Source organism: Candidatus Villigracilis affinis, from assembly GCF_016705895.1.
Classification (GTDB): Bacteria; Chloroflexota; Anaerolineae; order Anaerolineales; family Villigracilaceae; genus Villigracilis; species Villigracilis affinis.
Genome location: NZ_JADJKT010000002.1, coordinates 1 through 56,673 on the forward strand (window position 1 = coordinate 1; position 56,673 = coordinate 56,673).

At 50.4% G+C, this 56,673-nt stretch carries 61 protein-coding genes and 2 pseudogenes; 29 read left to right on the forward strand and 34 right to left on the reverse strand.

What is annotated here, in order from left to right:
* Nucleotides 1-15: 15 nt before the first annotated feature.
* The 3 genes from IPI86_RS00415 (at nt 16) to IPI86_RS00425 (ending at nt 826) form a co-directional block, all read left to right on the forward strand.
* On the forward strand, nt 16-228 hold the full coding sequence (locus IPI86_RS00415) for a hypothetical protein (protein WP_345295997.1): 213 nt from the start codon (nt 16-18) through the stop codon (nt 226-228).
* 252 nt (nt 229-480) lie between these two features.
* Nucleotides 481-642, forward strand: a complete 162-nt coding sequence (locus IPI86_RS00420) for a hypothetical protein (RefSeq protein WP_345295998.1) — start codon at nt 481-483, stop codon at nt 640-642.
* A 34-nt stretch (nt 643-676) separates the two neighbouring features.
* Nucleotides 677-826, forward strand: a complete 150-nt coding sequence (locus IPI86_RS00425) for a hypothetical protein (RefSeq protein WP_345295999.1) — start codon at nt 677-679, stop codon at nt 824-826.
* Between the two features lie 657 nt (nt 827-1,483).
* Here IPI86_RS00425 and IPI86_RS00430 read toward each other — a convergent pair.
* From IPI86_RS00430 to IPI86_RS00445, 4 genes are read right to left on the reverse strand one after another with little or no spacing between them, the layout of a single operon-like run.
* The gene (locus tag IPI86_RS00430; RefSeq protein WP_345296000.1) at nt 1,484-2,107 is read right to left on the reverse strand and encodes an ABC transporter permease; all 624 of its coding nucleotides are present in this window, start codon (nt 2,105-2,107) and stop codon (nt 1,484-1,486) included.
* Nucleotides 2,100-2,579, reverse strand: a complete 480-nt coding sequence (locus IPI86_RS00435; RefSeq protein WP_345296001.1) for a hypothetical protein — start codon at nt 2,577-2,579, stop codon at nt 2,100-2,102. The genes IPI86_RS00430 and IPI86_RS00435 overlap by 8 nt, the downstream gene beginning before the upstream one ends.
* Nucleotides 2,503-3,687, reverse strand: coding sequence for an ABC transporter permease (locus IPI86_RS00440; protein WP_345296002.1), 1,185 nt, complete (start codon nt 3,685-3,687; stop codon nt 2,503-2,505). The genes IPI86_RS00435 and IPI86_RS00440 overlap by 77 nt, the downstream gene beginning before the upstream one ends.
* Nucleotides 3,684-4,421 carry an ABC transporter ATP-binding protein gene (locus IPI86_RS00445; RefSeq protein ID WP_345296003.1) on the reverse strand — a complete coding sequence of 246 codons (738 nt, stop codon included), beginning with the start codon at nt 4,419-4,421 and terminating at the stop codon, nt 3,684-3,686. Before IPI86_RS00445 ends, IPI86_RS00440 begins: the two co-directional genes overlap by 4 nt.
* A 263-nt stretch (nt 4,422-4,684) precedes the next feature.
* On the opposite strand from IPI86_RS00445, the gene IPI86_RS00450 reads away from it, so the two are divergent.
* The 3 genes from IPI86_RS00450 to IPI86_RS00460 all read left to right on the forward strand — a co-directional run bounded on the left by IPI86_RS00450 (nt 4,685) and on the right by IPI86_RS00460 (nt 6,191).
* Nucleotides 4,685-5,008 carry a TetR/AcrR family transcriptional regulator gene (locus IPI86_RS00450; protein ID WP_345296004.1) on the forward strand — a complete coding sequence of 108 codons (324 nt, stop codon included), beginning with the start codon at nt 4,685-4,687 and terminating at the stop codon, nt 5,006-5,008.
* The gene (locus IPI86_RS00455) at nt 5,005-5,241 is read left to right on the forward strand and encodes a TetR-like C-terminal domain-containing protein (protein ID WP_345296005.1); all 237 of its coding nucleotides are present in this window, start codon (nt 5,005-5,007) and stop codon (nt 5,239-5,241) included. The genes IPI86_RS00450 and IPI86_RS00455 overlap by 4 nt, the downstream gene beginning before the upstream one ends.
* A gap of 152 nt (nt 5,242-5,393) precedes the next feature.
* Nucleotides 5,394-6,191 carry a hypothetical protein gene (locus IPI86_RS00460; protein ID WP_345296006.1) on the forward strand — a complete coding sequence of 266 codons (798 nt, stop codon included), beginning with the start codon at nt 5,394-5,396 and terminating at the stop codon, nt 6,189-6,191.
* Between the two features lie 52 nt (nt 6,192-6,243).
* On the opposite strand, the gene IPI86_RS00465 is transcribed toward IPI86_RS00460, so the two are convergent.
* The 19 genes from IPI86_RS00465 to IPI86_RS00555 form a co-directional block, all read right to left on the reverse strand.
* Complete coding sequence (locus tag IPI86_RS00465) at nt 6,244-6,825, reverse strand: hypothetical protein (protein WP_345296007.1); 582 nt, start codon at nt 6,823-6,825, stop codon at nt 6,244-6,246.
* A 107-nt stretch (nt 6,826-6,932) separates the two neighbouring features.
* Nucleotides 6,933-7,427, reverse strand: coding sequence for a hypothetical protein (locus tag IPI86_RS00470; protein WP_345296008.1), 495 nt, complete (start codon nt 7,425-7,427; stop codon nt 6,933-6,935).
* Between the two features lie 34 nt (nt 7,428-7,461).
* The gene (locus IPI86_RS00475) at nt 7,462-8,286 is read right to left on the reverse strand and encodes a CPBP family glutamic-type intramembrane protease (protein WP_345296009.1); all 825 of its coding nucleotides are present in this window, start codon (nt 8,284-8,286) and stop codon (nt 7,462-7,464) included.
* Nucleotides 8,287-8,386: 100 nt separating this feature from the next.
* The gene (locus tag IPI86_RS00480; protein WP_345296010.1) at nt 8,387-9,154 is read right to left on the reverse strand and encodes a type II CAAX endopeptidase family protein; all 768 of its coding nucleotides are present in this window, start codon (nt 9,152-9,154) and stop codon (nt 8,387-8,389) included.
* Nucleotides 9,155-9,170: 16 nt separating this feature from the next.
* On the reverse strand, nt 9,171-9,836 hold the full coding sequence (locus tag IPI86_RS00485; protein ID WP_345296011.1) for a hypothetical protein: 666 nt from the start codon (nt 9,834-9,836) through the stop codon (nt 9,171-9,173).
* A gap of 97 nt (nt 9,837-9,933) precedes the next feature.
* Entirely contained in the window at nt 9,934-10,833 is a 900-nt protein-coding gene (locus IPI86_RS00490) for a hypothetical protein (RefSeq protein WP_345296012.1), read from the reverse strand.
* Nucleotides 10,834-10,948: 115 nt separating this feature from the next.
* Nucleotides 10,949-11,728: a CPBP family glutamic-type intramembrane protease gene (locus tag IPI86_RS00495; protein ID WP_345296013.1), complete on the reverse strand. Its 780-nt coding sequence runs from the start codon at nt 11,726-11,728 to the stop codon at nt 10,949-10,951.
* Nucleotides 11,729-11,834: 106 nt separating this feature from the next.
* Complete coding sequence (locus tag IPI86_RS00500) at nt 11,835-12,767, reverse strand: hypothetical protein (protein WP_345296014.1); 933 nt, start codon at nt 12,765-12,767, stop codon at nt 11,835-11,837.
* A 108-nt stretch (nt 12,768-12,875) separates the two neighbouring features.
* Nucleotides 12,876-13,961, reverse strand: coding sequence for an alpha/beta hydrolase (locus IPI86_RS00505; protein ID WP_345296015.1), 1,086 nt, complete (start codon nt 13,959-13,961; stop codon nt 12,876-12,878).
* Between the two features lie 29 nt (nt 13,962-13,990).
* Nucleotides 13,991-14,278, reverse strand: a complete 288-nt coding sequence (locus IPI86_RS00510) for a superoxide dismutase (RefSeq protein ID WP_345296016.1) — start codon at nt 14,276-14,278, stop codon at nt 13,991-13,993.
* Nucleotides 14,279-14,443: 165 nt separating this feature from the next.
* Nucleotides 14,444-15,007, reverse strand: a complete 564-nt coding sequence (locus IPI86_RS00515) for a hypothetical protein (RefSeq protein ID WP_345296017.1) — start codon at nt 15,005-15,007, stop codon at nt 14,444-14,446.
* Nucleotides 15,004-15,141 carry a hypothetical protein gene (locus IPI86_RS00520; RefSeq protein WP_345296018.1) on the reverse strand — a complete coding sequence of 46 codons (138 nt, stop codon included), beginning with the start codon at nt 15,139-15,141 and terminating at the stop codon, nt 15,004-15,006. The genes IPI86_RS00515 and IPI86_RS00520 overlap by 4 nt, the downstream gene beginning before the upstream one ends.
* Nucleotides 15,142-15,143: 2 nt before the next feature.
* Complete coding sequence (locus tag IPI86_RS00525; RefSeq protein ID WP_345296019.1) at nt 15,144-15,599, reverse strand: CopD family protein; 456 nt, start codon at nt 15,597-15,599, stop codon at nt 15,144-15,146.
* 172 nt (nt 15,600-15,771) lie between these two features.
* A complete protein-coding gene (locus IPI86_RS00530) occupies nt 15,772-16,164 on the reverse strand; it encodes a hypothetical protein (protein ID WP_345296020.1) in 393 nt (130 codons plus the stop codon).
* Nucleotides 16,165-16,270: 106 nt separating this feature from the next.
* Nucleotides 16,271-16,888: a methyltransferase domain-containing protein gene (locus tag IPI86_RS00535; RefSeq protein ID WP_345296021.1), complete on the reverse strand. Its 618-nt coding sequence runs from the start codon at nt 16,886-16,888 to the stop codon at nt 16,271-16,273.
* Nucleotides 16,885-17,730 carry a CPBP family intramembrane glutamic endopeptidase gene (locus tag IPI86_RS00540; RefSeq protein ID WP_345296022.1) on the reverse strand — a complete coding sequence of 282 codons (846 nt, stop codon included), beginning with the start codon at nt 17,728-17,730 and terminating at the stop codon, nt 16,885-16,887. Before IPI86_RS00540 ends, IPI86_RS00535 begins: the two co-directional genes overlap by 4 nt.
* A 19-nt stretch (nt 17,731-17,749) precedes the next feature.
* Nucleotides 17,750-18,976: an alpha/beta hydrolase gene (locus tag IPI86_RS00545; RefSeq protein WP_345296023.1), complete on the reverse strand. Its 1,227-nt coding sequence runs from the start codon at nt 18,974-18,976 to the stop codon at nt 17,750-17,752.
* A 17-nt stretch (nt 18,977-18,993) separates the two neighbouring features.
* A complete protein-coding gene (locus tag IPI86_RS00550) occupies nt 18,994-19,272 on the reverse strand; it encodes a hypothetical protein (protein ID WP_345296024.1) in 279 nt (92 codons plus the stop codon).
* A gap of 92 nt (nt 19,273-19,364) precedes the next feature.
* On the reverse strand, nt 19,365-19,493 hold the full coding sequence (locus IPI86_RS00555; protein WP_345296025.1) for a hypothetical protein: 129 nt from the start codon (nt 19,491-19,493) through the stop codon (nt 19,365-19,367).
* Nucleotides 19,494-19,758: 265 nt separating this feature from the next.
* Here IPI86_RS00555 and IPI86_RS00560 point away from each other — a divergent pair, with 265 nt between their 5' ends.
* The 4 genes and pseudogenes from IPI86_RS00560 to IPI86_RS00575 all read left to right on the forward strand — a co-directional run bounded on the left by IPI86_RS00560 (nt 19,759) and on the right by IPI86_RS00575 (nt 22,401).
* Nucleotides 19,759-20,178: a secondary thiamine-phosphate synthase enzyme YjbQ gene (locus tag IPI86_RS00560; protein ID WP_345296026.1), complete on the forward strand. Its 420-nt coding sequence runs from the start codon at nt 19,759-19,761 to the stop codon at nt 20,176-20,178.
* Between the two features lie 12 nt (nt 20,179-20,190).
* Nucleotides 20,191-20,412, forward strand: a pseudogene (locus IPI86_RS00565) (YjbQ family protein); the annotation flags it as partial.
* 19 nt (nt 20,413-20,431) lie between these two features.
* Nucleotides 20,432-21,874, forward strand: a complete 1,443-nt coding sequence (locus IPI86_RS00570) for an aminoacyl-histidine dipeptidase (protein WP_345296027.1) — start codon at nt 20,432-20,434, stop codon at nt 21,872-21,874.
* Between the two features lie 2 nt (nt 21,875-21,876).
* A complete protein-coding gene (locus tag IPI86_RS00575) occupies nt 21,877-22,401 on the forward strand; it encodes a type 1 glutamine amidotransferase domain-containing protein (protein WP_345296028.1) in 525 nt (174 codons plus the stop codon).
* Here IPI86_RS00575 and IPI86_RS00580 read toward each other — a convergent pair.
* From IPI86_RS00580 to IPI86_RS00630, 11 genes and pseudogenes are all read right to left on the reverse strand, one after another.
* Nucleotides 22,387-23,202, reverse strand: a complete 816-nt coding sequence (locus IPI86_RS00580) for an alkaline phosphatase family protein (RefSeq protein WP_345296029.1) — start codon at nt 23,200-23,202, stop codon at nt 22,387-22,389. The genes IPI86_RS00575 and IPI86_RS00580 overlap by 15 nt on opposite strands.
* A gap of 69 nt (nt 23,203-23,271) precedes the next feature.
* Nucleotides 23,272-24,334 (reverse strand): annotated as a pseudogene (locus IPI86_RS00585) (ABC transporter ATP-binding protein).
* A 22-nt stretch (nt 24,335-24,356) separates the two neighbouring features.
* Nucleotides 24,357-25,187, reverse strand: a complete 831-nt coding sequence (locus tag IPI86_RS00590; protein ID WP_345296030.1) for an ABC transporter permease subunit — start codon at nt 25,185-25,187, stop codon at nt 24,357-24,359.
* Nucleotides 25,184-26,074 carry an ABC transporter permease subunit gene (locus IPI86_RS00595; protein ID WP_345296031.1) on the reverse strand — a complete coding sequence of 297 codons (891 nt, stop codon included), beginning with the start codon at nt 26,072-26,074 and terminating at the stop codon, nt 25,184-25,186. Before IPI86_RS00595 ends, IPI86_RS00590 begins: the two co-directional genes overlap by 4 nt.
* A gap of 171 nt (nt 26,075-26,245) precedes the next feature.
* Entirely contained in the window at nt 26,246-27,307 is a 1,062-nt protein-coding gene (locus tag IPI86_RS00600; protein ID WP_345296110.1) for an extracellular solute-binding protein, read from the reverse strand.
* 218 nt (nt 27,308-27,525) lie between these two features.
* Entirely contained in the window at nt 27,526-28,599 is a 1,074-nt protein-coding gene (locus IPI86_RS00605) for an inorganic phosphate transporter (protein WP_345296032.1), read from the reverse strand.
* Between the two features lie 10 nt (nt 28,600-28,609).
* Nucleotides 28,610-29,230, reverse strand: coding sequence for a DUF47 family protein (locus IPI86_RS00610; RefSeq protein ID WP_345296033.1), 621 nt, complete (start codon nt 29,228-29,230; stop codon nt 28,610-28,612).
* A 12-nt stretch (nt 29,231-29,242) separates the two neighbouring features.
* A complete protein-coding gene (locus IPI86_RS00615) occupies nt 29,243-30,679 on the reverse strand; it encodes a trimethylamine methyltransferase family protein (RefSeq protein WP_345296034.1) in 1,437 nt (478 codons plus the stop codon).
* A gap of 43 nt (nt 30,680-30,722) precedes the next feature.
* A complete protein-coding gene (locus tag IPI86_RS00620; protein ID WP_345296035.1) occupies nt 30,723-31,802 on the reverse strand; it encodes a carbohydrate kinase family protein in 1,080 nt (359 codons plus the stop codon).
* A gap of 28 nt (nt 31,803-31,830) precedes the next feature.
* A complete protein-coding gene (locus tag IPI86_RS00625) occupies nt 31,831-34,260 on the reverse strand; it encodes an FAD-dependent oxidoreductase (RefSeq protein WP_345296036.1) in 2,430 nt (809 codons plus the stop codon).
* A 67-nt stretch (nt 34,261-34,327) separates the two neighbouring features.
* Complete coding sequence (locus IPI86_RS00630; protein ID WP_345296037.1) at nt 34,328-35,116, reverse strand: DeoR/GlpR family DNA-binding transcription regulator; 789 nt, start codon at nt 35,114-35,116, stop codon at nt 34,328-34,330.
* Nucleotides 35,117-35,260: 144 nt separating this feature from the next.
* Here IPI86_RS00630 and IPI86_RS00635 point away from each other — a divergent pair, with 144 nt between their 5' ends.
* The 19 genes from IPI86_RS00635 (at nt 35,261) to IPI86_RS00725 (ending at nt 56,629) form a co-directional block, all read left to right on the forward strand.
* On the forward strand, nt 35,261-36,070 hold the full coding sequence (locus IPI86_RS00635) for a CBS domain-containing protein (protein WP_345296038.1): 810 nt from the start codon (nt 35,261-35,263) through the stop codon (nt 36,068-36,070).
* 50 nt (nt 36,071-36,120) lie between these two features.
* Nucleotides 36,121-38,553, forward strand: a complete 2,433-nt coding sequence (locus tag IPI86_RS00640; protein ID WP_345296039.1) for an FAD-dependent oxidoreductase — start codon at nt 36,121-36,123, stop codon at nt 38,551-38,553.
* Between the two features lie 115 nt (nt 38,554-38,668).
* Nucleotides 38,669-39,604 (forward strand): choline/ethanolamine kinase family protein, encoded by a 936-nt coding sequence (locus tag IPI86_RS00645; protein ID WP_345296040.1) that lies wholly within the window; start codon nt 38,669-38,671, stop codon nt 39,602-39,604.
* A gap of 100 nt (nt 39,605-39,704) precedes the next feature.
* Nucleotides 39,705-40,580, forward strand: coding sequence for a class II fructose-bisphosphate aldolase (locus tag IPI86_RS00650; RefSeq protein WP_345296041.1), 876 nt, complete (start codon nt 39,705-39,707; stop codon nt 40,578-40,580).
* A 91-nt stretch (nt 40,581-40,671) separates the two neighbouring features.
* Nucleotides 40,672-41,778: a histidinol-phosphate transaminase gene (locus IPI86_RS00655; protein ID WP_345296042.1), complete on the forward strand. Its 1,107-nt coding sequence runs from the start codon at nt 40,672-40,674 to the stop codon at nt 41,776-41,778.
* A 62-nt stretch (nt 41,779-41,840) separates the two neighbouring features.
* Complete coding sequence (locus tag IPI86_RS00660) at nt 41,841-42,599, forward strand: HAD-IA family hydrolase (RefSeq protein ID WP_345296043.1); 759 nt, start codon at nt 41,841-41,843, stop codon at nt 42,597-42,599.
* 108 nt (nt 42,600-42,707) lie between these two features.
* Nucleotides 42,708-43,133, forward strand: a complete 426-nt coding sequence (locus IPI86_RS00665) for a hypothetical protein (RefSeq protein WP_345296044.1) — start codon at nt 42,708-42,710, stop codon at nt 43,131-43,133.
* Nucleotides 43,130-44,473, forward strand: coding sequence for a hypothetical protein (locus IPI86_RS00670; RefSeq protein ID WP_345296045.1), 1,344 nt, complete (start codon nt 43,130-43,132; stop codon nt 44,471-44,473). The genes IPI86_RS00665 and IPI86_RS00670 overlap by 4 nt, the downstream gene beginning before the upstream one ends.
* A 130-nt stretch (nt 44,474-44,603) precedes the next feature.
* On the forward strand, nt 44,604-45,137 hold the full coding sequence (locus IPI86_RS00675) for an NUDIX domain-containing protein (RefSeq protein WP_345296046.1): 534 nt from the start codon (nt 44,604-44,606) through the stop codon (nt 45,135-45,137).
* Entirely contained in the window at nt 45,134-46,249 is a 1,116-nt protein-coding gene (locus tag IPI86_RS00680) for a serine hydrolase domain-containing protein (RefSeq protein WP_345296047.1), read from the forward strand. Before IPI86_RS00675 ends, IPI86_RS00680 begins: the two co-directional genes overlap by 4 nt.
* A gap of 119 nt (nt 46,250-46,368) precedes the next feature.
* Nucleotides 46,369-47,061: an ankyrin repeat domain-containing protein gene (locus IPI86_RS00685; RefSeq protein ID WP_345296048.1), complete on the forward strand. Its 693-nt coding sequence runs from the start codon at nt 46,369-46,371 to the stop codon at nt 47,059-47,061.
* 70 nt (nt 47,062-47,131) lie between these two features.
* Nucleotides 47,132-48,448, forward strand: a complete 1,317-nt coding sequence (locus IPI86_RS00690; RefSeq protein WP_345296049.1) for a polymer-forming cytoskeletal protein — start codon at nt 47,132-47,134, stop codon at nt 48,446-48,448.
* Nucleotides 48,449-48,533: 85 nt separating this feature from the next.
* The gene (locus IPI86_RS00695) at nt 48,534-50,459 is read left to right on the forward strand and encodes a TIGR03960 family B12-binding radical SAM protein (protein WP_345296050.1); all 1,926 of its coding nucleotides are present in this window, start codon (nt 48,534-48,536) and stop codon (nt 50,457-50,459) included.
* Between the two features lie 14 nt (nt 50,460-50,473).
* Nucleotides 50,474-50,998: a hypothetical protein gene (locus tag IPI86_RS00700; RefSeq protein ID WP_345296051.1), complete on the forward strand. Its 525-nt coding sequence runs from the start codon at nt 50,474-50,476 to the stop codon at nt 50,996-50,998.
* A gap of 2 nt (nt 50,999-51,000) precedes the next feature.
* Nucleotides 51,001-51,621 (forward strand): TIGR03936 family radical SAM-associated protein, encoded by a 621-nt coding sequence (locus IPI86_RS00705; protein ID WP_345296052.1) that lies wholly within the window; start codon nt 51,001-51,003, stop codon nt 51,619-51,621.
* A gap of 11 nt (nt 51,622-51,632) precedes the next feature.
* Nucleotides 51,633-52,601, forward strand: coding sequence for a PrsW family intramembrane metalloprotease (locus IPI86_RS00710; RefSeq protein ID WP_345296053.1), 969 nt, complete (start codon nt 51,633-51,635; stop codon nt 52,599-52,601).
* A gap of 112 nt (nt 52,602-52,713) precedes the next feature.
* A complete protein-coding gene (locus IPI86_RS00715; RefSeq protein WP_345296054.1) occupies nt 52,714-54,234 on the forward strand; it encodes a hypothetical protein in 1,521 nt (506 codons plus the stop codon).
* A gap of 16 nt (nt 54,235-54,250) precedes the next feature.
* Nucleotides 54,251-56,299, forward strand: a complete 2,049-nt coding sequence (locus IPI86_RS00720) for a S9 family peptidase (protein ID WP_345296055.1) — start codon at nt 54,251-54,253, stop codon at nt 56,297-56,299.
* A gap of 72 nt (nt 56,300-56,371) precedes the next feature.
* Nucleotides 56,372-56,629: a hypothetical protein gene (locus IPI86_RS00725; protein ID WP_345296056.1), complete on the forward strand. Its 258-nt coding sequence runs from the start codon at nt 56,372-56,374 to the stop codon at nt 56,627-56,629.
* Nucleotides 56,630-56,673: the final 44 nt, after the last annotated feature.

Consider the following 56,673-nt stretch of genomic DNA (forward strand, 5'->3'; position numbering starts at 1 on the left):
CAGCAAGGAGAAAAAATGAATCGCAAACAACTCACCATGTTTCTGATTTTGCTCGCAGGATATGCACTTTGTGCGTTTGCAACCTATGCCTTCTTCATAGATGAACTCACCGCAAGCATGGGCATCCCCAGCTTCAACGGACGTACCACGCCGCTCTATGGATCGCCAACATCATCGCCGCGCTTACACAATTGGCGCTGGGCATCCCGGCACCTCTCTTCCTCCTGACGGGCGCTTCCTCCTTCGCCGGACGGGATCCTGTACTATTGGCGGGGGTCTTCATCCTCAACGGAATCGTCGGACTCCTCGTAGGCGGGCGTTACATGAAAGATGGTTGGTCGCCGCGGCGAGGTCCCGCTTTTGGGCGGATGTTATCTTCCACGTCATTATGGATTGTTATAAAGGAGTTTCACATATCACGTTTATTCCAATGTTCACATCCACGAAGGCGAAGAGTGAATTGTGCTATATGAAGCCATCATGGATAAATGGACTACCCCCTACAAAAGGGAGAGTCATCCCAACCAGTTTCCGGTGAGACCCGTCATCGCCAGCGGACCGGGAGACGCGCCGCCTGTTGTCCTTCTCCATGCGTTACTGGCAGGTGCCGCTTCACGGCCCATCGGAACGTCGAAGTTTTAAGGCCGATCGTATCGAGTTTACGCTATGGATGTAATTGGCGAAGGGAAAAGAGGCCAAACGTCAAGCCCGTCAATCGTTGGATGATTTCCTAAACTGGTTCACAGAAGTGATCGACGCTTGGGCATCGACACATATTACCTGGCTGGCAATTCTGGCGGTTTCACAGGCGCCTACTACGCCGTGAAACTTCCAGAACGGATGAAAACTTGTGTTGATCGGATACCCGCGACAATCCACAAGGCGACCGTTCTACACCCATGTACATACCCAAAGCAATATGTACGGATTCTTCCCCAAAAATTACCTGGTGTAAAGCGGGTCATGCATGGTGTGGATTGGATGCACAAGGGTCTCCTCGCGATCCGCTTTGGGAGCCGCTGTTCCTATAACTCAATGGTTACGGCGGGTTGATCAATCGGGTATTCCCGCGAATGTACTCGAAAGAGGATATTGCCCAAACCAACAAAGTGCTTCCATCTTGGGGAGACAGGGAAGTCGATCTATAACGATCTCCATTCCTCCAATTCACGATCAGCACGGGACTTGATCCCCAGCGTGAAAGTCAATGATTCCCGCCGCACCACATCACCGCCGTTGCGGTCAGAAAAGGTGGATCAAAAGCTTCTTGAATTCTTTGCCGAATAACACCTGTCCAGTGGACGGTAAGACTCCCGCGCTGCGAAGGTCTTTTACTTCTATCCTCCATGCAGTTGCCTGATGACTTCCAACCCGTCTACGTTGTTGACGATGATATGCGTGGTCGCCATCAGGGCGAGAATGACTACTACCCAAATCACTATCTTCACGGTCTTCTTTTTGTTATCAGTTTTTGTTCCATTTTTTATTCTCCTCTTTTATTTCCGTCATTGCTTCCAGCAACCAGCTTGATGAACAGCTCCTTCCTCCAAGACGGGTTAGTAATTACACATACGCCAGCGTCTCTCTCACAGTGAGACGGGACGCCTGTTGGGCAGGATAAGCGCTTGCCGCAATCGAACACAACGACGATGACAGACAACCAAATGACAAGACCCATTGGCGAGACGATCAATGGCAACGGTGAGCGGAAGGACATCATCCCGATCAAGTAGCCGATTCCCAACGAGAGTGGAATGGACAACGGCAATGCAATTACCCAACTCATCAAGCCAATGAAGACGCCCTCGCTGATGATGTTTCGTAGGATGGTCTTTGACTTGGCTCCGATGGCACGCATAACGCCAAACTCACGCGTCCGCTCGATGACGCTGGTGCCCATGCTGGACATGAGTCCCAGCCCGCCAACTACAGCCATAACGGTTGAGATCATCATCAAGGCAACGATGAAGATATAAACGTGTCCGCTGATGGCTTCACCCAACAACGCCTCTGAAACCGCGACCTTGACGCTGACATTCCCAACCGCCAATGCCTGCTCAATGTCACGAGTGATGGATGCCGATGACTCTTTGTCATGTTCACGCATCACAACGCGGACAGCATTCGTTATCGGGATACGTTCGCACGATCTCCAAAGCATCGGGGCGATTCAAAGCGGCGGGAGTCAGATTCCATGCTTCGCTTTTCTCCACGCCAGAGACGTTCGCAAGCAATGAGTCAACTTGTTCGGTGGGCACTGGCGAATTGAATCGAATCTCCAAATCATAGTGACGATCTGCGGCGGATTGATCGAGGGCGGCTTGCCATCCACTTCGCACGTTGATGCCCGTCATGAACATGGCGCCAGCAGCGGAGAGAAGACTCAACGTAAGGATCAATCGTCCACGGCGGCGGAAGGTGTTGCGCAGGGCAAGGATCAGGGTGTTGTCAAAAAACCGAATGCGGCTGAGCCAGCCGTCCCGTAGGCTTGAAGCGGGCGCATCACGGCTGATGCCGTAATCGTTGAGAGTCTCCCCGCACCGTGATGCGAGTCGCCTTGAGGATGGGATCCAATGCAACCAGCAATGGAATCAGAATGCACATCAAAATCAAAACAAGATAGACCCACGACGGAACGACGTCACTATAAATTTCAAGCTTGAGAAGTTGAGCGATCACGCCCGTGAAACCACGTCCCGCCGCAATGCCCAACGGCACACCGATCAGCGACGCCGCCATGCCAAGCAAAACGATCAACACAAGATATAAACCTGTGATCTGCCGTGTACGTGCGCCGATTGCTTTCATGATTCCGATCTGGCGGATCTGTTGCGCCAGCAAACCGTTGATCATCGTTGCGCTGAGAATGGCGCTCAACAACAAAGCCATAAAGCTGAACACAAGAAACAATGTGATCACGGAGGTCATCTGACTTTGATGCGGATGCCTACCTGGCGGCGGAATGCGAATCTCGTGCACAACATAACCCTGCGCCTTCAGCCAGGCAGCCAACTTACTCACTGTTGATTCGATAGCGGTCACGTTATATGGCTCATCGCTCACGATGACCTTCAGAATATTCAACGTCTCGCCTTCGCCAAGCGTCGCCAACGTCCCAGGTGTGATGTATCCATACACCGTTTGTTCCTGCCATGCAGGTGCAAGCGCAGGGTCATGCACCGTCCACGAAATTTTTATTTGTTGCTTCGTGCCGTTCGGCGTTTGAATTGTGATCGCATCACCGATGTTCAAATCCAACATCGGCAGGACTTCACGCTCGACAAGAATCGTTTGTTCCGACGGAGGATACGCGCCCGCATCAGGAGCGACCGTGCTGACATGTGACGTTTCAAAATCTGGGACGACGAACAGCAACACAGGCATCCATTCATTGGGACCGATCTCGGCTCTCCCTCCGACCCATGAAGTTGCTTCGGCTTCCGAAATACCTTCTCTTTCGCTGACGGCTTTTACAAGAGCATCGTCCACTCGATCCAACTCGATGAATGCCGAAGCGGGATTCGTGCCGAGATAATTGCGGCTCATCTCACGTCTCGCAATGGTATAAGCGCTCAGAAATGTGCCCACACTAAAAATGCTGACTGCAATGGCAATGACCATCATCGCCATGCGTCCCTGTGCGGACTGTAGATCACGCAACAACTTCTTCCAACGTGGACTGTTCATTTTTCCCGTCCGTTCACAATTGAACCATCTGCCAATGCAATGGAACGTGTGAAGTATTGCGTGAGGTCACGTTCGTGAGTCACCATCAACACGGTCTTGCCTTCTGCGGCGAGATTCGCAAACAACTGCATGACCGCATCAGACGTGGCTGAATCGAGATTGCCTGTCGGCTCATCTGCCACGATCAACGGTGGGTCATTCGCAAGCGAACGGGCAATGGCGGCACGTTGTTGCTGTCCACCTGAGAGGTCTGCGGGAAGTTTATCGGCTTGTTCGGCAATACCAACCTTCTCCAGCAGAGAGATCGCACGTTCCCGTCGCTCGTTGACTGGGAACGTATTGCAAAAATCCATCGGCAGGATGATGTTCTCCGCAACGGTCAACGTGGGAAGCAGTTGAAAGAACTGGAAGACAACGCCCACGTTGCGTCCACGCCAGACTGCCAACTGCTCCTGATCCATCGCATGGACAGCCGTCCCAGCCACGAACACTTCGCCCGAAGTCGGCGTGTCAATGCCCGTGATCATGTTGATAAGCGTGGACTTCCCGCTCCCCGATTTGCCAACCACCGCAACAAACTCGCCCGCGTCGGCTTGCATGTCCACTTCCTTGAGTGCCAGGAACTTCCCTGCGGCGACGTTATATGCCTTGGAGACTTTTCTCAACTCGATGAGATGATTCTCCACGAGCGGCTGAACCATCACTTGATTTTTACTTGCTAAACTTGTTACCATTTTTGATTTTCTCCTTTTCTTCTAAAAGAATTTGATGTACACTATATATGTTTCTGAACACCATGTTCGGTTATACAGATGTAGCAAAAAGATGTCAACAACCAATGTGTTGAAATCCGTACGTTATTGAACATTGAGGAGCGATTTGTTCAGGATTTTTTAAACACAAAGGGCACAACGGTCACGAAGGAATAAAACCGAAAGGGTATAAAGCCTTTCCCCTTTGTGTACTTCGTGTACTTAGTGGTGAAAAGGAAATTACCATGCCAAAAAAAGTCAAACCCGAAGACCGCCGCATCCAGCGGACACGACAGTCACTGCAAACAGCCTTGAGTGAATTGATAGTGGAAAAGGGATATGAAAAGGTTACAGTGCAGGATGTAATAGACCGTGCCAATGTGGGACGCTCCACGTTCTATGCACACTTTGAAAGTCTGGATCAACTCCTCCTCAGCGGCTTTGAACCCCTGCGCGTGCAGTTCGAGGATTTCTTATCGGGAACAACCTTTGATATCGAAAGTCCTTGGGCGTTGAGTCTTGCCATGTTCCAGCAGGTGCAAAAACAAAGGGCGGCTATATCACATTGACACACATTCAAAAATTCCTATATGGATACCTGCTCGATCATTTGAAAATGAGCCTGCCAAAGAGAAACAAAAATATCCCGCCTGAACTTCTGGCGCATTACGTCGCCAGTGCATTTATCGCCTTAATGACCTGGTGGATTGATAACCACTACCCCATCCCTGCTGAAAAGATGAATGAGTACTACCGTCAACTCGTGGAGCCTGGAACGATGGCGATCATGATGGGAGCATAAAAGGACGTGTAAATAATGCTCGTCTTTCTCGAAATTATGTACACATCCGATCGGACATACTGTCCAAGTGGATAGTGTAGACTCCCTCAATAACAGGGGAGTCTTTTGTTTGGATACTATACAATAAAAGCATAAATAGGAAAGGAAAACCCATGCAAATCACCACCCAACCCAGTTCGATCCCGATCTCAAACGCCAAGGCAAGCTTCCGTCCCTGGCTCATGCTCATCTCGCGTTCCGTGCTATTCATCCTCTTTCAAGCCTTGATCGCGCTGATTCTCTTCGCAACAGGTACTACTTCCGCGTGGAACGAATCCGCCCGCTGGTGGACATTCACAGCATTCCTCACCAACTTCGTATCCATCTATTTGCTCGTGCGTCTTTACAATGCGGAAGGAAAAGGTTATTTCGATGTTATACACTTTTCACGTGAGACATGGAAAAAAGACCTCGCTTGGTTCTTCGGCACAAGCCTCATCGGGCTGCCCATTGGAGCCTTGCCAATGACCGCACTAGCCGCCGCGTTTTTTGGTGACGCCATGATACCTACCACCATGATGTTTCGTCCGCTACCAACCTGGGCATTTATATTGAGCTTTCTCTTCCCACTCACCATTGCCTTCGCGGAATTACCCACCTATTTTGGTTATGTCATGCCGCGTCTCGAAGCACGCCTTAAGAATGGCTGGCTCGCATGGCTTATCGCGTCCTTCTTTCTCGGCGCTCAGCATATGTTCCTGCCGCTTATCCTCGACGGTCGTTTCATACTATGGCGTTTGGGAATGTATCTACCTTTCGCTCTCTTTGTAGGTCTTGTCATCAAACTCCGCCCGACACTTTTGCCCCTACTTAATGATCCTCCATGCATTGATGGATCTCTCGGCTGTTGCTGTTTATTTGACGATATAACCCGCCTCTTTCTTAACCGAACAGACCTGAGTCTCTGTTAACCAGAGAAGACGTGAGGGAACGCTGAGCCGCTAACCTTCGGGAGGTGTCTATTTACATCGCCCCAAAACTTTCCTCCACCAGCCACCCCAAACTGATTTCCATTCTTTCCAACCGCAGCTTTGCGATCTCTTGCGCACGCGGAATGGTAAAGCGACCTTGTATATCATTTCGTCGTGAAAGGATGCATTTATAACAGGTCTCCACATTATTGGGACCTCGCGCAAAGTCACGCGCCATGCCCATCATGCCGAGAAACTCAAGCATGTCTGCTTCACGCAATAACAACGCTTCATTCGATTTCGTCGGGCGCATGTCGCGATAATCATGCAATTCAATCGTCTCGAGCAGGATTTCCTTTTGATCCGCTGTCAGGGGCAGACGAGGCAAAATGTCAGATTCAACCACCTGTCGGGAACGAACCGCATGTTCCACATCCTTTTGCATGTATTTTGGAAACGCACCCCAATCGTGCATGTACGTTGCCAACTCCATGATGTGCGCATCGTAAGGGATGTCTGTGCTGATCTGTTTGACGAGTTCGATCAAGCGTTTCGCATGGGCGACCGCCCAATCCTCCCCAACCTGCATGGTCATTTGAATAATGTCATCGAACGTGAGTTGAGTTTCTATCATTTTGTCTCTCCTATCTATCGCTTGTCTCATAATTAAGTAAACTTTTCATCGAAAATTGCGAAGGAAAATCAAATTTTCTGTTTACCAAATTATGCGATACTCTGTAATCAATGAGTGGTCATGATTGAAAGCATGAATAGACGGTCTCGCAATCCAACCTGCCTGATCCATCTTTCCACCAACACCTGCCCATCAGGTGTCTTCCAATCCTTTTCGAGAGCGGCGTGACACTTGAGCCCGAGTCCGCGCCGCTCATGATGGCAAAAGCGACATTCCAATGGCTGATGACCTGTGCCATATAGTTCGCAACGATCCTCTTTCAGAAAGGTACAGCCGTTCCTTGCGAATTGTTCTGTTGCATAAAACTTTTCACATCCCTTGAACGCTGGCGACAATACACCAAAGGTCAATTCAGGAGCAATCTCCAGCATCATGCGATTCCCATACCCCGCCTCCATTGCGCGGGATGCTTCTTCAACCGTCCACCAGCCAGGGCGGGCACAGTAAGCCAGGCAGATCTTACATCCACACGGCTTGGAGGGTGGATATTTTTGATTGAGAGTCAATTGAAGTTCCTTGATGATTACAGATAGTTCTACCAAAAGAGTCACTTTTTCATCGGTGGCCTTCTGGTTTTTACGATGTCTGTGAACCGGAGCGGCGAATGAATAGCCAGATGAAAACCGCCGCAAGGATGGCCAGCCCGGTGCTGATCGCCGTCCAAGTAATTTCTTCGGCGGCTGTTGAATATGTTTGCCCGAAGATCAACGCGCTGGACGAAATACTGGCGTGCATGAAGTAAGCGAGCAACAGGCTGCCCTGTGTTCGTTCATAGACCCAGGTGATGATGAATGACCAGGCAGTCAACAGGACAGGACCAAGCAAAGTGATCAACACCAGAGAGTCAAAGCCTCTGCCGCCAAGCGCGAAGTAGTCCGCGTAACCGTGCCACAATCCGCCCCAGATTAAACCCAACAACAGGGTCGCAACTGTCGGAGAGTAACGTTTGAGCAGATGTGGCAGCAGAAAGCCGCGCCAACCGAATTCTTCCATCAGCCCGGCGACGAGTCCCAGGGCGATGCCGGGACCAAGCAGGTTCACCATCGCTTCAGTATCGACGGGGTAGCCTGCCAGCCAACGAAGGAGTGGAGTCAACGCTGTCACAGCAGGGATAACCAACAGAGCGAGCCACCAGCTTCCCACACGTCCGATGCGCACCCTGTCCCACAAAGCTTGCAGTCCTTCACGTCCGTAGACCAGCCATGTGGTAAACAGGCCGCTGAGCGAAGGTCCAAACCCACCCAGCACAACAAAGAGGAATGAAATTGGCGGAGCGGACTTCATCAATTCGCCGGGTTTGATATACAGGAATAAAAACGACCAGATGCCAAACGACCAGACCATCGTCAGGATGATGTAGGTGAGAATGGGATGACGGGATGCCCAAGTTTTGAGATTCATGTTTGACTCCTTTGATTTGTATTTTCAAGCATATGATAGCGACAGGGAACAACAAACTCCCCCGTCGCTGGGGGAGTTTGTGACTGTCCGATTGGACAGGTTATATTTCCTTCACATTTTGATTGTGCTTTTTCTGGTAACGCGCCGCAAGCCAAATCAAGAACCACATTAAGATCAATACTTCGATGAAGCCCAGCCCGGCAAGCAAGGGCAGTGACAACCCATCCTTTATCAGGGTGACGAGTTGTCCCATTGGCTGAAAAACGGGCCAAAGCATGAATACGTTTTTCGTGATCCGAAACGCGATGGCATACATCACGCCGATGAAGAACAGAAATACCATCTCACTGGCGGGCATTCCATAGCCAATGTGATATGCCGCATACAGTGCGGAGCCCAAAATCAGCGCGGGAAGGAAGCCAAAGGCTTCTTCCAAACGCAGCAAGACCCACCCGCGCCAAAAAATAGCTTCAAAGAGACCGATGGCTAAGGAAAGAGCGACCAAAGGAAGAAGACTTTCCAATGTGGGTATCTTCAATCCACGGTAGGCGCCAGAAAATTGAAGTACGGCAAAAATTAATTGAAGGGTAATACTCACACCGAGACGCTCTCGCGTAAGACCCAAGTCAGAAACCGGCCGCTTCCTTATTACAACAGTCCAATATAGCGGTATACCTACACCAAATAGTGTTGCGCCCAACACGGCGTATAAACCGAAGTACGCCATCCCACCAGCTACTGTAGAACCAACGATGAAGGTCGCAGTATAAAGGGCTGTCACCACTAAAACCCATGAGAGCACAACAGCTATCAGGTCTTTGTTGGGACGCCAGTATATTGCAAAAATGGACAATAATTTTTTTGACATGAGATTATCCTGTCGATCAATGCGGCGGAAGTTGTATAACCGAAGCTGGCCCATGCAGGACGGCAGCGATATGCATTGCGATGTGGCTAAAGATCGCTGCCAATGGATTATTGGTAATCAAATAGCCCAGCGTCATGGCAGTATTTCCAATCACAGGACCAAACAAACCTGTGCCGCGATATTCGGGATAGCCAAGGTGATAGGCTGCCGTCACTAACACGCTGGCGAGTACGGCAATTATTCCAACGAGAATCTTGCCCTGCCAGTTTCCAGTCCACTCCAACAGGGTAAATGCCTGCCAGATGGCAAGCACAGGAAGGACAGTAAGCAACAATGCGTCCATCAACCCATACACAACGCCCGACCATAACAAATCAAAAGCCAACACAAAACCTTCCGACCTTGGAGAGACTGGTTGTGAAAGAACATTTTTGACGGTGAATAGAGTCAACAAGACCGCACCGACCAAGCCCCAAACCCAGTTATGCCGAATTATTTCGCTGATGGAAGTTCCGCTCCAGCGAATGTAGGCATAAAAGAACAAACCAGATAACCCAACATATGGGATTAGGTATAGATTGCGCGGCAGACTTAATATCCCTGAAAAAATCATCGAAATGGCAAAACCCAAAACACCAGCAGCAACAACCCACCCAAGATAAACGTACCAGACTTTGTTCATGTTATTTTCTCCTGTTTAAGATATTTTCATCTTACGTTCACCAATATAAAAACTCCCCCGTCGCTGGGGGAGTTTGTGACTGTCCAAGTGGATAGGGTTAGGTGGGGTTGGTCTTGGCGGGCACAAACCATGCGCACAGCGCACCAAAAATCCCAGTCGAGATTGAGACCTCCCAGAAATGACCCAGGCTGACAGCGGCGGGCATGAGCGGGTTGGCAAATGCCAATTGAGCTGTTGGCAAGAGAGCGAGAGCAAGAGCGGAAAGGACGATCAATTCGACCCGTTTGCCGGAGAAACCCATGAACAGCGGTACCAGGCACAACATCCACAAAGTGCCGCGGAAATATTGAAAGGCGGGGAACTCAGGCTTTGCCATCGCAGTCAATCCCCATTGCTCGAAAAAGCCGTTCAGTTCAGCGGGACCACCATAGAACAGGCGCAATTCTTTCACTTGCCAAGCAATAAAATAACCAGCCAACATATAAAGAATAATATACACAACTGACAACCATGCGCCTTGCTTGACAGCATTGTCTGTTGTGACAGTGAAGTTCGATTCGGGCCGCGTCTTTTTAGAAAAGCCACCGACAATCCATGTCACCAGCACGGAGAGTAACACGGATGTGATCAAGCCGCGAAAAACCAAATTATAGATTTGGAAGTTGTTGTGTAGAAGCGGAAAGGCGGACATGAAATATCCCGTCTCGATCTGGGTCATGAAGACCTGTGCGCCGAATGACAGAACGAATAACTGCCCAACCATTATCAGCCCGCGAAAACTGGAACGGCGCGCCGCCCAGACCAGGATCATAGCATTGATGACGGCATTGAATAGGAACGCCATCGGTGTGGAAAGAAATCCACTGGCAGTAGTGCTTGCCGCCATAATCTCTGGCGAAAGCGGGGAAAGCATATTAGCAATGACCAGACTAAATACAAACGCCAGCATTGCGCCAAGCCCTTGAAGAATGATTTTGAGAATGGGTTTAATGGACATGTTTTTTTCTCCTTTTTGATTGTCTTCATCTTACTCATATCGAAATAAAAACTCCCCCATCACTGGGGGAGTTTGGGACTATCCGAGTGGATAGTCCATTTTCCAAAGCAGATCGCTAGATCGAGAACACCACGTGCAGAATAATATCGGCGGAGAAGTGGGACAGCATGGCGGATTCCAGTCCATATTTGGAATAGAAATAGCCGAAACCGATTCCGAGGAAGCCGTTCAACACCAGCGCGCGGACGACGACCAGCGGCGTGATGGTCATTATGGCGGCGGTGGCGGGTAAATGTCCCAGCCCAAACAAAATCGCCGCGAGGATATTCGCAATCCACAACACGCCAGTCGTTGGTTTGCCATCAGCGGTGTGGCTGATAAATTTACCCAGCCAAGCCAGCAGAGACATCAGAAACAGGCGCAGTAAAACTTCTTCGCTAATGCCGCCATAAAACGAAGCCAGAAAACCCTGCCAGGGCGCGGTTTGACTTCCGCCTTCCTGCACGAGCTCTGTGGCGAGCGCGGGCATAAACACAAATTTATCCAAGCCGATGATGATCAACCCGCCGACTGAGCCAAAGAGAATTACAGGCAGGAGAAACGGCTTGATGTGGTCTGCCATCTTTTGCCCCGCGAAGAAGCGCTCCAACAGCGGCGCGCCCAAACCAATCCTTTTTGCCAGCAACAATCCTAGTGACGTTGCAATGCCAAACAGGACAACGCTTTGTATAACTTGCGCCATGATAATAACGCTCAAAGGAACTGCCGTTGTAATTTTTTCGAGCGTTGACGCTTGAAGCGTCAACGCGTATGGCAACACCGCGAGCGTGCCAAAGATGGACGCGCCCCACAGCGCCATGAATACTTTCCAATTAAATTGATTTTGCTTTTCCATATACTTGTTTTCCTTTTGCAGATGAGGTTACTCGTATCTTATCTTTCCCACAGTAAAAACTCCCCTGTCAAAAGAGAAGTTTTTACTATCCGAGTGGACAGGTAGTTTACGGAGCAACCTGCATGGACTGTATCAATGCATCCAACTGGCTGATCGAGGGAGTGAATGCTTCTGGTGACGTGGCACTCAACAGGTCAGTGATTGAAGCATAGTATCCTTGAAAATCGGCATTGGAATCGTTGATGTCAGGATACGTGATTCCTCCAGCGGGGATAACTTCTCCAGCATCACTGGTCTCTGCCAACACGGGAGCCGTGATCGGGAGGATGGCAATGATGTAATACTCACCGTCATTGGTGAATCCCTGAAAGTGATAGACCAGTTCATGGTTGTTGACAGGCGCATAATATTGGGCATATTCGGTCAGGAAGCGTATACCGCTCCCATTCTGGAAAGAGACCGCCTGAATGTTCGAGGCAAAGACCTGCGCGGCATTGAAAAACGGAACCGCAGGAAGTTGATCAGCGGTGATCGGCGCGACGGGATTCATCACATTGCGTAAACGGTGCATACTCTCGAACGCGGCGGGAACCAACTCAACATAAGGCATCGCGGGGTACACGTAGATCTGCGGCTGGTGGAATTTCCCTTGCAGGACGTAATAGTCATTCAACGAGACTTGCAAGTGACCTGGAGTCTTATCCCAGTAGGGAGCATCTTCCGAGTCGTTGCGTGGATATTCCTTACCGCTTGCGCCGCTGGCAACGCTCGATGGAATTTCAAGAGTCAGCCGCCCAAACGTTACGAGTGTATTTGTTACGGGCGATGGTTGGACAATCGACGTCACACTAGGAACCGCAGTCGCGGGGATCGCCTGTGTCAATGAGATGAAGACCTCAGGCGTAGTTGTGGGAGGTTCGATCAGAACGGGAGTTTCCGCAATGGTGGGAACTGCGCTGGTGGGTGCGATATTCACTGACACGTCACATGCCAGAGTCACGATGACGAATAGAGAGAGAAATAAGAAGATTTTTTTCATTTTACTTTTCCTTTTTAGCCGATCATAGCCGCCAGGGATAAAAAACTCCCCCGTCGCTGGGGGAGTTTTCACTGTCCGTTTGGATAGGGTGAACAAATTGACAGGTAATTATTTTCCATCAGCAAGATTATTCGTCCCTGCCAACACATCCTCCAATAAAATCTTCTTCATTTTTTCAGGCTCTTCGAACATCGGGCTGTGAGCAGAATTCTCAAATGTATAAAATCCTTTTACTGGTGCGTTGAGCTTCTCAAAATAATCCTTTGCCAGCGCGTAATTGACGGTGTAATCGTATCTGCCTTCAAAGAAATAAATGGGCAGGTCAAGTTTGGTCACTTCCTGATTCAAATCCACGACCATCATATCGCTCCACAGGGTGCTGATGCCCGATTGGGATTTGGCGCGCCACAAATTAAGTTTTTCTCCAAGGGTATATTCTCGAAACTGGAAAGATGGCAACAGGATTCCCGTGACGACCGACCGCATGTCATGCATCGTGCCAATGCCAAGCTTGTGCATTGCAATGTCACGTATGAGGTTGTAAGAGTCTGGCACGCCGCCTGTCATGGTAACGGGCGCTGCTTCCAGTTTTTGCACCATGTTTGTGTCGCCGTTCTCCTTGAATTGCTGAAGCATATATTCATATGCCAGTTGTTCTGACTTAAGTTGATACGACATCTGAGCCACACCGATATAGGCATAATACAACTCGGGCGCGCGTGCCGCTGCCTGAATACCAGTGAAGGTTCCGCCTGAATGTCCCATCAGGTAGATCTTCTCCACGCCGAAACGCTGACGCAGGTAATTCGTCAATTCGATGGTGTCGGATACCATCTGTTCCACGTTCATCGTCTCTTTGGGGAGGTCAGGGCTGTAAGAAAGTCCCGAGCCGCGCTGTTCCCACCATACGACGGTGAAATAGTCTTCAAGTCCCGTAGGATATTTTTGTGTCAGAAAATAATCGGGCATCCCGCCATGAAGATATAGCAAAATGGGATTGTTTATATCCTTACCTTTGATGAACATCCCCTGCTCCACGCCGTTGATGTCTACAAATATTTTTTCCGAAATACTGCCCGCCAAAGGCTTTCCATTTTCATCGAGAAAAGGCTCAGGCTTGCCAGGACTCATTGCCAACAGAATGCCCAATAGAATAAGGATGCCAATAGATAGGATGGAAACTACGATCAACATAATTCGTTTTACCTTTTGTGCGAACGGTCTCATACAAACAACCTCTCAAAACCAGGATAAGCTTTCAAGGGAATCAACTCGAACGTGATCAATTGATTTTTTACGAACGGCAGAGTGGATAACGCCTCCCGCGCCTCATCCAGTGTTTGACATTCCAGCACCAAAACAGCCTCGCTTCGATCCGCGCGGAAGTATGATTCTCGAACCACCCCAGCCTGAACCAACGCCCAAACATTTCTCGCTTCGTCTTTGGCATATTGCTGGAATCCCTCTGCGGTGGCATTGGGAAGTTCGTGTTCGAGCGCGAGGATTTTCATGTTCAATCTCGAATATTTTTCAGCGTGACGATCCCAAAGATGATGCCCGAAACGCTGATCATGATAAAGATCATCGATACAATGGGACGATCACAACGCCTGCAAGGATCTGAACGATGATCATTGAGATCAATGCCGCACCCATCGTCAGGATCTTGAGCAGCATCACGGAGGAGAGAGCGCATAACCCCACGCTTGTTTCTTGATCAGCAATGAAGCAGTGATGCAAGCTGTCGGAACGAGGATGCCCAGATCCAAGGCTTGAATGACCATCGTGATCGCGGATTCGAGTCCGTTTGGCGGAGTCCACGTCAGCGAGGGAGAGGCAACTAATCCGAGCCAGGCAAGGGTGAGAAAGACCGCAACAATGATGAAGTATGTGGCGATGGCACGGCGTGGAAATCCATCTTGAATATGGCTCGCGACTTCATCCACATCCAGATTTTTCATGGAAAGAATAAAACCGAACAAACTCAACGAGAACAGCGCGACATAAACAAGGAAGAACGGATTGAACGCGGTGAGAAAACACATCGACGCGTAAGTGTAAAGAAAATATCCAAGCACGCCTGTGAGTAAAAGTTGACCGCGTAACGTGCCCTTGAGACTGAGAACGATGCCTGTGATAAGGAGCGGAGTACCAATGAGCAAAGTGACAATATCCTGCCCAAGCTCATGTGAAGATGAATTAACGGTGTCATAGCGGTACAAACCGTGACCACGGATCATGACCGTTTCGCCGCGCAAGGTCTCAAGGGATACGGCTCACCCGTCCCCTGCCAGAAGACACCCGCCCCTGCGGCGAGGAGTGCCAGTGGAATAATGAGGAGCGCCAAACGAATGACGATGTTATTGGGTTTCATGGTTACTCCACTTGAGCGAGAGCGGTGAGAAGCAGAACCAACACGCCACAGACCGCCATCGCGTTGACATACTGGCTGAAGCGCGCAATCGCCTGATCAGGATTATTCGAACTCATCATGGGGCCGACGCGCAGGATGGCGTTGTACCAAAATCCCAGCGCGATCATTGCAAAGACAAGGATATGTTTCACCAGCATGACGATGCCCCAGAAGTTGCCAAAGTCCATGAATCCCAGGTAACCTGAGTCGATCAGCATGAGATGGGTTCCCGTAATAGCGAAGATAAGCAGGGATACATACATCCACGGGCGACTGCGTTTGGAGATCTCGCTGAGAGCGGGGCCGTTCTTTGAGAGGGCAGGAATATAAAGACCTGCGAGTAAAACAAAGTGACCGATGAATATAACTGTTGCAATGGCATGAAGCCAGGTAGAGAGGGAGATAAGAATTTGTGGCATTATCGAGTTCCTTTTTGAAGTTGTACTTATACCTTTTGAAGAATTCCTGAGGTAGTGACTTTAATCATGCTCATTTTTAAAAATCTTTCGCTCTCAAGTGTAGCGGACGACAAAAAAAGACTCCCCCGCCGATGGGGGAGTCTTGGACTGGTCAGGTGGACAGGTCGTTGGGTCAACTACGTGACAGCAGATAATGCGTAACGGCATTCACTACTTTGAGGCTTGCGAGTATGGCAATCACAAGTAAAGCCTGCTGATCGTTCGCAATGAATGGAAGTTTCCAGCCGACGAAGACAGACAGTGTGATGAGTAGGATGAGTCCGCCGAGGATGTAGCCAATGATCGAAAGTGGATGAGTCCACTGTCCCGTCGCGGCGACGCGTCCGATGCCGCCCTGCGTGCAGATGGTCATGCCGATGATGACGAGCAGGATAATGTCCACGCGGATGTTGGAGAGCAGGGGAACCTTTTTCCCCGTCACGCCGATGAAGACGATGGCGGCGGCAAGCAAGGCAAGCCCTATGATGGTTGGAGTGATGACAGCGGGTTGTGCAATTGTTTTCATTGTTTAGTTTCCTTTCTCCCATTATGATAGTTCCTTCAAAACAAAAACCCCCCTGTCGGGAGGGGAGTTTTCACTATCCACATGGACAGTATGTCAGGCGGACGGGTCATTTTTCCAGATGCATTGTATAAGCCAGCTTTTTGCCGAAGAAGTTTTTCTCCTTGAACCCAGGGGCCTGCGCAACTTTTAGCACTGTTTCGCGGCGATGGAAATGCGGATCGAAGATGACCTCGGTGACCGATAGAACACCGCCCGGTTTGAGCGCTTTATAAATCTCCTCCAGTGCAGATTCTTGATCTGGTATCTCGCCAAAAACTGTTACTAGAAGGGCACGATCAAAATAAGCTTGCGGAAGTTTGCCTTCTCCCAAGCCTGCATGAAGGAATTTCACGTTTTGAAAACCGACTGTTTCCACCTTCCTGCGGACACGAGCCAGCATCTCATCCTGTATATCGAGCGCAGTCACTTCGCCCAGTGGACCAACGGTCTCCGCGAGAGGCAAAGTCAGGCGACCCGGCCCACAGCCAGCATCCAGCACTCGCATACCGGGTGCCAGTTCCAAAAGTCCGACAATGACACGGGCGCGGTTGACTTCGGTGAATGGGTTATCCATTTCCACCATCCAAGCTAACCATGATGGACATGGAAGCGAGTCACGACGCCAGATCAGGCTGGCAATAACACCGATGGCGATCAATCCAAGAATGATGTACAAGGCGGTCATGAATATGAAACCTTTCGATGTGTGAATGATTTGGCGCTCCAAATAACCGTGATACCAAGCGCCGCAACAAACCAAAGCAGAATGGAATACGTATCGGCACGTTCAGAGAGTGTGAACAATTCACCAGTGAAGTTGACCATGGAATGGAACAGGATCACTGCGAGCGTACTGCGGTTTGTGTTGTTGTAGATCCAGGTGAAGACAAAGGTCAAGGGGACGATCCCGGCGAAGAACCACCAGAATGCAGGTGTGCCAATGCCCAGACTCGCCTGATACGAATCCCGAATGAAGAACGTGGGCAAATGCCACAGCGACCAAAGGATTCCCAGGATCAGACTGGATACCAGAGCGCTGTATCTCTCCTGCAAGCGATCCAGTAGATAGCCGCGCCAGCCCAGTTCTTCAATGAAGGGAAACAGTGTTGCAAACAGGATGGACAGGATAATTGAGGCTGGATTTGTGAGCGCATTAAGAGCAGTTTCACCCCAGGTTGCGCCTGTGCCACCAGTTATCACATCCAATAGCGCCGCCAGACCATTCAAGATCGGCACAAAGATGAATATGATCAGGTACCACTTTGCAGGGATGCGTTTGAAATTAATGATGCGATTCCAATAATCCCGCCTGCCTTCGTTATCCCGCGTGAGATAGGTGAATGCAATGCCCATGACCATTGGTCCGAGGGCGGCAAGCAGGACCAATATAAGTCCCGCGGCTGTTTCCATGCTGAGGTTCATCAGGATCGCCAGCCCGCCGAAGATCCCCGACCAGATATAGGTCGCGACGAAGTAGACCCACGGGGAAGCCAGTGCAGGTCGTGTGGTTTTCAGATTTTCGTTCATTTTGTTTTCTCCTTGTAATTCATTTGTTTGGATAGGTCTCTGCAAGCACCTTGTTGACCATCACGTCCACGAACTGACCGAGACTACTTCCATCCAATCCATGCCCGCCGTTCAGCCAGATCAATTCCTTGTGCGGCGCTTCGAGAATGTTGAAATATTCTTCCACCAATGATGACATTGCATTCACATCATTACGTCCCGCAAAAATGTAGACGGGCACATCCAGCTTTGCGGCTTGTGTTGTGAAATCAACATCCTGCAATTGCGGATATACCACTTCAAAAGATCGGATCAGTCCGCGCGTGTGGTTGATCTTGTCCACCAGCCCATATTCCGGCGCAATGAAAGGGACGATCGGAACGATGACTGTATAGTGAGGAGAGTTCATATAATCGTTCAACACATCCAAATAGGTGACATACTTATCCAACATATCTTCACCCGTATAGGGAGGCGGACCATTACGCTGGAGAGTCTCCACCATTTTCGCATCGCCTCGTTCGACCGAGTAGTTGAGCGCCAATTCATAGCCCATGACATCGTCCCTGATGATGTTGACCATCTGCCCGTTGCCGATGTAGGCATAATATAGTTCTGGGTATTCCTGAACCAGCCAAACGCCCAGAATGCTTGTCCACGAAACGCCATAAACATAAATTTTGTCCTGATGGAATCGTTCGCGCAGATACAAGGTCAGCGCATGGGCATCTTCGACAAAACGTTGTTTGTTCAATTCGGAAAAGGGAACGGCGTTGTAGGATTTGCCTGTACCGGGTTCGTCCCAACTTACCACAACGAAATCTTTTTCCAACGGCTCAAAAAGGGAACGGGTTGCGAATCCACCTCCGCCGGGTCCGCCCATGCCAAGATTCAACAGAATCGGCTTGTCGGCATCCTGCCCGCGGATGGTGATCCATTGCTCGCTTCTGTTTAGATTTACCTTTTCGAGTGAAGCAATGGAATTTTGAATCGGTTCGCCATCTACATCCGTGATGGGCGGCGTAGCGGCAAAGTTCTGTGAAGCGATGATTGCGAGAATGGAAACAAGGATCATGCCAGAAAGTCCAATTGTGATGCCGCGTCCAGCAGGAGTGATACGGAATAGAGTGACGATCAACATTACGTCTGCAATAGCGAGCAGTATCCAAGTCCACGCGGGGACGGAGGTCGTCAATGGTAATAAAACCACTGGCAGACAAAGCAGGATTACAAAAATGGCAACAAGAATTTTAATAATGATTTTCATTGCAGCTCCTGATAGTTCTATGATTGCTTGGGGAAGAACGTGTAGATCGTGGCGAATCCAAGCCCTAGTACGAGAATGAGGCGAATCCAAAGGGGCCAGGAAGATTCCCAGATCCATAATCCCAAAACAACTGGGAGGATCAGGAATCCAACGATCAGTTGAACCACGAATGGCATTCCACGAAAGGATTGCCAGATCGTATAGAGGATGGCTTGATTGAAAGCCAGGGCATAACCAAACCCGAGCCATAGAATGGTCAAGATGGCGAAAGCAGATATACTGATAATCGTATTCATGTTGAAATCTCCTTTTCTTTCACATGATAAGTTCAAGAAAATAAAGACTCCCCCGCCACTGGGGGAGTCTTGTACTGGTCAAGCGGATAGGTTTAGAGTCTTAACTGTGTTTTGATAAATGCCACGATCTCACCCATCGCCTCGGTTGCCTTCGGGAACATGGATGCCACGAGGGGATAACAATGCCCCATCTTCTCACCGACTCGCAGGGTGACATCCATACCAGCTTTCTTTGCCTTCTCCGCAAAGCGGACCGCGTTGTCGCGCTCGGTGGGAGTCCGTGCAAGTCGCCGTAGAGAGGCGAAATATAAGGATTCTCAGGGTCATGGTCACCGACATAATACTCACCCTTTATTTTCACTACACAAATAATAATGGAGCTAACTGACAAACGATACCTGTTTTATAATAAAGACATGATGAGTTCACACTTAATAGGTTGACCCCTATGTGTGACAAGCAAAACATTTTTGATGAGAAACCCATATGAAATCCTATCGAAAAGAACTTTGGTTCAATATTCCAACTCGCCGTGGCTTTGTAAACATCACCCCTGATGTGGAAACTGTCTTACGCGAAAGTGGCATTCAAGAAGGCCTGATTCTGGTTTCAGCCATGCATATAACCGCATCGGTTTTCATCAACGACGATGAAGGTGGATTGCACCAGGATTATGAAAAATGGTTGGAGAAACTCGCACCGCATGAACCCATTAACCAATATCGGCATAATGACACAGGGGAGGACAACGCCGATGCCCATATGAAGCGTCAAATTATGGGGCGTGAAGTGGTGGTCGCTGTCACAAATGGTAAACTTGATTTTGGTCCGTGGGAACAGATCTTTTATGGTGAGTTTGATGGTCGAAGGCGCAAGCGAGTATTGATAAAAATCATTGGTGAATGATATAAAAAATAGCTGGAGGAGCTTGCTCCACATGAGCCTGTCAGCGAATATCACCACAACGATACAGGTGAAGATAATGCCGACGCTCATATGAAGCGTCAGATCATGGGACGCGAAGTAGTTGTAGCCATAACAAACGGCATATTGGACTTCGGCACCTGGGAGCAAATTTTTTATGGCGAGTTCGACGGACGCAGGCGAAAGCGCGTTCTGGTAAAGATCATTGGCGAGTAAAGAAAAAAACAGGAGCATCATGACGCCTACCGAAAAAATCCTCAATCATTTTGAAAAGATTTCCGCCATTCCCCGCGGCACAAAGAATGAAGCAGCCCTTCGCCAGTGGTTGATCGACTGGGCCTCTTCATTTGGTTTCGTCAGCAAGACCGATCCGACGGGCAATCTTGTTATTTACATTCCCGCGAGCGTGGGGCGCGAAAAATCCCCCACATTGATCTTACAAGGCCATCTTGACATGGTCTGCCAGAAGACTCCTGACTCAAATCATGATTTTATGAAGGACCCAATCCATCTCATACGCGACGGGGACTGGGTGAAGGCAGATAAAACCACACTCGGCGCCGATAACGGGATCGCGATCGCCATTGCCATGGCATTGGTTGAAGATAAAAGCGTCAGCCATTCGGCGCTTGAGTTATTGTTCACTGTGGAAGAAGAAACAGGCCTGGTGGGTGCAGATACCCTTGATCCATCCCTGCTTACTGCAAAAGTTTTGATAAATCTAGATTCAGAAGAGGATGGCGTTTTTACGATCGGGTGTGCGGGAGGCGGGAGCACGATGTTCACCCTGCCTTTTACATGGAGCCCTCCAGAGAAGAATTCCATCTCCTTTGAATTAAAAGTTGGCGGATTACAAGGCGGGCATTCCGGTGGAGATATCCACAAACATCGCGGCAATGCCAACAAGATCATGGTGCGTGTATTGGATGAACTTCAACGCAACATTCCGCTGCGGCTGGCATCCCTGCACGGCGGCACGGCGCGCAATGCAATTCCACGCGATGCCGAGGCGGTATTTACCTGTGCAGAGAATGATTCTGCACGCTGCAGCGAAATCGTCCGCACGTTTGAAAAATTTCTTCAATCAGAATTCAGGGGTGTCGAGCAGGGCCCCTATCTGACCCTATCACGGCGCCAGAGTCCTGTCGAAACAGCAGCAAGTCTTGAGGAAAGTAAAAGAAGCGTCCAGTTTTTGATGGCACTTCCAAACGGCGTCGCAGAAATGTCGGCTGAAGTGGAAGGCTTCGTTGAGACATCCAATAACATCGGCATCGTAGAGATGCGGAAAGATGGATTGTTCGTGGTTTCCAATCAGCGCAGTTCGGTGATAACACGGCTTGAAGAGTTGTTTCGGCGCACCGAAGCGATCGGCATGCTGGCAGGCGCAATATGTGAGCGGACACAAGTGTTTCCCCCGTGGCAGCCCAATATGAAATCTGCCCTGCTGAAAAAATGCGTTGAAACATATGAAAATCTATTTGGACAAAAACCGAAGGTGGAGCTTTCACACGGCGGGCTTGAATGCGGGATCATCAGCGACCGTTGCGGCGGCATGGACACGATCTCGCTTGGTCCCACGATCATCAATCCGCATTCACCCGATGAAGCACTCTTTATCCCGTCGCTTTCACGCACGTGGGAGCTTTTAAAAACCTTATTACTAATCGAGGAGTTTTAGCCATGCGTTTACAAAATAAAGTTATTGCCATATTGATCGCCGAAGGCGTGGAGGATTTGGAATATTATGTGCCGCTCATGCGTTTGCAGGAGGAAGGTGCAAAAGTTTTATCTGCAGGATTGGATCTGAAGTCGGTGCGTGGAAAAAATGGATTGGTCATTACGCCCGACGCCACGATCGAATCGCTCAAGGCAGACGAACTCTTCGCGCTCATTCTCCCAGGCGGCTGGGCCCCCGATAAAATTCGCAGGTACGATGTCGTAAAAAATCTTGTTAAAAAAATGAGTGATGCCAACAAGACCATTGGCATCATCTGTCATGGGGGTTCAATTGCCATTTCGGCTGGTATCATCAAAAAAGGTCAGCGCGTCACGGGGTCAACGGGAATCAAGGATGACCTCGTCAACGCGGGTGCGGTTTGGGCGGATGAAGCTGCCTTTCGTGAGGGCAATCAGGTTTGGGGTCGGGTGGTTGCGGATATTCCCGATTTCAATCGTGAGCTTGTGAAGGCATTAGTCGAGCGATAATGGCGGATGCTTCATCGTTTCAGGAATGGTGACATTCAACAACTTGAGGATCGTCGGTGCGATCTGCAAATGAGAGATGACCTCACCCGTTTCGCCTCTTCCCTTACCCGACGGCTGAATCACAAAAAATGGCACGGTGCGCTGCTCGGGCGTGGTGCCGCCATGTCCCCCATCGGCATTGATGCCATGATCCCCAGTGACAAAAACCGTATATCCGCGCTCTTTCCATTCCATGATGAGCGGCGCAAGTTTCGAATCCTGATAAATGGCGTGGTTGCGATATTCCTTCGAATCAGAGCCGAAGGTCTCGCCGTGATAGTCCATGCCCATGGGGTGAAGTAAAAGATAGTCGGGAGAGAATTTTCGCACCAGATGCGCCGCACTGGCAAAGAGTTCAATATCGGGATATTCATCTTCAGTATAAAAACGTCCATGCTGGATGTTCAATGATTCATCGTCTGTCTCTTTATCGTCGATGCGATCATAAGGCGCGCGATTGTAAAGCTCTGAGTACCAGTAATACGCCGCGGCGGCTGTGACCTTTCCCGCATTCTTCAACAACTGAAACACGTTCGGCTTGTTCGACAACCTGACAATCGAATTGGCAACAACGCCATGATCGCTGGAAGGCACGCCTGTATGAATGGTCTCATACATCGGGCGGGACATGCTCGGCAGTTCGCCAATGATCTTATAAAGAGTGGATTGTTTTGATTCGACAAGGTGCCCCAGAAACCCCATATTGTCTTTGGCGACATCGTATCGCAAGGCATCTGAAAGAACAAGAATGGATTTGCTCATTTTTAGTCCTCAAACAAAAACGGTTCGAAGCGCCACGCGCAACGAACCGTTTTCAAGTTAAACAATCGATTATTCGTCCAGTACCAACACAGCTTCCTTTGAGCAGGTTACCTGCTCTTTTGAGCCAAGCCCAGGAAGTTCAAGGAAGGGATTGTTGAAGGTATCCATATTGAATTTCGTATTACCAATCTTGACCTGAATGCGGACCACGGAACCAAGGAAGGTAATATTCTCGATGGTTGCATCAACTACATTGGCCTTCTTTTGTTCGGAGGCAAAGCTCAGGCGTTCGGGGCGGATGGCAATCTTTACTTTATCGCCTCTCTTTCTGCCTTCCGTGCCTTCTGCAGATTCGAACTGCACACCGTCCATACTAACCAATCCCCTCGCAGGGTCAACCACTTCGGCATCTGCGGTATTCAGCGAACCTACGAAGTTGGCCACAAAGCGGGTCTTGGGGAAGTTGTAGATCTCGAAAGGAGTTCCCACCTGTTCCATTACACCGGTGTTCATGACCACAATACGATCAGAAATGGACAGGGCTTCCTCCTGGTCATGTGTAACGAAGATCGCGGTAATTCCAAGTTTTTTCTGAATGGCGCGAATCTCAGCGCGCAGGGAGATGCGGATCTTCGCATCCAATGCAGAGAGCGGCTCATCCAGCAAAAGCACCTGCGGATGGATAGCAAGCGCACGCGCCAAAGACACACGCTGCTGCTGTCCGCCTGAAAGCTGGTAGGGATATTTATTCGCGTGTTTCTCGAGGTTGATCAGGCTGACCATTTCTTCCACGCGCTGTTTGACCATATTTTCGGGCTCTTTACGAACACGGAGACCAAATCCGATGTTCTGAGCAACAGTCATGTTGGGGAACAACGCATACGATTGGAAAATCATACCCACGTTGCGCTGGTTTGGGGCTTTGTCTGTAATGTCTGCACCATCCAGTAGGATCTTGCCAGATGTGGGAATCTCGAACCCGGCCACCATGCGCAGGGTTGTGGTTTTCCCACAGCCTGACGGCCCCAAGAAAAGAAACGAACTCGCCTTTTTCAACGTCAAGGTTGAAATCATCAACCACCACTGTATCGCCAAATTGCTTTGTAACTCGTGAAATGGATAAATATGACATGATGAATTTTCCTCCGTTTTATTTAGTGAGCCCCAGAGACTTGTTGATCGCCCGTGAACAATTGAATCAACCCCATGGCCGCCCATGTGAGCAGAAAACTTGCAAAAGAAAGCGCCGCTGGTTCATAAGCACGATGCTGTCCAAGCAAGAAAAGGTAGGGACCAAATGCAGGCACACCGAGGAAAGATGCGAGGGTCACTTCACCAACCACAATGGCAAAAGTAAGCAATGCACCGCTCAACAACGCCGCACGGATGTTGGGCAGGATTACCCGCGTAATAATGGTAAACCAGCTCGCACCCAGGCTTTGCGCTGCTTCGGTAAGTGTGCGCACATCCACGGTACGCATCCCTGTATCCACTGAACGATACATATAGGGCAGTCCCAAAACCATATACCCGGCAACGATCAAAATGTCAGTACCAACTTCAAAGGTTGTGAGGGGCTGTAATATTGTTATGTCTGTAAGTGGGATTTTAAAGGGGGAGCTATAAATGCGGATCAGACCAAACACCAGAATGATCGCAGGAACGACGAACGGAAGAAGTGTGATGAATTCAACAATACGCCGCGCTTCGGGCAGGCGCAGCCGAATCCAATAGGCTGTCGGTACGATCAAAATGATACTGGCGACAATGGTCATTAATGCAAGAAAATTTGAATAGAGGAATGTTTCAAGGAATTCCGGGTCTTCAAACGCCCTGACATAGGCTTTAAACCCAATGACATCACGCTCCATCCGGAGCGAAAAATTGACTGTGGCATACAAAGGAAGCAGGAAATACAATGCACCTAAAATAAACCAAAACCAACTCCAAAAGGGAATACGGCGAATTCGGGCAAAGATACTCATCGCAACCACCTTTCTGATTTTTTCTGAAGCCATGAATACCCGATCAGGGAAATTGTCATTACAACGACCATCCCCATTGCCATGGCATAACCAAGCCCGGGGTTATGAAGAACGTCACCACGGATCTGCGCTCCAATTTGAATGGTAATGATTCCCAACCTGCCACCTGTTAAAGCGTAAGCTGTGGCGTATGCTCCAAAGGCGTTTCCAAATAAAAGGATCATGGAACCAAGGATTGAGGGAAGCAAAACTGGAAAAGCAACTCGAAGCCAGTATTGACCAGTGCTTGCACCAAGGTTTTCGGCGGCTTCACGCCACTCACGCTTTAACCCATCCAGGGCGGGAGCCATGATAAGAACCATGAGCGGAAACTGGAAATACATATAAGTCAGGCTCAGTCCCCAAAAGCTATATAAATCAAAATCTGTTTGTTGATATAAGTTAACCCCAAATAAATTCTTGATCAGGGCGGTCACGAAACCGGTACGCCCAAGGGTGGCGATAAAAGCAAAAGCCAACGGAACACCGGCAAAGTTGGATGCCACACCGGAAAAGGTGATCAATGCAGAACGCAAAGGCTTGGGCAGCCCACCCACTGTCACGGAGTATGCAAGCAGAAAACCAAAAATGCCACCACCGATTGCTGTCGCCGCACTAATGCGGATACTCAGCCAGTACGCGTCCAGGATGGCTTGTTCCTGAAACAGTTGAAAAATGTTTGCAAATGTAAACTGGCCGTCGCTGTTCGTAAAACTTCCAACAATCAGACGCATAGAGGGTAAAACAAGAAATAGAATTGCAAAAAGAAAAAACGGGGTCACGCCAATCCATTTTTTCCAGTCCAAAGCAGGGGTTGGAGCTTTTGGGTTAAGAGCAGTTTGAGCCATTGTTATTTACCTCAACGTACAGGGTACTGCATAATTTGCTAAACTGAAAATATTTTAACCGTTATTTCGTGAATCTGAAGTTTAGTAAGGTATGCAACTGGCAGTATCTCTTGCTATGGCGAGACCCTGCCAGTTGGCAGGGTCTCGCATTATTACACCAAAATCACTTTATTACGGAGCGGCTTGAACGTCAGCACCGACTGCGCTGTCCCAATTCGCAACGATCAAATCCTTGGCAGCGTTGAGCTGGGCGAGGGATGGGAAGACTGCGCCGGTAACATCAGGCAACTTGGCAAGCAAGTCAGCAGGGATGACGCCGCGTTCGCGCATGTCGCCTTCGCGGATCGGGTGGCAGTAGCCCTTCATCCAGATGATCTGACCTTCGTCAGAGTACAGGAATTCCATCCACAATTTGGCAGCGTTGGGGTGCGGTGCGTAGGCGCTGATCGCCTGAACATATACACCAGCGAAGCGGCCGGTTGCGGGAACAACGACCTCAGCCTTGGGATTACCTTCGAAGGAATCCACAGCGGCGAGTGCGTTATAGTCCCAGGTAATGCGGACAGCGGTTTCACCAGTGGCGACCAAACCGTTATTGGCGATCAACGGAACGAGGTTGCCAGCTGTATTCATCTGAGCGAAGAAGTCCAAGCCAGCCTGGGCATCATCAAGGGAACCACCGTTGGCAAGCGCTGCAGCGTATACAGTTTGAATCGCCTGGTTGGAAGTACGAGGATCGCCAGACAAAGCGACCTGACCATTGTATTTGGGATCAAGCAGGTCAGCCCAATCCTGGGGGACGTCAGGCTGAACATCGGTGTTTACGAGGAAGGACAACACACCGTAGTAGTCGCCATACCAATAGCCATCAGCATCCTTGGCTTCGGCGGGAATCGAATCCCAGGTGGAGACCTTGTAGGGCTGGATCAAACCTTCAGCCTTGGAGGATTCGCCGAACGCAAAACCCACGTCGATCACATCAGGAGCCTGAGGACCCGTGTTGTCTTTGTTGGCTTTGATGGCTTCGATTTCATCACCGGAACCAGCGTCAGGATTCAACTCATTGACTTCAATACCATACTTGGCTTTGAAGGTTTCAATGGCTTCACCGTAATTACACCAGTCATGGGGCAGAGCGATTGTTGTGAGTGTGCCTTCAGCTTGGGCAGCAGCAACCAACTCGGCCATGGGGTCGGCGGCGGGGGCTTCAGTAGCAGCAGGAGCCTCGGTCATTACAGGGGCTTCGGTCATTACAGGGGCCTCGGTCATTGCAGGGGCCTCAGTAGCAGCGCCACCGCAAGCAGCCAGCATGGTGGCTGCAATCACGAACAAGGCGAACAGTTGATAAGCATAATTTTTCGTACGCATTTCTCTCTATCTCCTTTTTGGTTTTGGTTGAACAGACGAATGGAATATACAGCAGATCTCTCTTCCCGGACACCTCCAATCTGTTAACACAACGTTAACATTGTAGCATTATCAATATTCACAGTCAAACAGCCTTTGAATATAGGAACAAAAGAAGAACGTACGCTAAATACCTCTAAAAACCTTTCAACGAACCAGTAAATCCCTGCCGAGATTAACCCACTGACCGGGATCGTAATGATCCAGGCCGTGAGGATATCGCTAACCACGCCCCAGCGCACCTTGCCAAATCGTTCCGAAGAACCAACACCTACGATTGCAGAACTTACAACCTGAGTGGTGCTGACGGGAGCCCCGCCAAATGATGCCGCAAGGATCACAACAGCCGAAGTGATCTGGGTGGCAAAACTATGCACCGGACGGATCTTATAGAACTTACCGCCCAGAGTGCGGATCAATCTCCAGCCGCCCATGGCTGTTCCCAGTGCCATAGTCGAAGCGCTGACAGCAATCACCCAAAACGGGACTTCGAATCCAGTCAACACACCGCCGATGATCAAGCTAAGGGTAATAATACCCATCGTCTTTTGAGCATCATTCGTTCCATGACTAAAAGCCAGCCCGATGGCGGTAAACAATTGCGCGCGTTTGAAGAACTCATTAATGTTCGGTGATGCATGCCGCGCAAGAAAATAGATCAACCGCAATATTAAAAAGCCGACTACAAAACCGGCCAAGGGCGAAAGGAACAACCCGATCAGAACCTTGTAGATTGCCTGAACGTTGATCACACCAAAACCCGCAGTAAAAGCGACCACACCGATCAAACCGCCGATCAATGCATGGGACGAACTGCTGGGAATTCCCAGAAACCACGTGATCAGGTTCCAAATAATGGCAGCCAGCAGACACGCAACAAGCGCATCCAACGAAAGCAGCTTTGAATCAACAATATCACCGCCGACCGTCTTTGCCACGGTCACCCCAAACAGAAACGGGCCTAAAAACTCGGCCACCGCTGTCACGCCCAGGGCGGTTTGCGGACGAAATGCGCGTGACGAGATCATAGTAGCCACAATATTGCTTGAATCTCGCATACCGTTAATAAACTCGAACACCAACGCCAAAATAATAACAAGGATCAATTCAGAGGACATTAACACCTTGTTAAGTTTTCTTTACAACAATATCTGCAATGATATTAGCCGCCTCGTCACCTCGATCTGCCGCATTGGAAAGGTGCCGATACACTTCGCGCATTTTCAGCATTTCAACCAGGTGGTGAATATCTTCAGGGCCGCTGAACAGGTCAGCGATGGCCTCACGGTAGACCGCTTCCACACGATTCTCCAAAGCCTTTGCACGCTGGGCATGGTCGATTGCGACCTTGGGATGCTTTGGGAGGCGCTGAACCCCATGCATGATCTCATAGGCGGCATCTTTCAGCAGCGACGCGATCCGCAGCATAAAGGGGGTTGGCGCAACCTTTAATACAACCATTTCCATTACGGTCGTATCTGCATAATCAATGACATCGTCAATGGATCGGGAAAGCGCAAAAATATCTTCACGGTCAAACGGTGTGATAAAGCTGCGATTCAACTCATCGATCAGGATGCGGCGCACTTCATCGGCTTCCTTCTCCTTGATGGAAAGCTCCTCTGCCACTTCGGGATCGTTGGTCTCAAAATATTTCACCAACAAACGCAGACCTTCATAAGCCAGGGATGCCTGTTGCTCAATCAAACTTTGAAAAACGCTTTCTTTTTTCTTGAAAAATCCAAACATAAATACCTTTCACTACTCGATCGGTTCAAGCATACCCGCCACCATCCCCGGGAATTCGGCGCGGAGCTTTTCATCCAGTTCGGGGGAAATCAATGGAGTGGTATTGCTGGTCATAATTTCCTTAACCTTCTTCATTGCGCGGGCTTGAATATCGGTTGAACCTTTCTTCTCCCAGATCGTACGCGCATCGCGGTCAGCAAGCTTGGTCATCACAGCCTCAGTCTTCATACGGCCGATAGTGTGCTTGGCTGTGATATATGAACCGCCCGGGCCGATATCCTTGATCAAACCCACTGCCAATTCATCATCGGAAAAATTCACGCCGCGTTTGGCGCGCTTTAGCATTTGGGCAATCTCATCATCAATCACGGCCTTGGCAAAATCAAAGGTCTTCAAGGCATCGATCAAACCGCCGATGTTGAACATATCCATGCCGCCCAACAAGCCGCCCATGGCAGACATGCCGGTCTCATATCCCGATTGTGCGTCGTTCAATTTGGAATTGGTCAAGCCAATATAACCACCGCAAGGGACATTATAAAAACGGGACATCTGCGCAAAAGCCATGTGCAGCATGCCGCACTCAATTGCTCCAGATGTGTAGGCTCCCGTCCGCATATCTGCAACAGTTGCCAGCGTCGCATAGATCGTCGGTGTACCTTCCTTCACCATTTGCATCAACACAGCCGTTGCTAGAAATTCAGCGTTTCCCTGTGCCAATGTCCCTGCTATTGACATGGGTGAAGTGAGACCCGCATTGGGCACAATGGTTGGGTAAACAGGCAGGCCTTCACTCGCAAAATACATCACGTTCTCAGTCGAAAGATGATCCATCGACAACGGCGAAACAGTTGGGCAGTAATGATGTGTCAGGAACGGATGCTCCTTATAAGCCTCCTCCCCACCAGCGACCATATACGCCATCTTCATAATGCTCAAGGTGTCCTTGTGATCTGTTGTGGTCACGCGGAGCGGTTTGAGACAATACTTGAGGGCAGGATACAATCTTGAAATCGTAAATTGACCCGCTGGCGCATCATCTGCCAAAGTGGAAATGGAGAACATATCATAACCAGGCAATTCATTGATGAGATGCGCGATACGGGCGATATCGCCAGACTCAGCGCGTCTTTCATGACCCGTAACAGGGTCAATGATATCGGGAGCTGAACTCGCCGTGACAATGACCGGGCTATCCCGCGGGATCGTGCGGTCAAACTTCGGGTCGCGCGCGTAAAATGTAAAAGTGGGCGGGCACATCTTGCGGTATTTTTCAACCACGGCGCGCGGAAGTTTTACCCGTTCGCCATCCACCAAACAACCATGCTTTTCGAACATGGCTCGGGCTGGCTCATAACGGACCCTTAAACCGACTTCTTCGAGAATCTCAAGGGAAGCCTCGTGAATTCGTTCAACCTGGTCCTGCGTGAGAAATTCTGCAAATGACATGATTCACATCCTTTTAGTAATAAACTATTATCGGGATAAACAGCTACTCTACCAAAGACTTCTTGATCTTCTTCCGTTCCGTTTTTTTCTTCAACATAAGCCTCTCGGCCAGCTTCTTGCTTCCCTTCACCAACGAACTTGTCTGAGCCTGCGAAATAAGGGATTTCAATTCAAAGAACTGATCGTCGCGATACACCATGCGCTCAATGGCTAAAGACTCTGCCAGGGCTTTTATTTCCTTGATCGAAAACATCTTCAACCCGGAGCGTGTCACCTTGAGCGAAGCCGCTGCGATCGCAAAACGGACCGTATCCTCAAGGCTCCAGCCCTTGAGGTGTCCGTAAATAAAGCCCGATGAAAACGTGGCACCCGCCCCCGACCCATCCACAGCCTTGATCTTCGGCGCATACACACGAATGATCTCATCGCCTTGAACGACCATGCAGCCCTGCCTTGCCATGGTGATGATCGCCGTTTTGATGCCAGCCTTGAGCAGCTTCTTGGCAACGGTGAGCATCGCGCCCTTCCTACCGATCTGGGCGTCATCGGTCACAGCCTGACAGATCGTGGCACGGCTGACATATTTTTCCATGATCTCGGGGTCTCTATGACCATGTTCGAGATTGAGAAAAACAGGGACACCACAGCGCCGCGCTTCGTTCATGGCGCGAATGATGTGATCGCCATCATACCAATCCACATACATCAAGTCTGCGTCCTTCAACATACTCAAATCCGCAGTGTCAAGCGTGGACAATATCTCCGGCGAGCGCTGCCAGAAATACGTGCGCGCGCCCAATTTGTCCGAAACGTTCACTTCCAGCGGCGTTTTATATTTCTTCGTAAAACGCACCTTACCTTGCACGCCCATGTCCTTCAGGGTGTCTTCAATATGATGCCCAAGCAGGTCATCGCCAACGGACGTACCGATCATTCCCGTCGGCACATTCCACTGGCGCAGGTTACAGGCAATGATCGCAGCATCGTCATACACGTATTCGCTGACCTGATGCACGATCGCGCCAGTATTATGCTTGGGCAGTTTATCCAGCGCCATGATGTAGACTGGCGTCAACATGCCAAAGCCGACATAAGAAGGAGAGGGTTGTTTTTTAGTAGGCATGATTAAACATTACCACAAAGGGCGAAATTTACACTCTCAGCTTTTCACCTTTCGGGTCATACAGTACAGATGCCGTCACTTCTGCTTCACGGCGGCCCTCGATCAGGTCAATGGTGAAGCGATTTCCCTTCACTGCAAGTTCGGTGGGCAGATAGGCATACAGGATATTCTTCTTTACCGTAAATCCATATCCACCGCTGCGGACACGGGTCAGCACCTTGCCTTCGTGATAGATCGCCTCACCACCATAAATCTGGGTGAAGTCGTCACCATCAGACAATACCAGCGTGCAGAGTTTGCGTTTCACACCTTCAGCCTTTTGCTTCATCAAAGCTTCACGCCCGATGAAATCACCTTTGTTGAGGTCAACACAAAAACCAAGTCCCGCTTCATATGGTGTTTCAGAAGGAGTAATGTCTGTGGTGAAGTATTTGAATCCTTTTTCAAGACGCAGTGGGTCAAGCACCTTGTATCCGCCAAGTTCCATGCCAAATTCCCTGCCCGCTTCAATCAGCATATCCCAAACCATTGTGGCGCGGTTGTTCGGGATGTACAACTCCCAGCCCAACTCACCCGCATAACTCACACGTTGAGCAAGGACTTTCACGCCGTTGATGATGATGGGCTTCGTCATCAAATACGGATGGCCTTCATTCGAAATATCATCGCCAGTCACTTTTCGCAGCACATCACGCGACTTGGGTCCCCATAACGCGAGACATCCATGCTCCTGTGTAATATCGCGAATGGAAACCTCTCCATCTTTTTCATCCACATGCATTTGGATTCGCGCCAGATCATTCGCGATGAAACCCGAGCCTGTGATGACCCAGAAATATTCCTCACCCAAACGAGTGACAGTCAGATCCGATTCGATCCCGCCGCGCGAGTTGAGAAATTGGGTATAGATCGCACTGCCAATGGGCTTATCGATATTGCTCGATGTCAATCTCTGCAATAACGGCAACGTACCCTTTCCTTTGACCTCAATCTTTCCGAACGAGGTCAGGTCATACAAAGTGACGCGTTCACGCGTGGCAATATGTTCCTGTCTCATCCGCTCGAAGAATGGAGGCTTCGTCCAGCCCCATTGACGCTGGTCCTCGCCCATGCGCCGCCATTCATTGCCAGGGTCAAAATAATTCACGCGTTCCCAGCCAAATTTTTCACCAAAGACCGCGCCGTTTTCCATCAAACGATAATGCACAGGACTGACACGATACGGGCGCGCATGTTCATGCTCATCATGCGGGAACTTCAAGCGGTAATAATACTTTACGCTTTCCACCGTGCGTTCCGCCGCATAATTGAAATCTGAATAATAGTTTCCAAAGCGTGTGGCGCGATAACCATACACATCCATCGGCGCCTCGCCATCGATGATCCACTCAGCCATCAGCTTGCCCATGCCGCCTGCGCCGCCATACCCATTAAGCGACATGCCCGCCATCATCCAGAAACCCTTTACGCCAGCCATCGGTCCAAGCAAAGGCTGACAATCGGGTGTGTATGCGCCGGGATGACGAACCAGAGTGATAATGCCCGCCTGATCTAAAAATGGAAGTCTGCGGATCGCACCTTCGAGCAGCATTTCAAATTGGTCAAAATCACCGGGGAAGCTCTTGCTACCATGTTCCCACGGCGTACCATCGATCCAGCGCGGAAGTGGTTTCGGCTCATAACCACCAATTACCAAACCGCCCTGCTCCTGCCTCATGTACACCAGATTATCGGGGTCGCGCAGACAGGGCGTCTCAGGCGAAAACTCATGGCCCGGCACAGCTTTCAAAGCAATATGCTGATGATCAACAGGAGTGGTTGGAATGTGCAAGCCAGCCATGGCAGCGATACGCGGCGCCCACATGCCCGCCGCGTTGATGATGATCTCGCATCGAATCTCGCCTTTATCTGTTACAACCGCCTGAACCTCTCCCTTCGCTGACACTTTGATCCCGGTTACGCGGGTGTTGGTATAAATTTCCACGCCGAGCTCTTTGGCAAACTTCGCCATGGATGTGGTCGTGGTGTACGGGTCAAGTTGACCGTCACGCGGCAGATAAATACCGCCAAATAAATTCTCTTTGGAAATTTGCGGCATGGCTTTCACCGCTTCTTCGGGAGAAATAACTTCACAATCCAAACCCAACGCTTTGGCACGGCTGACACTGCGCTCCATCTCTTTAAGCTGTTCCTTGCTCGAAGCCACACGCAGACTACCCACATGGCTGAACAGGCCCAACTCGCTGTACAACTCCACGCTGTACATACGGAATTTGAGCATGGCTTGTGATGTCGCGAATTGCGTCACCAGCCCCGCCGCATGCGAAGATTCGCCGCTGGCGATCTCGCCTTTCTCAATGATCACCACATCCTTGCGTCCATTCTTCGCAAGATGATAAGCGACCTGCGCTCCATAAATTCCACCACCGATGATAACGATCTCTGCCTGAGTTTTCATTTTCGCTCCATTGAGAGTAGATAAGTAAACAGGTACATCGTCGAACCGTGTTTCCGTGTCTACGTATTTATATTTTTTCATTCCTTGCAAGCAGCACTTCCACTGCATGCTCGGAAAGGTCCTTCATTGCTTCCCTGCCAAAACCGTCGTCGCTGACAAGTTTATCGATCTCGCTGATATTTGCCACAGGGAAATTCGACACGGCGCCCCATTTACTGTGATCCGCGACTACGATCACCTGGCCTTTGGTGCGCTCGATCATCTTCCGCACAACTTCCGCTTCCTGGTTGGTGGGAACCGTACAGCCGTGTTTTAGGGAGACTCCATCTACGCCGAGAATCACTTTGTTGGCAAAGACCATGTTCAAATTGTCCAGCGCGAAGCGGCCTGCCAATGAGTTGGAGCGTGACTGGAATTCGCCGCCCGTCAAATAGTAGTGAAAACCTGCGTCGCCCAATTCCAAAGCTGCATTCACGTTGTTCGTAAAGATCGTAATGCGCGAATCGCGGCGGATGTGCTGAAGAACCTGCGTAGCCGTCGTACCGCTGTTGACAAAAACGATGTCGCCCTCTTCGATCAACGAAGCGGCGAGTTCACCGATCAGTTTTTTCTCTTCTGGAAAATGCTGTGCGCGCTGTTGATATTCCTGTTCAAAAATGATGCGCTGATTAAGAATCGCGCCCCCATGTGTGCGTTCGAGAATCCCCTTTTGTTCGAGCCATTCGAGGTCGCGGCGAACGGTTGCCTCAGAAGTCTCAAGCAGATTCATCAAGTCCGCAGTGCGCGCGATCTGATGAATCGCAAGAAATTCCTGAATCCTCTCTCTTCGTTGGGCTGGGATAAGGGGTTTTCCCATTTGGCGGATTATATAAGAATTTGAAGGAATTTGCAAGTTTTTGATTTTTTCATTATAATTCGTGCAATTCCGTTCAGACCTGACAGGCTCAATAATCACAGTAAAACCTGTCAGGTCTTGGCTTTGATTTTATTGGAGTCATCCATGGCAAAACTCGTAAAAGATCTCATGCACCCGGGCATCATCACATGCAAACCAACTGCCACATTGGGCCAGGTGGCGGTGTTACTGAATCAACATAACGTGCATGCCTTATTCGTTATAGATCGTGATGGGCGCATCATGGGAGTGATCACAGATTTTGACCTGATGGCAGGTGAATGGCTTTCCTCCGACCCCGATAGTTTAAATGTCATGCGGAAATTAACCGCCGCGGATCTGATGTCTAACCCGGTGGATACCATCCCCTCAAACACTCCCCTCCCTGAAGCAGTTGACCAGTTTATGAAAAAAGGCGTTTCACGCTTCCTGGTAATTGAGAACGAAAAACCCGTTGGCATACTCTCCCTTTCAGATTTCGTCGCAAGCATCGCCGACAACGTCAAGTCAAAGCGAGACACGGTCGCCGATGTCATGTCGGATGCGATTCTGGTTTGCCGCGGCAAGACCCCAGTAGCCTCTGCCGCACGCGCCATGACATCCGCCGGGTGGCGCTCTGTATTGGTGGTGGATGCCAAAGGAAAGATCCTCGGCGTCGTCAGCGGGCACGACCTGTTGCGTTTCGTCAAAGACGGCCTGGATGAAAAGCTAGTCGTCCGCGATGTAATGCACCCCGCATTGACCATCGACATTCACGCCAGTTTGCGCGATGCCGCCAACATGATGATCCAAAACCATCACCACCGTCTGGTCGTGATCGACAAGGATGACCCCGACGCATTCCCTCTCGGTGCGATCTCCACATTTGATATTGTTGCAGAAATGGCGAACCCCAATTCGGTTTGGCAGAAATAACTTTGTAGGTCACGCTAGAAGCGTGACTTACTCATTTCAAGGAGAAAAGTATGTCCGATTTTCCAACACAGGCACAGGTCGTTATCATCGGCGGAGGCGTGGGCGGCGCAAGCATTGCCTATCACCTCACGAAGTTAGGATGGAAGGATGTCGTCATCATTGAAAAGCACGAACTGACATCAGGCTCCACATGGCATTCGGCGGGGCTCGTCGGCCAGATGCGCTCAGATGCCAACCTCACCCGTATGATGCACTACAGCACAGACTTGTATCGCAGCCTCAAAGCCGAAACGGGCCAGGATACCTCGTGGCGCGAAGTTGGCGGTATTCGTCTTGCATCCTCAGCCGAACGCATGGAAGAGAACAAGCGTCTGGTCGGCATGGCCCGTTCCTTCGGCGTACCGATGGAATTGATCTCCCCGAAAGAAGCACAGAACATGTTCCCGCTGATGGATATCACCGGTGTTGTTGGCGCGGCCTACACACCCAACGATGGCAGCATTGACCCAACCGGGTTGACCAATGCCCTCGCCATTGGCGCGAAGAATCGCGGAGCAAAGATCTTTACCAACACCACTGTCACTGCGATCAACGTTAAGAACGGACGCGTGCACGAGGTCGTCACTGACAAGGGTACGATCAAAACCGAGGTGGTGGTCAATGCCTCGGGTATGTGGGGACGCGAGATCGGTAAAATGGTCGGGTTGAGTCTGCCAGTGCTTCCAATGGCGCATTTGTACATTATGACCAAGCCCATCGAAGGCGTAACCAACACATTCCCCAACCTGCGCGATCCTGATTTGCTGGTCTATTGGCGCGAAGAGGTCGGCGGATTGGTTACAGGCGGGTACGAACGTCAGCCCGCGACCTTTGGCATGAACGGCATTCCAAAAGATTTCAAATTCCAATTGCTCCCGCCCGATTGGGACCGCTTCACACCATTGATGGAAAATTCCATCCGCCGTGTGCCTGCGGTGGAAACAGCAGAAGTGAAGATGCTGTTGAACGGCCCCGAAGGCTTCACGCCCGATGGTGAATTTTTGCTCGGCCCGACATCCGTCAAGGGCTTCTGGGTGGCGTGTGCTTTCTGCGCGCATGGACTTGCAGGCGCAGGCGGCATTGGCAAGGTCATGGCCGAATGGATCGTGGATGGGAATCCCGAGTGGGATATGTGGCGTCTTGATGTGCGCCGCTTTGGTCCGAACTACAATAATCTTGATTATGTGGCGGCCCGTACCTTCGAAACCTATACCCAGTATTACGACATCCACTATCCAGGCGAGGAAAGAATCTCACGCCGCAATGTGCGTACCTCCCCCACCTACTTCCGTCTGCGCGATCTCGGCTGTTCCTTCGGCGAGAAGATGGGCTGGGAACGCCCGAACTGGTATCGCATCTACGAAGAAAAAGCCACGCACGGTCACGAGCCGAAGGGTTGGATGCGCCACAACTGGAGCCGTGCGATCGGCCACGAACATTTGATGACACGCGAAAATGCAGGCCTCTTTGATGAAACCTCCTTCAATAAATTTGAGGTTCGCGGACCCGGCGCATTGAAGTTCCTTAATTATGTTTGCTCGAACCAGATCGATGTGCCTGTCGGTAATCTGGTTTATACCCAGTGTCTCAACAAGCGCGGCGGAATCGAATGCGATTTCACAGTCACTCGCCTTGCGGAAGACCGCTTCTTTATTGTGACTGGCACAGCATTCGGCCAGCACGATATGTCGTGGCTCTCGCTGCAAATGCCCGAGGACGGCAGTGTAACTTTGGAAGATGTCGGCTCTTCGATGGTTTGTATTGGCATGTGGGGACCGAAAGCGCGCACAATTTTGGAGAAGGTCACAACGGAGGATGTTTCGAATGCAGGCTTTCCGTACATGACTTCGAAGCGTATCAACGTTGGCGATGTGCCCGTCCTCGCTTCGCGCGTGACTTATGTAGGCGAGCTGGGCTGGGAATTTTACTGCGCCTCTGAATACGGTCTGCGATTGTGGGATACGCTCTGGGAAGCGGGTCAAAGCGAAGGCATGGTTGCTGGCGGATACAAAGCCATTGACACGTTGCGTCTTGAAAAGGGTTATCGTTATTGGAGCGGTGAGATTTCCCCCGATTACACTCCTTACGAAGCAGGCCTTGGTTTCGCGGTGAAGCTCGACAAGGAGAATTTCATCGGCAAGGATGCTTTGGTCAAGCAAAAGGCGGAAGGGATCAAACGCAAACTTTGCACGATCACCCTCGACGATGACCGCACGATCGTCATCGGCAAGGAGCCAATCCGTGTTGGCGATAAGCTGGTCGGCTGGGTGGCTTCAGGCGGATTCGGGTATTCGATCAACAAATCCATTGCGTATGCATATCTGCCAATGGAATTCGCCAAGGCTGGAACAAAATTGAGCGTGGAATGTTTCGGCGAGCAGGTCAGCGCGGAGGTGGCGCAGGCTGTGTTATGGGATCCCAAGGCCGAGAGAGTTCGTCAGTAAACAGAACCAGGCATGAGTTAAGAAATGAAGCGTTGAATCATCCGAGGCAAAGGGAATTCAAAAAAATTCCCCCAGCCCTGGTAAAAAATCCAAAACCAACCAAAGGAAGGATTTCATGACAATGACTCTAGCAATTGACAAGGCCATCGCAAAAGTACCGTTTTTGGCAGATTCGAAGAACATCAAGAAGACTCCGTTAAGCGGCGGGATCACGAATCTAAATTTCAGGATCGACGCAGATGGAAGGTCTTATGTAATTCGTCTCGCGGGTGAGGGAACCGATCAACTGGGGATCAAACGTGATGTTGAATATGCGGCGAACAAGGCCGCTGGTGAACTAGGCATCGCCCCCGAGGTGGTTTTCTTCATTGAACCTGAGGGATACATCGTTACACGCTTTAGCAACGGCAAACGCATCATGCCGGAGGATATTGTCAAACCCGATTATCTGGCGCGCATCGCAAAGAAGATTCGATTGTTTCACCGCCGCGCGCCGAAATTAAAAGGCGAATTCAACGTATTCAAGCGCGTGGAGATGTTGAAGAAGGTATCCAAATCCAACAACGCCAGATTCCCGCACGATTGGGATTTCATCATGCAAAAGATGAATGAGGTAAAAAAGGCTTTGGAAAAAGACCCATACGTGCCAACTCCCTGCCATAATGACCTGCTTAATTTGAACTGGCTTGATGAGGATGTGCCTGGCGATATCGGCGAGATCCGACTGCTGGACTGGGAATATGCGGGTATGGGAGACATCTTCTTTGACCTCGGCAATTTCAGCCATCATCACCGTTTGAATGAAGATCAAGTGGACCTGTTCCTGTATGAATATTTCGGCGAGATCACAGACAAACATTACGCCCGCCTGCGCCTAATGTGGCCGATGTCTGAATTGCATGAGGCAATGTGGGGCACCACACAAACAGGCATTTCGAAACTGGAAGAGGATTTCCAAGGTTATGCCGATCTGTGGTTTGGGCGCTTCCGCCAACACGTGACCGACTTCCGCTGGGAACAGTGGTTGAAGGATGTGGCTAAGAAAAAATAAGGATGAAAGATGACGGATGAAAAAACTCGTCGTTCACGAATCATCCTGTTTGTAAAAGCTCGACTATTCTAAAAAAGAAAAATAAAGCAAGGAGAAAACCATGTCTATCGTAAATGCAAAAGAAATTATGATCCCGGCGGCGAAAGAGGGATGGGCCGTGGGTGCGTTCAATGTCACCGACTTACTCCAGTTCGAAGCGGTGATCGATGCGGCGATCGAGAAGAAAGCCCCCGTCATTGTTCAGACCTCCGTCAAGCCCTCGCAATTTCTGGGCACTCAAATGATGGTGAACATCTATCGTACCCTGGCCGAGTCTGCGCCTGTGCCGGTGTGCCTGCACCTCGACCACTCCACCAGCATCGACTACTGCAAGAAGTGCGCGGATGCTGGCTATACCAACATCATGATCGACGCTTCCAAGCAGTCTTATGATGAGAACATCCGCCAGACCAAGGAAGTGGTGGATTACTGCCACGCCATTGGCGGCATTTCCGTCGAAGGCGAATTGGGAACCGTAGGCGGCGTGGAAGACCAGATCAAGGTTGCGGAAGATGAAGCGCAGCTTGCCAACCCCGAACAATCCGTTGAATTCGTCGAGCGCACCGGCGTGGATATCTTCGCCCCCGCCATCGGCACGGCACACGGCGTGTACAAGACCAAGAATCCGAAAATCGACTTCGAGCGCATGGCCATCATCCACAAGATGTTGAACAGCAACGGCATCAAGACCCCGCTTGTTGTCCACGGCGGAACAGGCCTGCCCGATGATTATGTTGCCAAATTGCTGGCGGCTGGCGGCGCGAAATTCAACGTCTCCACCGAGTTGAAGCACACCCTGCTCGATGCCAAATGGGAATACCTCAGCGCCCACCGCGATGAATATGACCCCGGCAAGCTGGATGTCTTCGTCCGCGATGCGACCCGCAAGGCCGTAATGCACTGGATGGATAAACTAGGCTGTGAAGGCAAAGCGTAATTTGTAAATCAGGGATTAGTGATTAGGAATTACACTATGCCTAATCACTAGTCTATGAAGATTATCTTAAATAAATCAGGAGTTATAAAGCATGAAAAAAATCGAAGAATATTACGCCCCGTGGGTTAAGGGCATCCCGATGTACATTTCGGATCACATCGAAAAGGCGTGGCGTGATCCATCATTACACCGCATGATGTCCAACGAAAATCCGCTGCCCCCATCTGACAAGGTGCTGGAAGCGATGGTTAAGTACGCCAAGATGGCGAACCGCTATCCCGATCAAGGTTTGGTCGTCCGCAGCAAGATCGCCGAAATGAATAATGTCGATGGTCCCGGCAACGTGATGATTGGCAACGGTTCCAGCGAAGTGTACGACAACATCTTCCGCATGTTCCTCCAACCTGGCGAGGAAGTCATCCAGCACACCCCCTGCTTCGGCATTTACGGTCTGCGCGGAACATTGCTCGGTGCAAAGATGGTGTCTGTGCCGATGATTTACAAGGATCATTTGATGCACTACGATCCCGATGCGATCATAGCCGCCATCACTGACAAGACCAAGATCATCGTGGTTGCCAACCCGAACAACCCTACCGGCAACTTCATGGATGCCAAGCACTTCATCACCATTGCGGAAACAGGCATTCCATTCGTGATCGATGAAGCCTACGTTGAATACGCTGGTTTGGGCATGTCTCAGGTGCAGTTGACCAAGAAGTACAAGAACGTGCTCATCACCCGTACACTCTCCAAGGCCTATGGTCTCGCGGGCATGCGCTTCGGATACACCATCGCGGACAAAGAAGTCATTGACCAGATCGCTGGCTCCCTCCTTCCGTGGAACGTGGGCACCATCCCCATGTGGGCCGCCCTCGCCGCCTTTGAAGATACTGAAGGCCTCGCCGAACGTGTCAAGTTCAACAACGATGCTGTGGATTTCATCACCGAGTCCTTGAGCGTGATCCCCGGCTTCTACGTGATGCCTTCCAAGGCCAACTACATTCTCTTTGACTGCGGCGAAACAGGCAAGACAGGCAAGGAAGTTTTAGCCTTTGCTGAAACCCGCGGCATCATCCTGCGCGGTGAGAGCAAGAAATACGGCAGCGACGGCTGGTTCCGCGTCACTGTCGGTACAGCCGAAGAGAACAAGCTCTTCGTAGATACCGTACTTGAATTCTTTGGGATGAAGAAATAGATCGATCCAAGTAAACCCTAAAGGTCGTAAAGACCTTTAGGGTTTTTTGACTGGAGGAAATCATGTCAAAAATTAAAGCTGTGTTCTTCGACCAGGACGGTGTGATCATCGACACCGAACGTGACGGTCATCGCGTGTCATTCAACATGACTTTCAAGGAATTCGGTTTCACCGACGAGTGGAGCGTGGAGTATTACCACGAACTGCTCCAGATCGCAGGCGGCAAGGAACGCATGAAACATCACTGGAAGACCAAGGGGTTTTCCAAACCGCTGACCGAGGAAGAAATCGATAATCTCGTCAAGGAAATGCACAAACGCAAGACTGCCCTGTTCGTTGAACTGATCGAGACAGGCAAATTACCCTTGCGCCCCGGCATTCACCGCTTCATGAAGGAACTCATGGAAGCAGGCATCAAGATCGGCGTCTGCACCACATCCAATGAACAGGCCGCTAAGGCGATCACCGAACGCGTCCTTTCGGACATCAAGTTCGAAATCGTACTCGCTGGCGACGTGGTCGAAAAGAAAAAACCAGACCCAGAGATCTACAACCTTGGCCTCGCCAAGCTCGGCCTGAAAACCGATGAAGCCTTCGTTGTGGAAGATTCCAAGAACGGCGTCAAGGCAGCCAAGGCCGCTGGCTTGAAAACCATCGTCACCACCAACAGCTACACCGAAAAGGAAGACGTGGAAGCGGGCGACGTGATCGTCTCCTGCCTCGGCGACCCCAACGGCGAAAAGGCAACGATGCGCAAAGGCGGCATCAAAGACTTCGACGGCGTTGTACATGTGAAACAGATAATTGAGTTGTTCGGATAATATTGATATAAAGAGGACGTGATGAATCGCATCACGTCCTCTTTCAAGAAAAGTCAAGTGAATAAACGAAACTAGTAGAAGGTAGGGGTCGTATAAATGGAGTAGGCAATGCTGGCAAATATCAAGAAATCCCTGGTGGTATTGCTGTTATTGATCAACGTTTTCTTTGTTGGGCAAGACTGGGTAGCATCCACCAATATTGCAGATAGAGGCGCAAACGCTCTTGATTGTTGGGAAGCGCAAATGGCACTGGTAAGAGATTCCTTGCCAATAAAGCGCGGCGTGGTTGGATACATCTCAGAACAGGATGTCCCTGGCGCAGAATACGGATTGTGGGACATTGAAACAGAATTTTTCCTGACACAATACGCACTGGCTCCACTGATCGTAAAAAAGGGGATTGTGGCAGAGTGGAATGTGGTGGTACTCAGCAACAAAGATTTGGCGATTTGGGCAAAAACATATACAGGGCAATATAAGATCATAGACGTAGAGGGGAAAGTGCACGTTTTACACAGGCTGGAGGCTCCATGACAATTTCCAGTTTTTTCATTTTCATACCATCCATACTTTTAGGCATTTTGACAATTCATTTAGTGTGGCCTGAAAGGCATCCACTGACATTGCTTCTAAAATTATCCCTGGGAGTCGGGTTGGGCTTGGGCATTAGTTCGATCCTGTATTTTCTAATATTACAAGTTGCACCGGGGCGCATCAGCATAATGGGGATCCAGATCATCCTGGCGACCATTTTATTGATATCTACAGCCATACGAGAGCGAAATCAAAAATGGAACGGGGTTTACCTTCCCAGGCTTTCCGGCCTGCAATGGGGTTTGGCATGCACGGCGCTAATTGCCTTCGTTATATCAATCCTGACCTTTTTCAACACGATGGTCTCTCGTCCGCAAGGCGAATACGACGCATGGAGCATTTGGAATCGCGCCGCCCGCTTCATATATCGGGATCCCGAAAATTGGCAGGCCACACTATCTCCGGATATAGCAGCACTCGGCCATGCAGATTACCCTTTGCTCGTTCCATTAAATGTAGCCTGGGGGTGGGAGACCTTGGGAGGCGAGACATTAAAGGTGCCGATGGCACAATCAGCCTTATTTACTCTTGCCATCATCCTATTGATGTTCAGTTCATTGGCCGTTACACGAACCATCGGGCAGGCAAGCCTTGCTTCAGTGGTGTTGATGGCAAGCTCAGGATTTATCCTGAACGGCACAAATTTGACCGCTGACATTCCATTAATGTTCTTTATTTTCGCGTCCGTTGTATTAATGTATTTGTTTTCATTGAATCGAAACAGTACCTTACTGGTCCTTTCCGGATTCATGGCAGGCCTGGCAGGATGGACAAAGAACGAGGGGCTGCTTTTCATGGCAATAAGTCCAATTGCAGTGATCATCGTGTCTCCCAAAAAGATGTCTCTTCCCTTTTTATATTATCTAGCAGGCATGGCGATCCCATTAGCCATTATCCTCTACTTTAAATCCATGACTCCGCCCAACGATTTGATAAACAGCGGCAACTCTCTTATCGAAAAAGTCAAAGATGTCTCCCGATACTGGGTTATCCTAAAATCACTCTCCACGGTTATCCTTGACGCTCATGTCATAGTGTTCACGATCTACACAGTGATCATGCAAAGTCATCCTAACCACAGCTCCAAACAAGGCATCTATACAGTCGCGACACTGCTTATTTTGCAGTTGCTCGGATACTATGCCATTTATGTTATTACTCCAAACGATCTGGCGTGGCAACTGGTTACGACACAAAATAGATTGATCATGCACATCATCCCTCCAGGGTTGTTTCTATGTTTTAATATCGCAGCAGACCCGGAAACCATCTTTTCCTAACTCTCAAGAAGAGAATAAAGGCATCTCAAGTTAGTACTAAAAATCAAATGTCCGCGTAAAATCATATTGAACAGGCTGCCAGACGGTCAATTGCCTTTGGCTTTCCATTTAACTTGTCACAGGAAAAATCATGGATGAATTACTTGATATCGTAAATAACGACGACATTACCATAGGACAGGAAATGCGCTCCACCGTCCACCAGCAGGGACTTCAGCATCGCGGCGTGCACGTCTTCCTATTCACCAGCGACGGAAAAATGCTCATTCAAAAACGCAGCGCCGACCGCACCTCGTCCCCATCCCTGTTGGATTGCTCCGTGTCCGAGCATGTCAAAGCAGGCGAGAGCTATCTTGATGCAGCCATTCGCGGCTTGAAAGAGGAAATGGGCGTTACCGTGCAAGAGCTCACCCCTCTCGTCAAATTCAGAATGAATTACGGCCCCAATGATAATGAAATCAGCATCCTCTACAAAGGCATCGTGGACCCTGCAAGCGTAAGATTCGACCCCGTTGAAATCGCCGAAATCCGCTATCACAGCATGGACGAATTACGGTCTGTGCTGGAAAATGAAAAACAAACCCTGTGCGGCTGGTTCGTCGAAATTCTAAACTGGTACTGGGATCAACCCACAGCCATGACCGTTCTCACGAAACAGTCATGAAAGCGCGCAAAATAATACTCGCCTGCATCCTCCTTGTGCTGACTGCTTGCGGCATGGCGGAAACGGAAGTTCCCATGTCACTTGAGCCCAACATCAATCCCCCCAACCAACAAGTGGATGATTTCTTCGCAGAATTCGTCAGCGAGGATACTCCAGGCGGCGCCGTGATCGTCATCCAAAATGGAAAGATTTTGCATCAAGCCGCATATGGGCTGGCAAACCTTGAAGAGGACATACCGCTCACCACTGACCATATCTTCCATCTTGCGTCTGTCGGCAAACAAATGACTGCCCTTGGCATCCTGATGCTAGTCGAAGAGGGAAATTTGAATCTCGATGATCCCGTGGGGAACTACGTCCCTGAAGTCACACATTTCGGCGAAGACTTCACTCTCCGCCATCTTCTCCATCATACATCAGGCTTGCCCGATTATGACGGCAATGTAATGGATGCCCTCTACGCCCGCTCAGACACCCCGACGAACGAAGATCTGGTCGCCGTGCTCTCAGAAATGACGGAACTACCTTCAACCCCTGGTGATTATTTCGAATATAGCAACCCCGGCTATGACCTGCTTGCCGTGGTCATTGAGCGAGTCTCTGGCGAAACCTTCCCCCAGTTTATGCAATCCCGCATCTTTGATCCTGCCGGCATGTCGCACACCTTCTCGCTTCCAAACGATAAACGCCGTGCTGATCCGCTCGTGGCGATGAGCTATACGGGCGAAAGCGGCACACCTGAAGCCTATCCCTACGACAATCTTGATAATCTCTATGGTTCGGGCTCTATTTATTCCACAACCGCCGACATGGCCCTTTATGATGAAGCCCTCTATACCGGGAAATTCGTTTCGCAAGCTACGCTAAATGAAGCCTTCCAACCCGCCATACTAAATGATGGAAGCACAGAACCATACGGCTTCGGTTGGGAACTGGAGGAATGGAACGGCGAAAGTTACGTGGCACATTCCGGTGCATGGCTGGGATTTAACTCCGACTATGTCCGTTTCCCCGGACGCCATCTCTCAGTCATCGTTTTGCTCAACCGCGACTACGACTATCCCGATGATCCGCGGATCGCCTTGAAAATTGCTGAGTTCTTCCTCCGATAGTCCGAGCTTAAAGGCTAACAGGATTGAAAGGACATCCGCAATCCATCAGATTTATAATCGGTCATTAAATTATCCACTACGCGGGTAAAAATTCAAAAGGAAAAGGGAATCGTCATCAAATGAACAAGGAATTTTTTGACGTTATCAAACGTGGCTACCTCGAAGTAGTACAACGCCTCCTTTCATCAAACCCGGATCTGATCTACGAAAAAGAAAATGGCCTTAGCCCGGTCATGGTTGCCCTTTACCACCGTGAACCCGCGATCGTGGATTTTCTGACAGAAAAAACAGGGAGCCTGAATATTTTTGAAGCCTCAGCTGTCGGCAGAACAACCCAGGTCGTACGCCATCTCGCTCGTGACCCAATGCTCGTCAACGCATATACCGAAGACGGATTTCAGCCGCTTGGACTGGCCTGTTTTTTCGGTCACCGCGAAACCGCAGAATATCTGATCAAAGCTGGCGCCTCCGTCAACTCCCCATCCAAAAACCCACTAAAGGCCACCCCTATCCAATCTGCAGCCGCAGCCGGACATCTTGACCTCGTTATCCTGCTTCTCAACCATCGCGCTGATCCAAATTCACGCGAGCAAGGTGGCTACACGCCCCTTCACGCTGCCGCAAAAAATGGAGATGTAGGCATGATCCGCTCTCTCCTTTTCAACGGCGCCGACCTGACGATCCGTAGCAAGGATGGGAAACTTCCCCTCGACATGGCCCTCGAAGCTGGTCATGCAGATGCGGCGAAACTGCTCAAAGAAGGGATCACCCGCCGTTTCAGGACGAAAATAACCCTCCAAAGAACCGAATAAACTGAATACAACTTCCCGATGATGAACGCGTATATCTACATCGGGAAGTTTTTATTCAAAGGAGATCCCAATGAAAACCATTCATAAATTTTTTTCCATTTTTTCCTTAATCGCCATCCTCGCTCTTGCGTTTGCCACACCTGCGCAGGCGTTTGATGGCCGCGCTGGCAACAATGTCGTCATCGAAAAAGATGAAATCATCGCAGACGATGTGTATGTCACCGCTGAAACATTCGTATTGGAGGGGACAGTTAAAGGCGACCTGGTTGTCTTTGGCACAACCATCACCATCAATGGCACCGTGGAAGGCGATTTGATCGCCGCTGGTCAAAGCATCGTCGTTAATGGTACGGTTACCGATGATGCTCGCATCGCAGGCGCTGCGCTCCAAATCGGCAGTTCCGCAGTCATTGGCGGCGACGTTGTCGGCGGAAGTGCAAGCTTCGAGACCAAGGAAGGCAGTTCCATCGCGGGGGAACTCGTTGTAGGCGCTGCTCAAGCTCTATTGGCGGGGAATGTCACCGGCGATTCTCTGCTCGGCCTCGGCGCACTGGATTTGCGCGGCGAGTTTGGCGGTGATGTCATCGCGAACGTTGGCGAGCCCACAGATGAGGCTGCTCCCCCATTTTCCATGTTCATGCCGCAGGTGCCTTTCTCCATGCCAACCGTCACCCCTGGCTTTACGATCGCTAAAACCGCTAAGATCAAAGGCAACCTCGAATACACCCAGTTCAACGACATCGAAATTCCAGCGAATGTAGTAGGCGGGAAGGTTATACGCACCGAGCCTGTGGTGGACCCGGCAGAAGTCGTCGTGCCTCCCACCCAATCTGAAATCTTCCTGGATTGGACCTTCAACCTCTTCCGCACCATCGTCACACTGATTATTATCGGTTTGGTGTTGGGCTGGCTCACTCCCGCATTCATCAAAGCGCTTACCGAAAAAGTCCAATCACAGGCAGGCGCGTCCCTCGGCTGGGGCATCGTGGCCTTCGCCGTGTTCTTCTTCGCCATTTTCATCATTGTTGTGGCGATGATCATTGGCGCTGCGCTCTTCGGCACACTGACATTGGGCAGCCTAAGCGGCACCATCGTCACAGTTGGTCTGCTCGCCATTTTCGCACTGATCGTCGGCTTCGTCCTGGCCACGGCCTTCCTTACCAAGATCGTCGTTTCATGGCTGGGCGGCAAATTGATCCTCTCCCGCATCAACCCTGCGCTGGCTGAAAGCAAGGTATGGCCGCTCGTGCTGGGAGTGATCATCATTGCACTGCTCACTGCACTTCCCGGTGTCGGCTGGTTGTTCAACCTGATCGTGGTACTCCTCGGCCTCGGCGCCCTGTGGATCTGGGGACGGGAAACCATGCAGGCACGCAAAACCGCATAATTTCTCACCTATCAAAAAAAGCGGGCGGACTTGCAAAGTCTGCCCGCTTCCTTTTAATCGGACGTTCTTTGTTATAATCGCGCCCATGATGAAACCAGAACAAATCGAAATCAAACTTGACCGAATCCTTTTAAAGGTACAGAAACCCGGTCGGTATGTGGGTGGTGAGCTCAACATCACCGTCAAAGATTGGGAAACAGCCCGCACAAAGGTCGCCCTTGTCTTTCCCGATATTTACGACATCGGCGTATCAAATGTTGGATTGAAGATCCTGTACGACCAGATCAATCAGCGGGAGGATGCGCTGGCCGAACGTGCCTATGCACCCTGGGTGGATATGGAAGCGCTGATGCGCGAGCACGGGATTCCACTCTACACCCTCGAATCAAAACAACCCCTGGCCTGCTTCGACTTAATCGGCTTTACTCTCCCCTACGAGACTCTCTACACAAATACCCTCAACATTCTCGACCTCGCAGGCATTCCCGTCCGCTCAAGCGAACGAGATGAAAGCCACCCCATCATCATCGCCGGTGGACATGCCGCCACCAACCCCGAGCCCATGCATGCCTTCATTGACGCATTTGTCATTGGCGAGGGCGAAGAAGTGATACATGATGTGGTCAATGCCATCCAGAAATTCAAATCCGCTCCGAATTACAAGAGAGATGAATTACTAGTTGCACTGGCTCAGATATCGGGTGTGTATGTGCCGAAATTCTACGAAACTACCTACCTTGAAGATGGGACCGTGGCGAACACCCTGCCTACCATCCCTGAAGCGCCCAAATTGGTAAACAAACGCATCGTAGCCAAACTACTTCCGCCGCCCGTCAAATTCATCGTGCCGAATGTTGAAGTGATCCACAATCGCGTTTCGGTGGAGATCATGCGGGGATGCACCCGCGGGTGTAGATTCTGTCAGGCGGGTATGATCACGCGTCCCGTTAGAGAAAGAAGCGTTCAAGAGGTGGTGGATGCCGCCGATGCAGCGGTCCGCTCTACGGGGTTTGAAGAACTCGCGTTAATGTCGCTCTCGTCATCTGACTACACCTACATCAACGAACTGGTGGATGCGATCAGCAAACGCTTTGAAGGACGCAAGCTGTCCGTCAACTTGCCGTCGCTGCGCATTGAATCTGTTTCTGTTGATCTTATGGACAAACTCAAACAGCATCGCACAGGTGGGTTTACACTCGCCCCCGAAGCCGCCAGCGAACGGATGCGCCGCATCATCAATAAGTTCATTCCCGACGAAGAGATCCTTAACACCACCCGCGATATTTACAGCCGCGGCTGGACGACGATCAAACTGTATTTCATGATCGGACATCCGAGCGAAACGCTGGAAGATGTACAAGCCATTGTAGACCTGTGCAGGCGCGTCATTGACGAAGGCCGAAAGGTGGCGGGCTGGAAAGTGAAACTGCATGCAGGTGTCAGCACCTTCGTGCCGAAACCGCAGACCCCGTTCCAATGGGTGGCCTGCGATACACGCGAGAATATTCTCGAAAAGCAGGCGTTGTTGAAACGCCAACTTTTGAAAGATAAAAGCATCAAATTGAGCTGGACCAAACCCGAAGACTCTTTGCTCGAAGCCTGGCTTTCGCGCGGTGACCGAAGAATGTCTGAAGTCATTTACACGGCGTGGAAGAACGGCGCAAAATTCGATGCCTGGGATGAAGCCAAGAAGCAGGAAGCCTGGCTGCCCGCCTTCGAAGAGCACGGACTCGACCCTGCGTTTTACACACACCGCCAGCGCCGCACGGATGAAGTCTTCCCGTGGGAACACATCACCGCCGCTGTGCGCAAGAACTTCCTGTTCCAGGATTTCCGTCAATCACTCGAAGGCCAGATCCGCGTGGACTGTCGTTTGAATTGTTTTGCCTGCGGCATTCTGCCGACATTCGCCAACCTGCGCCGCGAAAATCCAGGCGAAGGCTGGAAATGCCCGGACGTAAAATCTCCCGTTTCAAAGGTCAATATTGAATTGCCTGTCATGGGCGATTAATAAAATCGCCTATTATGAATAAGATTATCTTCCTTTCACGCCTTTTACAGGAAAGAGACAAGTTCGAACTGCTCCTGAACCGAGTCGGTTTTTCGCGCCGAATGACTACGAAGGGCGTATCTGGAAATCTATCGATCAAGGATCTGCTCGCGGATGTACTCGCCCGCGAGCAATTTATCGCAGACCGCCTGAACGAGATTCTGCACGGGGATGTGTATTCGCCCAGTGTTTCTCATCGCTCGCTCGAAAATTTCGAGAGCGATAACGGCTACCCAGACTACGAATCAACTCTCTTTGAAAAAGAAAACAGCCGCTACAGCGTGGCGTCCAAATACAGGAATATCGGAGTGGATGACATCGTGGAGCAGGAGATCGCCACGTATGGGAATATCCTCGCCGCGTTCGAAAAGCTCACCCATGACCAGTGCCTTGACCATGATCTCTATCACCGCACAGCCGAGCACACTTATAAATCCTACCGCCGAACCAGTATCGAGATCAATCACTGGCTTCAATCCATTGCCCCGGAATCATACTAAACATGCGAATACGCATCACATTTACCAAACAAGGCGCACTGCGCTACACGGGTCATCTTGACTTGCATAGATTATGGGAGCGCGCCATGCGCCGCGCGGAGTTGCCCATTGCTTACTCCCAGGGATTTCACCCGCAACCCAAAATGAGCCTAGCCGCTGCCCTGCCGCTGGGTTTTTCTTCGCTTTGCGAAATGCTGGATGTGCGTCTCAACGAAGAGATTCCCGTTGAAGAGATCAGACTACGGTTGAAGGACAACCTGCCAACCGATATTCAGGTAACGAATGTGGAAAGCGTTGACGAACGCGCACCCGCTTTGCAGACACAAGTCCTCTCAGCGGAGTACCATGTCCAATTGACAGAACCAGTTGACGGGTCCGATCTGAAGCGCAGGGTCGAGGAATTGATCCAATCTGAATCGCTGCCGCGTGAACGTCGCGGAAAATTCTATGATTTGCGTCCGCTCGTCGAAGTTCTGACCGTTGATACGGAAACATCCACCCTGCAAATGAAACTCACCGCGCGCGAAGGAGCAACAGGCCGCCCCGATGAAGTGTTGACCGCGCTGGGAATCGAGCCTGAGTATGCGCGCGTGGAGAGAACGCGCTTAATTTTTCAGGAATAAGGAGAAATCAAATGGCCCTGATCGTTTCGTTGTTCTTTGGTTTTGTTCCAATGTTTTTATTTGCAGCATTCGTGTACTGGCTGGACCGTTACGAAAAGGAGCCCAAACTCCTGCTCGGCGCGGCTTTTTTTTGGGGAGTGGTAATTGCGGCGGGCGGGTCGTATATTCTCAATACGGCTTTTGGCATTGGCATTTTCATGTTCACAGGCTCCGAAGGCGCCGCGGACTTTGGCACGACCTCCATTGTTGCGCCCATCATTGAGGAGTTTCTCAAAGGCCTCGCCGTGGCAATCGTGTTCTTCTTATTTCGCAAGGAATTCGACACCATTCTTGATGGCATTATCTACGGTGGCATCGTTGCGCTTGGGTTTGCCGCCACGGAAAACACGCTCTACATTTATCGCAATGGCTATCAGGAAGGCGGCTGGGGCGGTTTGATCCTGCTTGTTTTCATCCGCGTGGTCTTGGTGGGCTGGCAGCATCCGTTCTACACCTCGTTCACAGGGATCGGATTCGCCCTTTCACGCACGCAAAGAAACCCATTGATCAAATTCATCGCGCCGTTTCTTGGGTATGGTGTGGCCGTGACAACCCACGCCTTCCACAACACCTTTGGCGGTCTGATCGGCGGGCTCGAAGGCCTCGCCGCTGGCACCTTTGTAGATTGGATCGGCTGGATAATTATGTTCGGCTTCATTATCTGGATGATCAACCATGAACGCAGCATCGTAAGAAGGCAGCTTTACGAAGAGGTCTCTGCTGGCGTGATTTCAGCGGGGCATTATCAAAGAGCACTCTCCCCGTGGACCTCGACCACAGCAGGCTTAAGCGGCAGGACAACCTCACGCTTCTACCAAGCCTGCGGCGAACTAGCCCACAAAAAAGAACAATTCGCCAGACACGGCGATGAAAGCGGCAATGTAGCCATCATCAACTCACTGCGCGCGGAATTGGCGGCGCTGGCTCCGCAAGTTCGGTAAAATCCCTTGCCCAAACGCGGACTCAAGTCCGCGCTCCCTCTGTCTTTTCAAAGGCTGACGAAACATCGTCGGCCTTTTTCTTTCTCCCCCGTGCGATATAATCCCACAACTCATGGAAAAGCATTCCCCGCTCAAAACCATCCTCATCGTTTCAGCCATTTTCTACCTCATATTTATCATCGGCACCTCCTTCGATATCAAAGGCGAGCGCTATTTCACCCTCGTGGATGACGCCATGATCTCCATGCGCTACGCCCGCAATCTGGCGCAAGGTCACGGCCTGGTTTGGAATATCGGCGAACCGCCCGTGGAAGGTTTCACCAACCTCGGCTGGACCCTCTACCTCGCTTTTCTACACTTCTTCCCATTCCCCGCCTCGAAGATATCCCTCGCGGTCATGCTCACCTCGCTGGTGATTTTGCTTGCAAATATCCACACGATTTCCAAAATCGCCGAAGCGCTCCAACCCAATTCAAAATACGCGCCCACACTTGCAGCCATCGTCACCGTGTTTTATTTTCCGCTTGTCTTCTGGTCACTGCGCGGCATGGAAGTCGGCCTGCTGACCTGGCTCATCAGCCTCGCCATTCTTTTCTCGCTCACCGAAAAAAGACCCGTTTTCATCGGCATCCTATTTGCGGCGGCCATTCTTGTCCGCGTGGATGCGATCGTTTCCATTGCACCCATCGCGCTTTATTTGCTCCTCAAAAACAAACGCAACGCCATTATTCCCATCGCAATTGCCGCCATTGCCTTACTTACTGTTTTCTATTTTCAAAAGATATATTTCGGCGACTTTCTCCCCGCCACCTATTACCAAAAAATGACAGGCTTCACCGCCCTCGAACGCATCCGCCACGGCCTGCTGGTCTTCGTCGAATTCGCCACGCGCGATACACTTCCGCTCTTTTTATTTTCACTGGCAGGCATCTTCTTCTATAAATTTCAGCGCAGCCGCGAAGCGCTCTTACTGCTCGGCATCTTCCTCGCTCAATGTGCCTACTCCATTTATGTCGGCGGCGATTACGCCGAACCCGAAACGAACGCCGCGAACCGCTTCATCACCCAGGGGATGCCCGCCCTCATCGTCCTTTTCAGTTGGATGACGAACCGCATCCTCACCGACCTGAAAACTGCCCAGCCTCAATCGACATTCGCCGCCCCGAAGCTGAATCCTGCCATTCCGCTCGCGGTCATCGTCCTGCTCATCATCAGCGGCGAACCGTGGTTCACCCAAACCATTGACAACGCCCCCCTCCTCAAAGCCGATATCCGCCGCGTCAAACTGGGACTCTTCCTCGCCGAAACCACCTCCCCCGAAGCTGTGATCGCCGTCCACGCTGCAGGGCAGATTCCCTACTACTCCCAGCGCACCACCATTGACCTGCTCGGGCTCAACGACCCTGTGGTAGCCAAAGGCGAAGGCCACGGCGAATTCTACCCAGGCCACAACAAATGGGACTACAACTACAGCATCATCCATCTTCGTCCCGACCTCATTGCAGATAATTTCGCGCCCCTTGCCGACTTCATGATCAGAACCGTTCAATATGCAAAACTTGAAAACGGCATCTACGTCCGCCTCGACAGCAACTTGATCAATCTGAAAGAAATCTCCAAAGATTATCGTTAAGCAAAACAGGAGCATCATGCCACCAATCGCCCCAAAACGAGACCATGCACTCATCCAGCACGGCCTGACCCGCAACGACGAATACTATTGGATGCGCAACCGTGAAGACCCAAAAGTCAAAGAATATTTGCAGTCAGAAAATGACTACCTTGAAGAAACTCTCCAACACCTGAACCCGCTGCGCGAAAAACTCTTTCAGGAAATGAAAGGCCGCATCCGCGAAGTGGATAGCAGTGTCCCCGAAAAAAACGGCGGCTTTTTGTATTACACGCGCACCGAAGCGAACAAACAATATCCCATCTTCTGCCGAAAAAAAGACATCCCCAACGCCGCCGAGGAAGTCCTGCTCGATCAAAATATACTGGCGGAGGGTCACGAGTTTTGCAGTGTCAGCGCCTTCAACCTCAGCCCTGACCAAACCAAGCTGGCCTATTCCGTTGACCTTGAAGGCTCAGAGATGTATACGATCCACATCAAGGACCTGGTCAACAACATCGACCTGCCCGAACAGATGAGCGGGGTACATGGCAGCGTCTACTTTCAGATCGGCGTGGAATGGGCAAATGACAGCGAAACCCTGTTCTACCTGGGTCTTGATTCCTCCCATCGAGCCTGCCAGCTGTTTCGCCACAAATTGGGAACAGACCCCGCAAAAGATACACTGATCTATTTCGAGGAAGATGACACCTTCTCACTTTCCCTCTTGAAATCGCGCAGCGAAAAATACATCCTCACACATCACTACAACACGATGTCGCATGAAATGCGATTTCTCCCTGCTGACCAGCCAGAAGCGGAGTTGCAGATTTTTCAACCGCGTCTGGCAGGGCTTGAATATTATGCGGCACACCTCGGCGACTCGTTCTACATCGTCACGAACGAGAACTCACAAAACTTCAAATTAATGAAAACACCCGTTACCGCCACAGAAAAAGAGAACTGGCAGGAGATCATCGGAAACCGTGAAGATACCCTGCTCGAACACGTGGATGCCTTCGAAAATTACATTGTCCTCCATGAAAGAAAAGGCGGACTCAAGCAACTCAGAATCAGCAAACCAGACGGTCACAGCGAGGTGCGCCACGTTTCGTTCCCCGACCCCACCTACGAGGTCATCGTTGATGTCAACCCCGAATTCCACACGAATCTGTTACGCCTGCGCTATTCCTCACTGACCACCCCCTTCTCCACAGTAGATTTTCACATGGACAGCGGCGAATGGGAATTAAAAAAGGAATACCAGGTTCCAGGTGGATACGACAAATCACAATACGCCGTGGAATATATCCACGCCACCGCAGCGGACGGACGCAAAATTCCGATTTCCCTGGCCTACAAAAAGGGATTGAAAAAAGACGGTCAGAATCCAACTCTCCTGTATGGATACGGCGCCTATGGCGCATCCAGCGATGCGGCTTTCAATCTCAGCCTGTTCAGTCTGCTCGACCGTGGATTTGTCTTCGCAATTGCCCACGTACGTGGCGGTTCCGAAATGGGACGCTCCTGGTACGACGAAGGCAGGCTGTTCAACAAAAAGAATTCGTTCACTGATTTCATCGCCTGTGCCGAGCATTTGATCCAGGAAGGATTTACTTCCCCCGAAAAACTTGCCGGCACGGGCGGCTCTGCGGGTGGGCTTTTGGTCGGCGCAAGCATGGTCATGCGGCCAGACCTTTTCAAGGCGGTGGTTTGCAAGGTCCCATTCGTGGATGTGATCACCAGCATGAGCGACCCAAGCATCCCGTTGACCACGCTCGAATACGACCAATGGGGAAACCCTGATAACAAAGATGAGTATGACTACATGCTGTCCTACTCTCCATACGACAATCTTCGGGAAGTGGAATATCCGCACCTGCTGTTGTCGACGGGCTTCAATGATCCACGCGTGGCATATTGGGAGCCCGCCAAATTCCTCGCACGGCTGCGAGATAAAAAAAATGACGATAACCTCGCCCTGCTCCAAACAAACTTCAGCGCAGGACACGCAGGTGCCAGTGGAAGATATGACTTCCTCAAGGAAAATGTTCTTGATTTCGCGTTCCTGATTGATCGTCTCACCTGAAACCACTTTATGGTTGAAAATTTCATTTAAACGTTCTATAATCTTTTTATCTTATTGGTAAAGGAGAAACCCATGGAACGTTTTATTATCGAATCGCCCCATCCGATTGAAAAATGCGATCAGGCCATTCAGGATCTTCACGCGGCAGGATATTTACATCAATTCGAATGGGGATGCAAAGACAATGAGCATACTGGCTGGGCCATCGTGGAAGCGGAAAGTTTGGAGCACGCCAAACAGATCGTCCCGTGGTATTTACGGGCACAGGCCAGAATCGTGCGGCTGGTCAAATTCGAAGTTGCGGACTCGGAACATCAAATTTCTAAATAAATAAAAACTCCCGAACATTCTCATGTTCGGGAGTTGATCTTTTA

What these genes read in the sequence shown, in the direction of transcription:
- IPI86_RS00595 (WP_345296031.1), bottom strand. Translation starts at nt 26,074, where the DNA reads ATGGCTCAAACTGCTCTTAACCCAAAAGCTCCAACCCCTGCTTTGGAC.
- IPI86_RS00610 (WP_345296033.1), bottom strand. Translation starts at nt 29,230, where the DNA reads ATGTTTGGATTTTTCAAGAAAAAAGAAAGCGTTTTTCAAAGTTTGATT.
- IPI86_RS00700 (WP_345296051.1), top strand. Translation starts at nt 50,474, where the DNA reads ATGAATAAGATTATCTTCCTTTCACGCCTTTTACAGGAAAGAGACAAG.
- IPI86_RS00660 (WP_345296043.1), top strand. Translation starts at nt 41,841, where the DNA reads ATGTCAAAAATTAAAGCTGTGTTCTTCGACCAGGACGGTGTGATCATC.
- IPI86_RS00550 (WP_345296024.1), bottom strand. Translation starts at nt 19,272, where the DNA reads ATGAATACGATTATCAGTATATCTGCTTTCGCCATCTTGACCATTCTA.
- IPI86_RS00665 (WP_345296044.1), top strand. Translation starts at nt 42,708, where the DNA reads ATGCTGGCAAATATCAAGAAATCCCTGGTGGTATTGCTGTTATTGATC.
- IPI86_RS00655 (WP_345296042.1), top strand. Translation starts at nt 40,672, where the DNA reads ATGAAAAAAATCGAAGAATATTACGCCCCGTGGGTTAAGGGCATCCCG.
- IPI86_RS00445 (WP_345296003.1), bottom strand. Translation starts at nt 4,421, where the DNA reads ATGGTAACAAGTTTAGCAAGTAAAAATCAAGTGATGGTTCAGCCGCTC.
- IPI86_RS00510 (WP_345296016.1), bottom strand. Translation starts at nt 14,278, where the DNA reads ATGAAAATCCTCGCGCTCGAACACGAACTTCCCAATGCCACCGCAGAG.
- IPI86_RS00475 (WP_345296009.1), bottom strand. Translation starts at nt 8,286, where the DNA reads ATGAATCTCAAAACTTGGGCATCCCGTCATCCCATTCTCACCTACATC.
- IPI86_RS00460 (WP_345296006.1), top strand. Translation starts at nt 5,394, where the DNA reads ATGCAAATCACCACCCAACCCAGTTCGATCCCGATCTCAAACGCCAAG.
- IPI86_RS00710 (WP_345296053.1), top strand. Translation starts at nt 51,633, where the DNA reads ATGGCCCTGATCGTTTCGTTGTTCTTTGGTTTTGTTCCAATGTTTTTA.
- IPI86_RS00485 (WP_345296011.1), bottom strand. Translation starts at nt 9,836, where the DNA reads ATGAACAAAGTCTGGTACGTTTATCTTGGGTGGGTTGTTGCTGCTGGT.
- IPI86_RS00505 (WP_345296015.1), bottom strand. Translation starts at nt 13,961, where the DNA reads ATGTTGATCGTAGTTTCCATCCTATCTATTGGCATCCTTATTCTATTG.
- IPI86_RS00630 (WP_345296037.1), bottom strand. Translation starts at nt 35,116, where the DNA reads ATGGGAAAACCCCTTATCCCAGCCCAACGAAGAGAGAGGATTCAGGAA.
- IPI86_RS00640 (WP_345296039.1), top strand. Translation starts at nt 36,121, where the DNA reads ATGTCCGATTTTCCAACACAGGCACAGGTCGTTATCATCGGCGGAGGC.
- IPI86_RS00625 (WP_345296036.1), bottom strand. Translation starts at nt 34,260, where the DNA reads ATGAAAACTCAGGCAGAGATCGTTATCATCGGTGGTGGAATTTATGGA.
- IPI86_RS00645 (WP_345296040.1), top strand. Translation starts at nt 38,669, where the DNA reads ATGACAATGACTCTAGCAATTGACAAGGCCATCGCAAAAGTACCGTTT.
- IPI86_RS00675 (WP_345296046.1), top strand. Translation starts at nt 44,604, where the DNA reads ATGGATGAATTACTTGATATCGTAAATAACGACGACATTACCATAGGA.
- IPI86_RS00525 (WP_345296019.1), bottom strand. Translation starts at nt 15,599, where the DNA reads ATGCCACAAATTCTTATCTCCCTCTCTACCTGGCTTCATGCCATTGCA.
- IPI86_RS00540 (WP_345296022.1), bottom strand. Translation starts at nt 17,730, where the DNA reads ATGAACGAAAATCTGAAAACCACACGACCTGCACTGGCTTCCCCGTGG.
- IPI86_RS00695 (WP_345296050.1), top strand. Translation starts at nt 48,534, where the DNA reads ATGATGAAACCAGAACAAATCGAAATCAAACTTGACCGAATCCTTTTA.
- IPI86_RS00725 (WP_345296056.1), top strand. Translation starts at nt 56,372, where the DNA reads ATGGAACGTTTTATTATCGAATCGCCCCATCCGATTGAAAAATGCGAT.
- IPI86_RS00575 (WP_345296028.1), top strand. Translation starts at nt 21,877, where the DNA reads ATGCGTTTACAAAATAAAGTTATTGCCATATTGATCGCCGAAGGCGTG.
- IPI86_RS00535 (WP_345296021.1), bottom strand. Translation starts at nt 16,888, where the DNA reads ATGACCGCCTTGTACATCATTCTTGGATTGATCGCCATCGGTGTTATT.
- IPI86_RS00650 (WP_345296041.1), top strand. Translation starts at nt 39,705, where the DNA reads ATGTCTATCGTAAATGCAAAAGAAATTATGATCCCGGCGGCGAAAGAG.
- IPI86_RS00620 (WP_345296035.1), bottom strand. Translation starts at nt 31,802, where the DNA reads ATGCCTACTAAAAAACAACCCTCTCCTTCTTATGTCGGCTTTGGCATG.
- IPI86_RS00680 (WP_345296047.1), top strand. Translation starts at nt 45,134, where the DNA reads ATGAAAGCGCGCAAAATAATACTCGCCTGCATCCTCCTTGTGCTGACT.
- IPI86_RS00545 (WP_345296023.1), bottom strand. Translation starts at nt 18,976, where the DNA reads ATGAAAATCATTATTAAAATTCTTGTTGCCATTTTTGTAATCCTGCTT.
- IPI86_RS00440 (WP_345296002.1), bottom strand. Translation starts at nt 3,687, where the DNA reads ATGAACAGTCCACGTTGGAAGAAGTTGTTGCGTGATCTACAGTCCGCA.
- IPI86_RS00615 (WP_345296034.1), bottom strand. Translation starts at nt 30,679, where the DNA reads ATGTCATTTGCAGAATTTCTCACGCAGGACCAGGTTGAACGAATTCAC.
- IPI86_RS00590 (WP_345296030.1), bottom strand. Translation starts at nt 25,187, where the DNA reads ATGAGTATCTTTGCCCGAATTCGCCGTATTCCCTTTTGGAGTTGGTTT.
- IPI86_RS00605 (WP_345296032.1), bottom strand. Translation starts at nt 28,599, where the DNA reads ATGTCCTCTGAATTGATCCTTGTTATTATTTTGGCGTTGGTGTTCGAG.
- IPI86_RS00670 (WP_345296045.1), top strand. Translation starts at nt 43,130, where the DNA reads ATGACAATTTCCAGTTTTTTCATTTTCATACCATCCATACTTTTAGGC.
- IPI86_RS00500 (WP_345296014.1), bottom strand. Translation starts at nt 12,767, where the DNA reads ATGAAAAAAATCTTCTTATTTCTCTCTCTATTCGTCATCGTGACTCTG.
- IPI86_RS00515 (WP_345296017.1), bottom strand. Translation starts at nt 15,007, where the DNA reads ATGATCCGTGGTCACGGTTTGTACCGCTATGACACCGTTAATTCATCT.
- IPI86_RS00555 (WP_345296025.1), bottom strand. Translation starts at nt 19,493, where the DNA reads ATGGATGTCACCCTGCGAGTCGGTGAGAAGATGGGGCATTGTTATCCC.
- IPI86_RS00600 (WP_345296110.1), bottom strand. Translation starts at nt 27,307, where the DNA reads ATGACCGAGGCTCCTGCTGCTACTGAAGCCCCCGCCGCCGACCCCATG.
- IPI86_RS00420 (WP_345295998.1), top strand. Translation starts at nt 481, where the DNA reads ATGGATAAATGGACTACCCCCTACAAAAGGGAGAGTCATCCCAACCAG.
- IPI86_RS00465 (WP_345296007.1), bottom strand. Translation starts at nt 6,825, where the DNA reads ATGATAGAAACTCAACTCACGTTCGATGACATTATTCAAATGACCATG.
- IPI86_RS00560 (WP_345296026.1), top strand. Translation starts at nt 19,759, where the DNA reads ATGAAATCCTATCGAAAAGAACTTTGGTTCAATATTCCAACTCGCCGT.
- IPI86_RS00495 (WP_345296013.1), bottom strand. Translation starts at nt 11,728, where the DNA reads ATGGAAAAGCAAAATCAATTTAATTGGAAAGTATTCATGGCGCTGTGG.
- IPI86_RS00430 (WP_345296000.1), bottom strand. Translation starts at nt 2,107, where the DNA reads ATGCGTGAACATGACAAAGAGTCATCGGCATCCATCACTCGTGACATT.
- IPI86_RS00520 (WP_345296018.1), bottom strand. Translation starts at nt 15,141, where the DNA reads ATGAAACCCAATAACATCGTCATTCGTTTGGCGCTCCTCATTATTCCA.
- IPI86_RS00685 (WP_345296048.1), top strand. Translation starts at nt 46,369, where the DNA reads ATGAACAAGGAATTTTTTGACGTTATCAAACGTGGCTACCTCGAAGTA.
- IPI86_RS00715 (WP_345296054.1), top strand. Translation starts at nt 52,714, where the DNA reads ATGGAAAAGCATTCCCCGCTCAAAACCATCCTCATCGTTTCAGCCATT.
- IPI86_RS00570 (WP_345296027.1), top strand. Translation starts at nt 20,432, where the DNA reads ATGACGCCTACCGAAAAAATCCTCAATCATTTTGAAAAGATTTCCGCC.
- IPI86_RS00705 (WP_345296052.1), top strand. Translation starts at nt 51,001, where the DNA reads ATGCGAATACGCATCACATTTACCAAACAAGGCGCACTGCGCTACACG.
- IPI86_RS00690 (WP_345296049.1), top strand. Translation starts at nt 47,132, where the DNA reads ATGAAAACCATTCATAAATTTTTTTCCATTTTTTCCTTAATCGCCATC.
- IPI86_RS00580 (WP_345296029.1), bottom strand. Translation starts at nt 23,202, where the DNA reads ATGAGCAAATCCATTCTTGTTCTTTCAGATGCCTTGCGATACGATGTC.
- IPI86_RS00480 (WP_345296010.1), bottom strand. Translation starts at nt 9,154, where the DNA reads ATGTCAAAAAAATTATTGTCCATTTTTGCAATATACTGGCGTCCCAAC.
- IPI86_RS00635 (WP_345296038.1), top strand. Translation starts at nt 35,261, where the DNA reads ATGGCAAAACTCGTAAAAGATCTCATGCACCCGGGCATCATCACATGC.
- IPI86_RS00530 (WP_345296020.1), bottom strand. Translation starts at nt 16,164, where the DNA reads ATGAAAACAATTGCACAACCCGCTGTCATCACTCCAACCATCATAGGG.
- IPI86_RS00450 (WP_345296004.1), top strand. Translation starts at nt 4,685, where the DNA reads ATGCCAAAAAAAGTCAAACCCGAAGACCGCCGCATCCAGCGGACACGA.
- IPI86_RS00415 (WP_345295997.1), top strand. Translation starts at nt 16, where the DNA reads ATGAATCGCAAACAACTCACCATGTTTCTGATTTTGCTCGCAGGATAT.
- IPI86_RS00490 (WP_345296012.1), bottom strand. Translation starts at nt 10,833, where the DNA reads ATGTCCATTAAACCCATTCTCAAAATCATTCTTCAAGGGCTTGGCGCA.
- IPI86_RS00720 (WP_345296055.1), top strand. Translation starts at nt 54,251, where the DNA reads ATGCCACCAATCGCCCCAAAACGAGACCATGCACTCATCCAGCACGGC.